Origin of the sequence: Mycolicibacterium wolinskyi str. Jessa 2025, assembly GCF_049241375.1 — a bacterium.
GTDB classification, from domain to species: Bacteria; Actinomycetota; Actinomycetes; order Mycobacteriales; family Mycobacteriaceae; genus Mycobacterium; species Mycobacterium wolinskyi.
Genome location: NZ_CP185960.1, coordinates 5,726,267 through 5,781,786, shown reverse-complemented (window position 1 = coordinate 5,781,786; position 55,520 = coordinate 5,726,267). Strand labels below are relative to the sequence as shown.

Sequence of the window (55,520 nt, the reverse complement as noted above, 5' to 3'; positions counted from 1 at the left end):
TCGTTAACGTGTCAACTGGTACGGAGCGGGTCGGGCTGGTGAACCTCAGCACCGAACGCGTCGTGGCGGAAGCTCTGTCGCTCATCAACGAGGGCGGGTTGGAATCGCTGACGATGCGGCGGCTGGCTGACCGCCTGAACGCGCATCTGCCGACCATCTACCGGCTCGTCGACGGTAAAGACGCGCTGATGGACGAGATGGCGGAGACGATTCTCGCGAACGCTATGTCAGATTTCCCGCCGGACAGCACTGATTGGGCGGCTCAGGTCAAAAGCCTTGCGGCAGGCCTGCGTTCGGCGTTGTTGGCGCAACGTGACGGAGCCCGGATCGTCGGCGGAAACTATGCCGCCAAGCATGCGAACCTCACCTTCACTGACACGCTCGTAGGCTGCATGCAGGCGATCGGGTTGGTCGGCGAACATGCGTTGTGGGCCGCCGGTGCGGTCTTCTGTTACGTATTGGGTGAGGTGCTTGAGCAGCAGGGTGCCACCGGTGGTGAGTTGGAGACGCTCGAGGGCGTGTTGCACGCCGGTAGCTATCCGCACCTTGCGTCCAGCCCTGTCGACCATCTGCTCGACTTCGATGCACGGTTCGAATTCGGCCTGAATCTCTTGGTTTCCGGCATCCGATTCGGCCTGAAACCAGGGGAGTGACGGCCGGCCGCCGCCGAATGTGAACTTAATTGCGAGTTTTCGCCGAGATCTGACCAACAAGCTCACGCTCGGCGTTGTCGCCCAAGCCCATCGCCAGCCCACACCCGATCAACCCCACGCCGCACCACACCGCCACACCGGGGATATCTCCGGTCAGCGGAATGCCGATGACCGCCGCCGCAACGGGTGCCACGCCCGTCAGCAAGCGGCCCGCCCGGTGCCGAGCCCGCGCACGCACGTGTACCAGAGGATGAAGGCGATCGCGGTCACGCCGACGGCGAGGTACGCGATCGCCAGAACCTCACCGGCATCGAAATCTGCTGCAGCTCGCCAACCTTCGGTTATCAGTGCGAGGACGCCGAACATCGCCGCCGCCAACCATGTGGTGTGGACCGAGACCCCGGCCGGCCCGTGCGCGGCCAGCACCGGCACGGCCAGCAGGGTGAAGCCGGCTTCGCACACGAATACGACGATGGCCCAGGCCAGCCCGATCGCATCCGCGCGGCCGAGACCCTCGACCACCACGGCGCCGACGCTCACCACCAAGGCGGCGAACAGGATTCGCGTGTGCGGGCGGTGGCCTTCCAAAAGGGGCCCGACCGTGGCCAGCGCGATCGGCACACAGGCGACCGCCACCGCCAGCACGGCAGGCTCGGCATGCTGCGACCCGTGCACGAGTGCCACGTTGAACAGCACGAGACCGCTCGCGGTGACGCCGAGTAGCCAGAGCCACTCCGCACCACGAGGTCGGCGCAGCGGGCGGCCGGTGAGCCGAACCCAGGCGAGCAACAACACGCAGGCGATGGCATAGCGCAGCGCCTGGGCGGTGTGCAGTGGCGCGTCGGCGAGTGCGCCGGAGACCGCGACGCTGCCGCCGACGAACGTCATGCCGAGTGCGCCGAACAGGCCGGCGCGGATGGGGCTGGACATGAACCCATGTTGGGCGCAGCATGGTTCACCAAACAGCACCAAGTTTGGACTTCTGTAATGGACCAAATGGCGCCGGGCGCGGATTTTCTGCAGCTCGACCCCGCATCCGCGCCGGCTCGTGGCCTCACGGACTGGCTCGTCGACGCGCTGCGCGGCGCGATCGCCGACGGCCGGCTCACCCCGGGCGTCCGGCTGCCGGCCACCCGGATCCTGGCCGGCGAACTCGCCGTGTCGCGCGGTGTGGTCGTCGAGGCGTATCGCCGGCTCGCCGACGAAGGCCTGGTGAGCGGGCGCACGGGCGGCGGCACCCGCGTGCTCGCTCGACCGGTCCAGCCATCGCGACCCACACGCACGGTTTCGCCGTCAGGTCGGCCTCGACTCCCGCGGCCACGCCTGCCCATCGGCCAGGGCATCGACCTCTCACCCGGAGTGCCGGACCTGTCGGCGTTCCCGCGCAGCACCTGGCTGCGCGCCGAACGCGCGGTGCTCGCGGAGACGTCGCCGGAAGACTTGGGCTACGGCGACCCGCGCGGGCATCCACGGCTGCGGGACGCGCTGGCGCCGTGGCTCGGGCGCACGCGCGGGCTCCGCGTCGATCCCGACGACATCTTGGTGGTCGCCGGGGTGGCACAGGCCGCGGCGCTGTTGGCTCAGCAACTGCAGCGCGAAGGTCTCGACACCATCGCGGTCGAGGACCCGGGCTCGCGCGGTGCCGTCGAGGAACTCGAGTACTGGGGCCTGCGGGCAGCACCGGTGCCGGTCGACGACGAGGGTATCCAGGTGCGGGCGTTGGCCGAAACTGGCGCAGCCGCAGTGTTTCTCACGCCCGCCCATCAATTCCCGACCGGTGCGGTGCTCGGCCCGCAGCGGCGCCGTGAGCTGCTCGCGTGGGACGGCGAGTGGTGATCGAAGACGACTACGACGCCGAGTACCGCTATGACCGCGCGCCCGTGCCCGCGCTGCATCCCTCGGCGCCCGATCGCATCGCCTACGCCGGCAGCACCTCCAAGAGCCTGGCGCCCGCGCTGCGGCTGGGCTGGTTGGTCGCGCCGCGGCGACGCCACCCCGACCTGGTGGCCGCCAAGCACGCCACCGATCTCGGCAGCCCGACCGTGCCGCAACTCGTGCTGGCGCGACTCTTGGAGTCCGGCGAATACGACCGCCACATCCGCCTCGTCCGCGCGCGACACCGCGCCCGGCGCGACGCGCTACTCGAAACCCTGGCCGCCGCGCTACCGGCGGCGAGGGTCACCGGAGTCGCCGCGGGCCTGCACTTGTTGGCCATGCTGCCCGACGCGGTCGACGACGTTGCCGTGGCCGACGAGCTGCGCGGCGCCGGTGTGCTGGTGCACCCGCTGTCCTGGCATCGGCGACTGCCCGGACCGCCTGGCCTGGTTCTCGGTTATGCCTCGCACCCGCCGGACCGGTTGCGTGCGGCAGGGGCGATCATCGGGCGCATCGTCAGGTGACGGCCATCAAATCCTGACCCCGCCGAGCAAACGCACGTAACCTGTTGACGCGCGGACACGACGAGCGGAATGGGAGCTGATGCGGCACTACTACTCCGCCGACGCGATCCGTGAAGCCGAGGCGCCACTGTTGGCATCGCTGCCCGACGGCGCCCTGATGCGGCGCGCCGCCTACGGTTTGGCCACCGCGGTCGGGCGCGAATTGAGGGCACGGACCGGTGGGATCGCGGGCCGGCGCATCTGCGCCGTGGTGGGCTCGGGCGACAACGGCGGCGACGCGTTGTGGGCAGCCACCTTTCTGCGGCGCCGGGGAGCGGCGGCCGACGCGGTGTTGCTCAATCCCGATCGCACCCACCCCGAGGCGCTCGCGGCGTTCCGGTCCGCCGGCGGTCACGTCGTACAAACCATCGGTACGGCAACCGATCTGGTGATCGACGGCGTGGTCGGCATCTCTGGGCGCGGCCCGTTGCGCCCCGACGCGGCGGCGGTGTTCGCCGCCAACACCGCGCCGGTCGTCGCCGTCGACATCCCCAGTGGCATCGACGTGCAGACCGGCGCCGGCGACGGTCCGTACGTGCGCGCCGCCGTCACCGTCACCTTCGGTGGGCTCAAACCCGTACACGCGCTTGGCGAATGCGGCCGCGTCGAACTCGTCGACATCGGCCTCGACCTCGCGCCGACCGACCTCATCGGATTCGAGGCCGTCGACGTCAAGGCCCGCTGGCCGGTGCCCGGGCCGCACGACGACAAGTACACGCAGGGCGTCACCGGTGTGCTGTCCGGGTCGGCGACGTACCCGGGCGCTGCGGTGTTGAGCACCGGCGCCGCCGTCGCTGCCACGTCCGGCATGGTTCGCTACGCCGGAAGTGCTGCCGCACAAGTTCTTTCGCATTGGCCGGAGGTGGTCGCCGCACCGAGCCCGCAAGAAGCGGGCCGCGTGCAGGCCTGGGTGGTCGGGCCAGGGCTCGGCACCGACGACACCGCGAAGGCCGCGCTGCGGTTCGCGCTGGAATCCGACCTGCCGGTGATCGCCGACGCCGACGCACTCACCTTGCTGGCAGCCGATTGCGGCCCGGTCACCGACCGCAGCGCGCCGACCGTGCTGACGCCGCACGCCGGCGAATACCAACGACTGGCCGGCGTGCCGGTGGGTGCTGACCGCGTCGCCGCGACGCGCGACCTCGCCGAGCGGCTCGGCGTGACGGTGCTGCTCAAAGGCAACGTCACCGTCATCGCACAGCCCGGCGCGGCAACGTATCTCAACCCGGCCGGGCAGTCGTGGGCCGCGACGGCGGGCTCCGGTGACGTGCTGTCCGGAATCATCGGCGCACTCCTGGCGGCCGGCCTGCCGTCCGGAGAAGCCGCCGCGGCCGCGGCCTTCGTCCATGCTCGCGCGGCCAACCTGTCGGCCGCCGACCCCGGTCCGAACCCGGCGCCGACATCGGCGTCACGCATCCTCGCCCACGTGCGGGCAGCCATCGCATCCCTATAACAGAAGGACTCGTCATGTCGCACAAGCACACTCGCGCCCCGCATGTCTCGCCGGCCTACACGGGACGGTTGGCGATGGCCCCCGTTCCGTCGCTGCGCCTGCCGGACGAGGCCATGGACCCCGCCGCGGCGTACCGGTTCATCCACGACGAGTTGATGCTCGACGGAAGCTCGCGCCTGAACCTCGCGACCTTCGTCACCACCTGGATGGACCCCGAGGCCGAGAAGCTGATGGCCGAGACGTTCGACAAGAACATGATCGACAAGGACGAGTATCCGGCCACCGCCGCCATCGAGGCCAGGTGCGTGTCGATGGTCGCCGACCTCTTTCACGCCGAGGATCTGCGCGACGACGACCCGGCCAGCGCCGTCGGGGTGTCGACCATCGGGTCGAGCGAGGCCGTGATGCTGGCCGGGCTCGCGATGAAGTGGCGCTGGCGCGCCAAGGTGGGCGGCGAGAAGGGCGATGCGTGGAAGGGCCGCACGCCGAACCTCGTGATGGGCGCCAATGTTCAGGTCGTGTGGGAGAAGTTCTGCCGATACTTCGACGTCGAGCCGCGGTATCTGCCGATGGCCGAGGGCCGCTACGTCATCACGCCCGAACAGGTGCTCGAGGCCGTCGACGAGGACACGATCGGCGTCGTCGCGATACTCGGCACCACCTACACCGGCGAACTGGAGCCGATCGCCGAGATCTGTGCCGCCCTGGACAAACTCGCCGAGGACGGCGGCCATGACGTGCCCGTGCACGTCGATGCGGCCAGCGGCGGATTCGTCGTCCCCTTCATCCACCCCGATCTCGAGTGGGACTTCCGTCTGCCGCGGGTGGTGTCGATCAACGTCAGCGGCCACAAGTACGGGCTGACCTATCCCGGCATCGGGTTCGTGGTGTGGCGCAACAAGGAACACCTGCCCGAAGACCTGGTGTTCCGCGTGAACTACCTCGGCGGTGACATGCCGACGTTCACGCTGAACTTCTCCCGGCCGGGCAACCAGGTGGTGGGCCAGTACTACAACTTCTTGCGGTTGGGCCGGGCCGGATACACCCAGGTGATGCAGTGCCTGTCGCAGACGGCACGGTGGCTGGGGGACGAACTGCGCGACAGCGAGCACTTCGAGCTGATCACCGACGGTTCGGCGATCCCGGTCGTGAGCTTCCGGCTCAAGGGCAACCCCGGCTACACCGAGTTCGACGTCTCACAGGCGCTGCGCGCCTACGGCTGGCAGGTGCCGGCCTACACCATGCCCGAAGGCGCGACCGACGTCGTGGTGCTGCGGGTGGTGGTGCGGGAAGGCTTCTCGGCGGACCTGGCGCGCGCGCTCAAGGACGACACCATCACAGTGCTCAAGCACCTCGATGAACTCAAGCCCGGCGGACAGTTCGACGAGGTGCAACCGTTCGCCCATTAGCGTGGGCGGCGTGCTGCTGTGGATCAACGGGCCGTTCGGCGTCGGCAAGACCCAGACCGCGTTCGAGCTGCACCGCCGGCTGAGCGGCAGCGTCGTGTGCGACCCCGAATTCGTCGGGTACGGGCTGCACCGCACGATGCCGCGCCACTTACGCCGTGACTTCCAGGATCTGCCTGCGTGGCGGCAAGGCGTCTTCGAGGTGCTCGACAGCACGCTGCGGCAACACGACGGGCCGGTGATCGCGCCGATGACCGTCATCGAACCGCGCTACTTCGCCGAGACCGTGGGCCGCCTGCGCGACGTGGGCCACGACGTCTTCCATTTCGCGCTGTTGGCGAGGCGCGAAACGGTGCTGAACCGGTTGAGCGATCGTGGCCTCGGGTTCGGCGGACTCCTGCGCCGCGCCGGTAAGCAGGACGCGGCACTCCGCCGCGAAGCGTTCGCGGTCGAACGGCTCGACCGCGGCTTGGAGAACCTGGCGCGCGCCGAGTTCGCCGACCAGATCTGGACCGACAACCTGGGCATACCCGAGGTGGCCGAGCGCATCGCGGGCATCGCCGGGGTGTCGTTGGCACCGAACACCGACGGTGCGGTGCGGGCGCGGCTGCGTCGCACCGCCGTCACCCTGCGCCACATCCGGCTCTGAGACCGAGCGCCGGACCGCCCGGCCGCACCGCTCTGGGACAATGGTCGATGGTGATATGACGATGCAGACGACCGAACTCACGACCGCCCTCACGCCGCACGCATCGGCGCAGGCCGTCGTCGATCTGGGTGCCATCGAGCACAACGTGCGGCTCCTGCGCGAGCACGCGGGCACCGCGCAGGTGATGGCGGTGGTCAAGGCCGACGGTTACGGCCACGGCGCCCTGCCGGTCGCGCAGGCCGCGCTCGCGGCCGGGGCGGCCGAGATCGGCGTCGCGACCATTCCGGAGGCGCTGGCGCTGCGCAACGGCGGCCTCACCGCGCCCGTGCTGGCCTGGCTGCACCCCCCGGGCACCGACTTCACCCCGGCCGTCGCCGCGGACGTCGAGGTCGCCCTGTCGTCGCTGCGGCAGTTGAACGAGCTCCTCGCGGCGGTGAAACACACCGGCCGGACCGCGACGGTCACGGTGAAGGTCGACACCGGGCTGAGCCGCAACGGGGTCAGCGCCGCCGACTATCCGGCGATGCTGGCCGCGCTGCGCCGCGCGCAGGCCGACGGCGCCATCCGGCTGCGTGGCCTGATGAGCCACCTCGTGCACGGTGACGACCCGGAGAACCCGTTCAACGATCTGCAGGGGCAGCGCCTCACTGAGATGCGCGCACATGCCCGCGATCAGGGCGTGGCGTTCGAGGTCGCGCATCTGTGCAACTCGCCTGCCGCGATGACCCGGCCGGACCTGACCTACGACATGGTGCGCCCCGGCATCGCCGTCTACGGCCTGAGCCCCATCCCGGAGCGCGGTGACATGGGGCTGCGGCCCGCGATGACGCTGAAATGCCCGGTGGCCCTTGTTCGTTCGGTGAAGGCCGGCGACGGCGTCTCCTATGGGCACGTGTGGGTGGCCGACCGCGACACCACGCTGGCGTTGCTGCCGATCGGATACGCCGACGGGGTCTATCGCTCGCTGAGCGGGCGGATCGACGTGCTGATCAACGGCAGACGCCGCCGCGCGGTCGGACGGATCTGCATGGACCAGTTCGTCGTCGACCTCGGTCCCGACGCCGCCGACGTCACCGAGGGCGACGAGGCCATCCTGTTCGGGCCCGGGACCCAGGGCGAGCCGACCGCGCAGGACTGGGCCGAGCTGCTCGACACCATCCACTACGAGGTCGTCACGAGCCCACGTGGCCGGGTCACCCGCAGCTATGTGCCGGCAGGTCACAACCGTTGAGCGGCAACGCACGCTGGCTCGCGGGGGCGGCCGGGCTGACGGCTGTCGGCACGGTGGCAGGCGTGTCCGTGGCCCGCTCCCTGGCCCGCCGCGTCGGCGTCGAGGACCCGTACGCCGGTGAGGATTTCGAGCTGCTCGACGCCGACCGCAGTTCGGTGGTGACGACGTCGGACGGCGTGCCGCTCGCGGTGCGTGAGGTCGGGCCCGCCGATGCCCCGCTCACCGTGGTGTTCGCCCACGGGTTCTGTCTGCGCATGGGAGCCTTCCACTTTCAACGCGCCCGGCTGGCCGAGCAGTGGGGCCCGCAGGTCCGCATGGTGTTCTACGACCAGCGTGGCCACGGCCAGTCCGGTGAGGCGCCGCCGGACACCTATACCGTCGATCAGCTGGGCCGCGACCTGGAAACCGTTCTGGCGGTGACCGTTCCGAAGGGGCCCGTCGTGCTGGTGGGTCATTCGATGGGCGGGATGACGGTGCTGTCCCACGCGCGCCAGCACCCGCGGCGCTACGGGTCGCGCATCGTCGGTGCCGCGCTCATCGCCTCGGCCGCCGAGGGAGTCAACCGGTCACCGCTCGGCGAGATCCTGCGCAACCCGGCCCTGGAGGCCATCCGGTTCGCCGCCCGGTACGCGCCGGGGCTCGTGCACCGCACACGCGGCGCGGCACGCTCGTTGATCGCCCCGATCCTGCAGGCGGCGTCCTTCGGCGACGAGAAGGTCAGCCCGAGTGTGGTGGCGTTCTCCGGGCGGATGATGCACGACACCCCGATCACGACGCTGGTGGAGTTCCTGCACGCGCTCGAGGTTCACGACGAAACGGCTGCGCTGAAGGTGCTGGCCAAAATTCCCACGCTGATCGCCTGTGGTGACCGGGATCTGCTCACCCCGATGGAATACTCGAAGGCCATGGCAGAGCAGCTACCCAAGTCGGAGCTGGTGATCGTCGGGGGCGCCGGCCATCTGGTGCAGCTTGAGGAGCCCGAGGTGATCGATGACGCGCTCGTGCGCCTCGTCGAGCGGGCCACCCCGTCCAAACTGGTGACGCTCGCCCGGCGCGTGCGGGATCGGGTCCGGCCCAATGGCTGAGCGGTCGAGCGGCAGCGCCGAACTGCCCACCGCCGAGGACACCATCGCCCTCGGGGCCAGCCTGGGAGAAGGGCTGCAGGCCGGCGACGTGGTGGTGTTGTCGGGTCCGCTCGGTGCGGGAAAGACGGTGCTGGCCAAGGGAATCGCGCAGACCATGGACGTGGACGGGCCGGTGGTGTCGCCGACGTTCGTGCTGGCCCGGGTGCACCGGGCGCGGCACGGCCGGCCCGCCATGGTGCATGTCGACATGTACCGGCTGCTCGACCACCCCGGCGCCGACCTGCTCGGTGAACTCGATGCCCTCGACCTCGACACCGATCTCGATGACGCGGTCGTGGTCGTCGAGTGGGGCGAAGGCCTCGCCGAGCGGCTTTCCGAACACCACCTCGACATCCGTATCGAACGCGATTCTGCGACCGACGTGCGCACCGCGATCTGGCAGTGGAGCACGCCATGACACAGCTGATCTTGACCATCGATACCGCGACGCCTGCCGTGAGTGCCGGCGTGGTCCGTCGGGATGACGACGGCGCGGTGACCATCCTCGCCGAGCGGGTGACCGTCGACGCCCGCGCACACGCCGAACAACTGACCCCCAATGTGCTCGGCGCGTTGTCCGACGCCGGGGTCGGTGTCGAGGACCTCGATGCCGTCGTCGTCGGCTGCGGGCCAGGACCGTTCACCGGGCTGCGGGTCGGTATGGCCAGTGCGGCGGCGTTCGGCCATGCGCTGGGTGTTCCGGTTCACGGTGTGTGCAGCCTCGACGCGATCGGCTGCCACACCAGCGGAGACGTGCTGGTGGTCACCGATGCGCGCCGCCGTGAGGTGTACTGGGCGCGCTACCGCGACGGTGTCCGCGCCGACGGTCCCGCGGTCAATGCGCCTGCCGATGTACCCGCCGATGCGGCGGCGGTCGCTGGATCGCCCGAACACACCGCGCTGTTCGAGCTGCCCGTGCTGGATGCGGTGTACCCGACGCCCGCGGGTTTGGTCGCGGCGGTGGCTGATTGGGGCGCTCCCGCACCGCTCGTGCCGCTGTATCTGCGCCGGCCCGACGCCAAACCGTCTGCCGCGGTGCGGAAATGACGATCGTGTACGACGCGCTGACCCGCTCCGACGCCGCACGGTGTGCGGAGCTGGAATCGCAGTTGTTCGCCGGTGACGATCCGTGGCCGGCGCGGGCGTTTCTGGCTGAGTTGGCCGCCAACCACACGCGCTACATCGCGGCGCGCAGTGACGGCCGGCTCGTCGGTTACGCCGGCATCGCGCGGTTGGGCCGGATGCGCCCGTACGAGTACGAGATCCACACCATCGGCGTCGACCCGGACTTCCAGGGCCAGGGCATCGGCCGTCGCCTGCTCCACGACATGCTCGAGTTCGCTTCGGGGGGAACGGTTTTCCTCGAAGTCCGCACAGACAACGAACCGGCGATCAAACTGTATGAAAGCGCCGGATTCGTCAACATCGGCTTGCGCAAGCGGTACTACCGGGCCAGCGGAGCCGACGCCTACACCATGCAACGCCTGCCCCAGGAGGGCTCGACATGATCATCCTGGCCATCGAAAGCTCGTGTGACGAAACGGGTGTCGGCATCGCCGACCTCGCCGCCGATGGCACGGTGAGCCTGCTCGCCGACGAGGTTGCCTCCAGCGTCGACGAACACGCCCGGTTCGGCGGCGTCGTGCCGGAGATCGCATCCCGCGCCCACCTCGAAGCGCTCGGCCCCACCATGCGCCGCGCCCTGGACGCCGCAGGCATCGACAAGCCCGATGTCGTCGCCGCGACGATCGGACCGGGGCTGGCCGGTGCGCTGCTCGTGGGGGTGGCCGCGGCCAAGGCCTACGCCGCGGGCTGGAACGTGCCGTTCTACGCCGTCAACCACCTGGGTGGGCATCTGGCCGCCGACGTCTACGACCACGGCCCGTTACCGGAAAGCGTGGGCCTGCTCGTGTCGGGCGGGCACACGCACCTGTTGCACGTGCGGTCGCTGGGGGAGCCGATCGTCGAGTTGGGCAGCACGGTCGACGACGCGGCCGGGGAGGCCTACGACAAGGTCGCGCGGCTGCTCGGGCTCGGCTACCCGGGTGGCAAGGTCCTCGACGATCTGGCCCGCACGGGTGACCGCAATGCCATCGTGTTCCCGCGCGGGATGACGGGGCCGCGTGACGAGCCGTACGCATTCAGCTTCTCGGGTCTCAAGACCGCCGTCGCCCGCTATGTCGAGGCCAATCCCGATGCGGCGCAAGCCGATGTGGCGGCCGGCTTCCAGGAGGCCGTCGCCGATGTGCTCACCGCCAAGGCCGTGCGCGCCGCGACCGAACTCGGCGTCTCCACCCTGCTGATCGCCGGTGGGGTCGCGGCGAACTCGCGGCTGCGTGAGCTCGCCGAAGAGCGCTGTGCGGCAGCAGGTTTGACACTGCGCATCCCGAGGCCACGCCTGTGCACCGACAACGGTGCGATGATCGCGTCGTTCGCCGCGCACCTGATCGCCGCGGGCGCGCAGCCGTCGCCCCTGGACGCGGCCAGCGATCCGGGACTGCCGGTGGTCAAGGGCCAGGTCGCGTGAGCATGACGGTTGCTGACAAGCTGGCGATCACCGAACTGCTGTATCGCTACGCCGAGCTGATCGATGCCGGCGACTTCGACGGCGTCGGCAAGCTGCTGAGCCGCGCCACGTTCGCCGGCACCGCGTCGCACGCCACCTCGGGCGAGCAGGCCATCGCGAAACTGTTCGCGGCGACCACGCGGCGCTATCCCGAGCACGGCAACACGCCGCGGACCCGGCATCTGGTGCTCAATCCGATCGTCGACGTCGACGGTGCACAGGCGCGGTCGCGTTCGACGTTCGTCGTGGTGCAGAACACCGACACCGTGCCGCTGCAGCCGATCGTGGTGGGCCGATACTTCGATGCGTTCGCCCGCGACGAACAGGGCTGGTTTTTCACCGAACGCAAGGTCGACGTCGAGATGGTCGGGGACGTATCGGCGCACCTCACGCTCGATCCGAGCGCGTTCGGCGGGTAATCACGGGTCAACCTTGAGTGCTAGCACTCGCATGTATAGAGTGCTAGGTGGCACGCGGCCAACCCCAGCGCCGGCACCCGCGACGACGGAGCGAGGGGCACGGGCGCATGCCGAACACCTGGTAACCGGCATCTGGGGAACACCCCGGATCCACACCCCAACAAGTGGAGGGCTCCATCGTGGCGAGCGTGAACATCAAGCCACTCGAGGACAAGATCCTCGTTCAGGCCAACGAGGCCGAGACCACGACCGCTTCCGGTCTGGTCATCCCCGACACCGCCAAGGAGAAGCCGCAGGAAGGCACCGTCGTCGCAGTTGGCCCCGGCCGCTGGGATGAGGACGGCGAGAAGCGGATCCCCCTGGACGTTGCCGAGGGCGACACCGTCATCTACAGCAAGTACGGCGGCACCGAGATCAAGTACAACGGCGAGGAGTACCTGATCCTGTCGGCCCGCGACGTGCTGGCTGTCGTCTCCAAGTAAAAGCACCCGTGTCCCGCCCCGGAGATCCCCGTGCCAACACGGGTGGTTTCCGGGGCGGTATGCGTATCAAGGAAAGACATCTATGAGCAAGCAGATTGAGTTCAACGAAACTGCGCGGCGTGCCATGGAGGCTGGTGTCGACAAGCTCGCCGACGCGGTCAAGGTGACCCTTGGCCCGCGCGGCAGGCACGTGGTGCTGGCCAAGGCCTTCGGCGGTCCGCAGATCACCAACGACGGTGTCACCATCGCCCGTGAGATCGATCTCGAGGATCCGTTCGAGAACCTCGGCGCGCAGCTGGTGAAGTCGGTGGCCACCAAGACCAACGACGTCGCCGGTGACGGCACCACCACCGCGACGGTGCTCGCGCAGGCGCTCGTCAAGGCGGGCCTGCGCAACGTGGCCGCCGGTGCCAACCCCATCGCGCTCGGTTCGGGTATCAGCAAGGCCGCCGATGCGGTCAGCGAGGCACTGCTCGCTGCCGCCACCCCGGTCTCGGACAAGACCGCCATCGCCCAGGTCGCCACGGTCTCGTCGCGCGACGAGCAGATCGGTGAGCTGGTCGGCGAGGCCATGACCAAGGTCGGCCACGACGGTGTGGTGACGGTCGAGGAGTCCTCGACCCTCAACACCGAGCTGGAGATCACCGAGGGCGTCGGCTTCGACAAGGGCTTCCTGTCGGCCTACTTCGTCACTGACTTCGACTCGCAGGAAGCGGTGCTCGAAGACGCGCTGGTGCTGCTGCACCGCGACAAGATCAGCTCGCTGCCCGACGTGCTGCCGCTCCTGGAGAAGGTGGCCGAATCCGGCAAGCCACTGCTGATCATCGCCGAGGACGTCGAAGGCGAGGCGCTCTCGACCCTCGTGGTCAACTCCATCCGCAAGACGCTCAAGGCCGTCGCCGTCAAGGCGCCGTTCTTCGGTGACCGCCGTAAGGCGTTCCTCGAAGACCTCGCCGTCGTGACCGGCGGTCAGGTCGTCAACCCCGACGTCGGCTTGCTGCTGCGTGAGGTCGGCCTCGACGTGCTGGGCTCGGCCCGGCGCGTGGTCGTGACCAAGGACAGCACCGTGATCGTCGACGGCGGGGGCTCCGCCGATGCCGTCACCGATCGCGTCAAGCAGCTGAAGTCCGAGATCGAGACCACCGACTCCGACTGGGATCGCGAGAAGCTGCAGGAGCGGCTGGCCAAGCTGGCCGGCGGCGTTGCGGTGATCAAGGTCGGCGCCGCCACCGAGACCGATCTCAAGAAGCGCAAGGAAGCGGTCGAGGATGCGGTCGCGGCGGCCAAGGCCGCTGTCGAGGAGGGCATCGTCACCGGCGGTGGCGCGGCGCTCGTGCAGGCTCGCGCGGGGCTCGACAAGCTGCGCGGTGAGCTCTCCGGCGACGAGGCGCTGGGTGTCGGGGTGTTCGCCTCGGCACTCTCGGCTCCGCTGTACTGGATCGCCACCAACGCCGGACTCGACGGTTCGGTCGTGGTGAACAAGGTCAGCGAGCTGCCCAACGGGCAGGGCTTCAACGCCGCGACGCTGGAATTCGGTGACCTGGTCGCCGCCGGCATCGTCGACCCGGCCAAGGTGACCCGCTCCGCGGTCCTCAACGCCGCGTCGGTTGCCCGCATGGTTCTCACCACCGAGACGGCTGTCGTCGACCGGCCGGCCGAAGAAGAGGATCACGGCCACGGCCATCACGGCCACGCGCACTAGGTTCTGCTGACGAGACACCCTCGGTCCGGTTGGGCCGGGGGTGTTTTCGTATCTGCTTACTCGTGTCTTGAGGCCCGTGGGCTGGCCTGCGTTGTCGCGACCTCCCGAGCTGAACGCTCCGCGTTGGACCCTGTTATCAATCTCGGCTCAAAGATCTAGCCTTGGTGTCCTTTGGACGCTCGATGGCGTTACACCCCCTGTCACTCGAGGATGAGACCGGCTGTGCGCCAAGCCATCGCCATCACCGAGCAATCGACGACTCGCAGATTGTGAACTCCGCGTACCCGCAGCGAGGGGTCGACGACGTCATCGTCCGCGGGGCCCACCGCACAGGTTCCGACGGCGTGGTATCCGCGTTAGCCCTCGACGAGTCGTCGGCCGAGTGTGGGGCTTATGCGCGGAAATGCGCCGGAAACCGTGCACAAGGCCCACGGTCGACGGTGTCATGCCGGTAACGGCACGCGCTCGATCAATTCGTCGAGCGCGTTGAAATCGAGATAGGCGACGACGTGGGCGACCCGCTCATTCTTTAGCGCCATGACCCAGTTGTATTCGTTGACGTAGGGCCGGCCGTCGAGCGCGGTGGTGGTGCCTCGCCAGCGCGCGACGACGTGGTCGCCGTCGGTGATCAACTCGTGAACCTCGGCGTGGATGGGCCCGGTCAGTCGGTCCACAATGGGTCCCGCGCCGTTCTCGAGGAACTGCTGGCGCGTCGTGTACGTCGCCGGCGTAGACGCCCGCGCCACCGTCCACTGCACGTCATCGGCGAGGATCGCATAAAACGTGTCGGCCTCGCCGACCCCGCGTGCGAACGCCTCCCGCACGATTTCGGCGTTGCGTTGTTCGCCGGCAACGGTGGGTTCGGCATGACCGGTGGCCGCACAACCCGAGAGGATGGCGGCGGCTAGCAGCGTGGCAGAGGTTCGGGCGGTCCATCGTTCTGAGGGCATGCCCGAAATGTATTGCCGCCACCGCTGATCTGGCAGGGTGCAGTGCTCCTATGAACTGCGACCGGTCGTGGCTCGGTTGCCATTTGTCGACGTGTGGCGTACGACGGGCAGGTGCAAGAATCCGCCCCCGCAGGTGAAACCGGCCCGTCGTTGTGGGGGCCGGTGGCCGATGTCGTTCCCGTACTGCCGCGGCATCGTCATGGGTTCACGCGTGATGAGGTACGCCGGTCACAGGAGGTCCGGGTGCGGGTCGCCACCGTCGAGGTGGTCGCCGAACACGGGTATGCCGGGGCGAGCGTGCGCCAGATCGCCGCGCGCGCAGGCATTTCGACGAAGACGTTCTACGAGCTGTACCCCGACAAAGAGGCGGCCTTCCTGGCCACGTATGCGGCGGTCGATCTGCTCGTGGAGTGGATGAGGGCGGCCGCTGCCGGTGCACGTACCGCGGCTGAGGTGATCGAAGCCGGCGTGCGGACGTATCTGTCGACGCTGGCGTCGCAGCCGGCATTCACCCAGAGTCTGGTCGTCGAGGCGGTGGCCTCCACCGACCGTATTCGGGCGCGACGCTCGACGGGCTTGGCTGATTTCGCCGGGGTGATGGTGCAGCATCTGCGTCGCGTCCGGGGTCCGGATGGTCCCGACCCAGCCCCGACCGCCGCCGCTCAGGCACTGCTGGTCGGCGCGCTGGGCGGCGTCAATGAGCTCGTCGTGCAGCATCTCGGCTCGGCGTCGGCCGCGACGCTGCTCGACGTCGTCGACCCGGCCCGCACGCTGCTGGAACGCATCGTGCTCACTCCCGAAGAACGCTCGACCGACATCTGACGGCGCCACGCCAACTGGTCATCCTCAGCCCACGCGTGCTAGCGTCCGACTCAATGAGAAGACGACCGTTTTCTCAATAAGAGTTCTTCGAGGAGGTCGCTGTGACACCCACTTCTGCACGTGCCGCCGACGCCCATGTCGTTGTTGACGTCGAGCCCGAAACTGCGCGCCCTGCCCGCACGTCGGCCGGGACGCCTGATGATCCGCTGGCGCCTGGTTCCCTCGGGCGCCACGTGGCCGGGCACCCGTTGGTGCTGCTGTATGCGAATGTGCCTGCGCTGATCATGCCCACGCTGCATCCGAAGATCGCACACGTGCTCAGTGAGAAGGACCGCGCACTCAATGGCAGTGAAGACCTGCCGACGCTGCAGGCCGCCAGCCGCCGCCTGATCAGCACCTACGAGATGGTGATGGGCATCGTGTTCGCCGGGCCGGAAGCCGACGAAGTCGCGCACGGTCTGCACGAGCTGCATCGCCCGATTGCCGGCTCCATGCCCGACGGCACCAGCTACCACGCCTGGAACAAGGACGTGTGGAACTGGACCTGGGGTTCAATTCTCAAGGGCGGCATCGACATTGCCGATGAGTTCGGGCTCTTCCGCAGTGACGACGAGCGGGAGCAGGCGTATCGCGGCCTCAATGAGCTGGGCCGCCGATTCGGGGTGCGCAGTCTGCCCGAGACCTATGCCGGTTTCTGCGAGTACTGGCAGCCGATCGTCGACGACACGCTTTCTGCCAACCCGCAGGTGCAGTTCATCGTCGACCACGCACTGAATCCCGCCAAGCCCCGTGGTTGGGGCCTGGTCCCGATGCCACTGTGGCGGCTCATCTCGCTTCCGATGACTCGCACGATTCGCGTCGGAATTCTCGCCGGTGTTCCGGATAAGTTCCACGCCGACCTGGGGTTGCGCACCACGTTCATCGACCGGTTCGAACGGCGACTGCATGCCGCGTTCTGGCGTGCCATTCCGGTGCCTGTCGCAGGCCGGTTCGGGCCCGCGTACTTCGCGCTGCGGCGTCGCTTCGGCCAACCAGGCTGGCGCACGTACTACTCGCGCGCCCAGCTCGCGGCCAACCGCGCCGGTTAATCCGCAGGGTGCGCAAATCCGGCGCGTAGTCGAAAGTATGTTCGATTAGCATCGGAGCGTGCGCACGACTGAACCGGCACCGCCGCGCTGTCCGAACGGTCATCGGCTCGGCTCTAACGAGGTGTTGGTCGGCTGGTTCCCCTGCCTGTGTACGCCCGGCCATGGCGGTCATCGCACGTACTACTGCCGCGCCTGCGGGGCCGAGATCTGGCGGCCGCCGTGCCGGCGTCCGCGTGGGTCCACACTGATTCGTTAGATTCCCGCGGCTGCGCGGCGCGCTAGCTGAACGCGCCGCACTAGCAATAAGGCCCCCATTCTGCAGTGGAATAGGGGTCTTATCGCATTTGCTGGCGGGGTCAGGCGCTGCGGCGGATGCCGCGTTTGAGCAGTAGCTCGCGCTCGGATTCGGACAGCCCGCCCCAGATGCCGTACGGCTCGCCGACGGCCAGTGCGTGGGACCGGCATTGGGCGATGACGGGGCAGCTGCGGCACATCTCCTTGGCGCGCATCTCACGCTGAGCTCGGGCGCGTCCACGTTCACCGTCGGGGTGGAAGAACATTGACGAGTCGACGCCACGGCAAAGGCCCTGCATCTGCCAATCCCAGATGTCCGCGTTGGGTCCGGGTAGCTGCTGCGGCTGCGGCATTAGGAAAACCCCTCTCTGCGCGCCCATTTCGCTTTTGCGGAGTGGGCGTGAGTCGGTGGAACCGAACTGAGCACGTGTCGCCGATGACCTCTCGTGCACACAAACTAGGGGCGCTCAATAATTCCCGTCAATAGCCTGAACGTGTGCTCAATGACATAACCGCAGGTCGAGAATTTACATCACGTTCATCGTTGTGATGCGCTGGCCGCGACAACCGTGTTAGGGCGTGGGCAGAGGTTAACCTGTTTTCGCTGTTCGTGCTGGCTGAGCAGCCGAAAAGATTTCCTAGCGGCCGGTAGTTAGTTGACTTGGCATTAACATCGGAGCCATCAATTGTTAACTAATGCGGATCGCGCAATATTAATTACCTGTATCCGGCGGTACCCGGTTCCCGCGGACCCACAATTGACGGCCTATTGATAGCGTCGCCCATCGATGACCGCAACAGGACAAGCTGCCGCCGTGCTGGCTAACGCCGCGTTCGGCGACGACCCGGGCCGCTGGCCGTTGCCGACTGCGACGTCGCCAGAGGACAGGTGGCTGCGCGCGGTCGCCGCCGGGGGACAGGGTCGCTACGCATGCGCGCTCGCCGAACTCGCCGAGCTCAGCCGGACCGCGTCGGGTCCGTTGCTGTCGCTGGCATTCAGCACGCGCGCATCGTTTTTGCGCCAGACCGGTTGGCACACCCGCGCCCGCGGCGCCGACGGCATGGCCTTGGCGCACTGCGGCCAGGACCCGGAGGCCGCCTCCGACGCGCTCGTCGGTCTGGCCGCCGACGCGCTCGGAGTCGGCAGATTCGGGGTTTCGGCGCGACTTCTGGAGCGTGCACATCTGATCGACGCCCCGCGCATCCGGACGGCCGTGCGGCTCGCCTGGGTCAGCGCCGAGCTGGCGATGGCCCGCGGTGACGGCGCCGCCGCGGTCGGCCATGCCGAACGCGGGGTGGTCGCGGCGGCCGACTGTGGCTCGACGCGCCACGCGATCAAATCGGATGTGGTGCTCGCCGCCGCGTTGTGTTCGGCCGGCCGGCTCGGCGCCGCGCGCGAGGTGGCCGACGCGGCCCTGCTTGCCGCCGAGAAGTCCGGAATGATCCCGCTGCGCTGGGCGTTGGCGTGTCTGCTTGGCGACATCGGCAGCACCGCCGACACGGCCGCGCAGGTCTTCGAGATCCGCGATGTCAGCGCAGATACAGTGCGTCGCAGAGGAGGAGTGTGGTCCGGGCGCTGATCCACATTGAGCCGGGCCACCGCACCTGATCGTTATTGTTTAGCTGGACCAACCGACCCGCGGGTGTCGGTGCTACGTAACGCTGGAGATATCGCCCACGATGACAAGTTCGGGAGACCGTCTCGACGCTGTCGTTGCTGAGGCAGTGGCTGGCGATCGGAACGCGCTCCGGGAAGTGCTGGAGATCATTCGGCCGATCATCGTCAGATATGTCCGGGCGAGGGTCGGGTCAACCGAGCGAAGTGGTCTCTCAGCAGATGACGTTGCGCAGGAGGTTTGCTTGGCCGCCATCACGGCGCTGCCGCGATACAAAGATCAGGGACGCCCGTTCCTGGCCTTTGTGTATGGCATCGCTGCGCACAAGGTTGCCGACGCGCATCGCGCGGCAGCCAGGAATCGCGCCGAGCCCACGGACGTGGTGCCCGAGCGGTTCTCGCTTGACGCGGGCCCCGAGCAGTCGGCGCTGGACTCCGAATCGTCGGCGCGGATGGCGAAACTGTTGTCGGTGCTGCCGGAGAAGCAGCGCGAGATCCTGATCCTGCGGGTCGTCGTGGGCATGAGCGCCGAGGAGACCGCCGAGGCCGTCGGCAGCACCGCGGGCGCGGTGCGCGTGGCCCAGCATCGGGCACTGGCGCGGCTCAAGACGGAGATCATGGCGACGGGACGGGATCATGCCTGACTTCGGCCGCTGGACTTCGAACGGCGGTGATCCGTCACTCAACGAGATCAACCGCACCGACCGGTTCATCGAAGCGCTCTCGCTGGAACGGCCGGTCTACTCGACCGACCCCGAAGAGGCCGAACTGGCCTACCTGCTGGCCGGCTGGCGCGACGAGGCACGGCAGAAACCCATGACCGGCATCGTCGCACCGCGCGACGCCGTCGCGGCGCTCAACCGCGCGACCTCGCGCAACCGCACCCGCGCGCCGTTGGCGCTGATCGGTTCGGTTGCGGCCGCGATGCTGTGCTTGGGCGGGTTCGGTGCCGCGGTGTACGGCGCAGGCCCGGGAGACGCCCTCTACGGCATGCGCAGCGCGCTGTTCGGCGAGCAGGTGCGCCGGGACGTTCAAGTCGAGCTCGCATCGAGCGAACTGCAGCAGGTGCAGCAGCTGATCGATCAGGGGCAGTGGCAGGAGGCTCAGCAGAAGCTACAGACGCTGACGACCACGGTCGCGACGGTCGGCGACGCCGAGCAGAAGCAGGAGCTCGTCACCCAGTGGCAGGAACTGTCGGTGAAGGTGGAAAACCGCGATCCGAACGCGACGGTGCCACCGGACGCGCCGCCGCCCGTGCTGCCAGAGGTGACCGTGACGACCACGCCAGGGGCGGGTCCGTCCGAGTCGACGAGCCCGACGAGTTCGCCGTCGGAGACCTCGACGCCAGGGGAGTCGACGACACCGCCGTCGGAACCGACCAGCCCGGCGACGTCGACGACCGCGCCGTCGACCGAGACGTCATCGCCGACCAACACGAGTGAGCCATCGACTCCGCCGTCGTCGGCGACCGTCACACCCTCGAGTCCGGCTGTCGAGTTGCCGCCGACCTCACAGACCACTGTGGTGACCACGCCTGCGCCGACCAGCGTCACCACGGTGCCCGCGCCTGCCGTCACGACGGAGCCGGAGCCGACGGTCGAGCCGACAACCGAGCCGACGCTGCCGCCGGTCACGCGCACCACGACAACGACGTTGCCTCCGGTGGCGATCCCGCCCGCGGAGGAACCTGAGCCTGCGCGCGGTGGGGCGGCCGACGGGGATCAGAACGAAGGGTCGGCGCCGATCATCGAACTGCCCCTACTACCCGGGATGGGCGGGCACGGGAACGGTCAGCGGTAGCCGTCAGAATCCGACGTGGCCTCGTTGAGTGAGGCGTCGGCGTAACCCCGGCAGTAGTCCCACGTCACGTATGCGTCGGGCTCGGGGTCGTAGGCGGGTTCGTGCGGGCGCACCGTTCCGTCGACCAAGAGCTGCAGCAGGTTGGCGCGCAGCATGTCCCAGTCGTGGTAGTGGTCCTGCTGGCATTCGTCGCAGCACACCACCAGGCCGCGGATTCCCTTGTGCGCCAACAACGCCTCATACACCGCGAGGTCGGCGAGGTCAGCCTCGACAGCCGTCCGCTCCTGAGGGTCCAGTGGCTGGCCCGGCTCGATCGCGTCGAGCGCAGCCGAAGGGTCGCACGGATCGTCGGCGAAGGGATCGGGTGGCAAACCAGGTGGAAGGTGGTCACGCACGTGTTCCACACTACGCAGCCGCACAGGTATCGCGCCAGCCGTCCCGATGTGCAACGAAGCGGCAACATCGCGGCCGATAGACGAGCCGATAAGATTGAGTGAGAAGTCCGCGCCCGCGTCTGCTCACTGGAGGGCCCCGCCCATGTCGATCGCTGAAAGCAGCGTTCCCATTGCCGTACCGGTGCCGACCGGCGGCGACGATCCGACCAAGATCGCCATGCTCGGCCTGACGTTCGACGACGTGCTGCTGTTGCCTGCCGCTTCGGATGTGGTGCCCGCCAACGCGGACACCTCCAGCCAGCTGACCCGCAAGATCCGGCTGCGGGTGCCGCTCGTCAGCTCCGCAATGGACACCGTCACCGAGGCGCGTATGGCCATCGCGATGGCCCGCGCCGGTGGCATGGGTGTGCTGCACCGCAACCTGCCGGTCGGTGAGCAGGCCGGGCAGGTCGAGACGGTCAAGCGGTCCGAGGCCGGCATGGTCACCGATCCGGTGACGTGCTCGCCCGACAACACGCTCGCCGAGGTCGACGCGATGTGTGCGCGCTTCCGTATCTCCGGGCTGCCGGTTGTCGACGACACCGGCGAGCTCGTCGGCATCATCACCAACCGCGACATGCGCTTCGAGGTCGATCAGAGCAAGCCGGTCTCCGAGGTGATGACCAAGGCGCCGCTGATCACCGCCCAGGAAGGCGTCTCGGCCGAAGCCGCGCTCGGGCTGCTGCGCCGGCACAAGATCGAGAAGCTGCCGATCGTCGACGGGCACGGCAAGCTGACGGGTCTCATCACCGTCAAGGACTTCGTCAAGACCGAGCAGTTCCCGTTGTCCACCAAGGACAGCGACGGCCGGCTGCTGGTCGGCGCCGCGGTCGGCGTCGGTGATGACGCTTGGACCCGGGCCATGACGCTGGTCGACGCCGGGGCCGACGTGTTGATCGTCGATACCGCCCACGCCCACAACCGCGGCGTGCTCGACATGGTGCACCGGCTCAAGACGGTCGTCGGCGACCGCGTCGAGGTGGTCGGCGGCAACGTCGCCACGCGCGCCGCCGCGGCCGCACTGGTCGAGGCTGGCGCCGACGCGGTGAAGGTCGGTGTGGGTCCCGGCTCGATCTGCACGACGCGTGTGGTCGCCGGTGTCGGCGCCCCGCAGATCACCGCGATCCTGGAGGCCGTCGCGGCGTGCAAGCCCTACGGCGTTCCCGTGATCGCCGACGGTGGTCTGCAGTACTCGGGTGACATCGCCAAGGCGCTGGCCGCCGGGGCATCGACCGCGATGCTGGGGTCGCTGCTGGCCGGCACCGCAGAGTCGCCCGGCGAGCTGATCTTCGTCAACGGCAAGCAGTTCAAGAGCTACCGCGGCATGGGCTCGCTCGGTGCCATGCAGACACGTGGCCCGCAGAAGAGCTACTCGAAAGACCGTTACTTCCAGGACGATGTGCTCTCCGAGGACAAGCTCGTTCCGGAAGGCATCGAGGGCCGCGTGCCGTTCCGCGGGCCGCTGTCGACGGTCATCCATCAGCTGACCGGCGGCCTGCGCGCCGCGATGGGCTACACCGGCTCGGCCACCATCGAGCAGTTGCAGCAGGCTCAGTTCGTGCAGATCACTGCGGCCGGGCTGAAGGAAAGCCACCCGCACGACATCACGATGACTGTCGAGGCACCCAACTACTACACCCGCTGACAAGGGGAGTCTTCAGGTCATGCGTGACATGGTTGAAATCGGCATGGGCAGAACTGCCCGCCGCACCTATGAACTCGACGACATCACGATCGTGCCGTCGCGGCGAACGCGCTCATCGAAGGATGTGTCGACGGCGTGGCAACTCGATGCCTACCGGTTCGAGATCCCGGTGGTCTCACATCCCACCGACGCGCTGGTGTCGCCGGAGTTCGCGATCGAGCTCGGTCGGCTCGGCGGGCTCGGCGTCCTCAACGGCGAAGGCCTGATCGGCAGGCACGCCGATGTCGAGGAGAAGATCGCCCAGGTCATCGAGGCCGCCGCCAAGGAGCCCGAGCCGTCGGCCGCGATCCGCTTGTTGCAGCAACTGCATGCCGCACCGCTCGATCCCGATCTGCTCGGTGCCGCGGTGGCCCGGATCCGTGAAGCGGGCGTGACGACGGCCGTGCGGGTCAGTCCCCAGAATGCGCAGGCGCTGACGCCGACGCTGGTCCAGGCGGGCATCGACCTGCTGGTCATCCAGGGCACGATCATCTCGGCCGAACGCGTCGCGCAGGACGGCGAGCCGCTCAACCTCAAGACCTTCATCTCCGAGCTCGACGTACCGGTTGTGGCGGGCGGCGTCCTCGACCACCGCACGGCGCTGCATCTCATGCGTACCGGCGCGGCGGGCGTCATCGTCGGCTACGGCTCGACGAGCGGTGTCACCACGAGCGACGAGGTCCTGGGCATCAGCGTCCCGATGGCCACCGCGATCGCCGACGCCGCCGCCGCACGCCGCGAATACCTCGACGAGACCGGCGGCCGGTACGTGCACGTGCTCGCCGACGGCGACATCCACAGCTCGGGCGATCTCGCCAAGGCCATCGCGTGCGGCGCCGACGCCGTCGTGTTGGGCACGCCGCTGGCGACCTCGGCCGAGGCGCTCGGTGGCGGCTGGTTCTGGCCGGCAGCCGCGGCCCATCCGTCGCTGCCGCGCGGTGCGCTCCTGCAGGTGGCCCTCGGCGAGCGGCCCGCGCTCGAGCAGGTGCTCACCGGCCCGTCCGACGATCCGTTCGGTTCGCTGAACCTGGTCGGCGGCTTGCGCCGGTCCATGGCCAAGGCGGGCTACTGCGACCTCAAGGAATTCCAGAAGGTCGGGCTCACGGTCGGCTCTTGATCGTTGCCGCTCCTCGGCACTCGGCCGCCCATGCCCGCGATTGTCACGCTGGCGTGGCTGTCGCGCCCGAGCGTCGCGCTAGCGTGACAATCGGGCCGAGGTGAACCCTCCGAAACGGACATCTCCTTTACAAGTTAGGGCCTCCTGTCTAGAAGTTACCTGCCGGTAGCGTCATACTGATCACATGAAGCCTGACTACGACGTCTTGGTTATCGGTTCCGGATTCGGCGGTAGCGTCAGCGCGCTGCGGCTCACCGAGAAGGGCTATCGGGTTGGCGTGCTCGAAGCCGGGCAGCGGTTCGCCGACGCCGACTTTGCCAAGACCTCGTGGGATCTGCGCAAGTTCCTGTGGGCGCCGAAGTTCGGCATGTACGGGATCCAGCGCATCCACCTGCTGCGCAACTGCATGATCCTGGCCGGCGCGGGCGTCGGCGGCGGATCGCTCAACTACGCGAACACGCTCTATGTGCCACCGGAGCCGTTCTTCAACGACCCGCAGTGGAAGAACATCACCGACTGGCGCGCCGAGCTCATGCCGCATTACGACCAGGCGAAGCGGATGCTCGGCGTGGTGACCAACCCGACGTTCACCGACGCGGACCGGGTCATGAAAGAAGTGGCCGACGAGATGGGCTGCGGCGACACGTTCGTCGCGACGCCCGTCGGCGTGTTCTTCGGTCCCGACGGGCAGAAGACGCCGGGCAAGACGGTGCCCGACCCGTACTTCGGCGGTGCCGGGCCGGCCCGCACCGGTTGCCTGGAGTGCGGCGAATGCATGACGGGATGTCGCCACGGAGCCAAGAACACGCTCGTCAAGAACTACCTGGGGCTCGCGGAATCCGCTGGCGCACAAGTGCATCCGATGACGACCGTGACGAGTTTCGAGCAGCGGCCCGACGGGCTGTGGGAGGTCACCACCGTGCCGACCGGACGCAAGCTGCGCCGCAAACGCAAGAAGTTCACCGCGACGCATCTGATCCTGGCCGCGGGCACCTACAACACGCAGAAGCTGCTGTTCAAGATGCGCGACACCGGAAAGTTGAGCAGGCTGTCGGCCAAGCTGGGCGTGCTGACCCGCACCAACTCGGAGTCGATCGTCGGCGCGGGCCGGCTCTCGGTGTCACCCGATCTCGACCTCACGCACGGTGTCGCGATCACGTCGTCGATCCATCCCACCGCCGACACTCACATCGAGCCGGTGCGGTACGGCAAGGGCTCCAACGCCATGGGTCTGCTCCAGACGCTGATGACCGATGGCGCCGGGCCGCAGGGCACCGATGTGCCACGCTGGCGGCAGTTCTTCAACCAGGCCGGTGAGAACCCCCGCGAACTGATCCGGCTGCTCAACCCCAGCCGGTGGAGTGAGCGCACCGTGATCGCGCTGGTGATGCAGCATCTGGACAACTCGATCACCACGTTCACCAAGCGGACTCGGCTGGGCGTGCGGATCATGTCGTCCGAACAGGGCCACGGTGAGCCCAACCCGACGTGGATCCCGGTCGGCAACGAGGTGACGCGGCGCATCGCCAAGAAGATCGACGGCGTCGCGGGTGGCACCTGGGGCGAGCTTTTCAACATTCCGCTGACCGCGCACTTCCTTGGTGGCGCGGCAATCGGCGACAGCCCGGAACACGGTGTCATCGACCCGTACCAGCGCGTCTACAACTACCCGACGCTCTACGTCATGGACGGCGCCGCGATCTCGGCGAATCTCGGTGTCAATCCGTCGCTTTCGATCACCGCGCAGGCCGAGCGGGCGGCTGCGTTGTGGCCGAACAAGGGCGAGCAGGATCAGCGTCCGGCACAGGGCGAGCCGTACCGCCGGTTGGCGCCGATCGCGCCCGAGCGTCCGGTCGTGCCCGCAGAGGCGCCCGCCGCGCTGCGTCGGCTGCCCATCGAACCCGTCAGCTCGGCCGGCTGAGCGGTGGGTTGAGGACGTACCGGCTCGTTGTCACCCAAGGTTGTGGCCTGAGGTTCAGTATGTGGCGGGTCGATGCCTGTGACGAGCGTGCAGCTTTTCGTGGTGGTTTTGGCTTTTGGGCGCGAAAACCTGCACGTTCGTCATAGTGCTTCAAGGGACGACCCCGACGCGGGACGGCGTCGTCGCCGCGGGTGGACTCGCCGCGGGCGGATTGAAACAGCCCTGGTTTGGGTAAACAAGCCCCAACTTTGGGGGCGGTGTGGCTCCCGGCTGGGAGGATATTGGCATGCGAGACGTGTTCCACGACGAGTTGTCGGCGTTGGGTGTGCGGTTGAGCGAGATGTGCGGTCTCGCGAAGAGCGCGATGGAGCGCGCGACGCGGTCCCTGCTCGATGCCGATCTGACATTGGCCGAAGAGGTCATCGCCGACCACGAACACATCGCTGCCCTCAACCGCGAGGTCGAACACACGGCCTTCAAACTGCTCGCACTGCAGCAGCCCGTTGCCGGCGAACTCCGGATGGTGGTCGGGTCGATGCACATCGCCGCCGACATCGACCGGATGGGCGCGCTTGCCGTGCACGTCGCCAACATCTCGCGGCTGCGGCATCCGCAGTGCGCCCTGCCTGAAGACGTGCGCGCGAGTTTCGCCGAGATGGGGGCCAGGGCGGTCCAGCTGGCCGGCACTGCCCAGGAGGTGCTGCTGTCCCGCGATCCCGACACGGCGGCGCGACTGCGTGCCGAGGACGACGCCGTCGATGCCGAGCACCGGCACCTGTTCACGCTGCTGATCGACCACAAGTGGCAGACCGGGGTGTGCTCGGCCGTCGACGTCGCCCTGCTCGGCCGCTATTACGAACGGTTCGCCGACCATGCGGTGGAGATCGGCAAGCGCGTCATCTTCGAGGCGACCGGCGGGATGCCGGTGCACAAGAAGCTGGCCTAACCCCTAGTCGCCGGCGGGCGCCGATTCGAGCAGCGCCGAGATGAGGCGCGCCAGCGATTCGGCGTCGATGGTCCCGGGTTGGAGCACCTCTTCCATGGCGATGCCCGCGCTGATGGAGACGACGAGCTGGGCGAGGCCGTCGAGTTGCTGACGCGGCAGGGTGGTGCCTGCCCGTTCGACGACGCGCAATGCCTGCTCTGCCGCGGCGCGGCGGCGCGCGATCAGGCGTTGGCGTAGCTCTGGATCCCGCATGGCGCGCAACCAGTACTCGATGAGCACGATGTGGTACTCGTGCTGCTCGTGAATCGAGTCGAGCATTGACCGGCTCAACGCGTCGGCGGTAGCCGCGGTGTCGCCGCCGCCGCTGTCGAACGCGGTCGCGATCAGCTCACCGCGAGTCTCGAACTGGCGGTCGAGGAGTGCCAGGAACAACTCGTCTTTGGACTCGAAATTGGAGTACACCGCGCCCTTGGTGAAACCGGCGGCTTGACCGATCGCGTCGATGGTGGCGCCGGCGAACCCCTCGGCCGCGAAAACCTCGAGTGCCGCATCCAGGATCCGGTCGCGGACCTCGCCGCGAGTGGGGCGAATACGTGCGGGTTTGACGGGCGACATACCCGACAGCATACTCGTGAGTATTGAATGGATACTAGTGAGTATCGAAAGGTGTGGGCCCATGGCTGACGTTGACGACGACGTCGCTGCATCGCAGGATCCCGACGAAGAGCACGAGGTCTCGGCGCTGATCACGGCGTCCGGTCTCGGTGTGGACGGCGAGCACGGGCCGTTGTTCTCGAATATCGACCTTGAGCTGACGCCGGGCTTCCACGCGATCCAGATGCCCGGCGGCTGGGGCCAGACGGCGCTGCTGCTGACGCTCGCGGGCCGGCTCAAGCCGACCTACGGCACGGTGACCGTGGCCGGGGACACCGAGCCCAAGGCGATTCGGCGGCACTGCGCGATCGCGGCGTTCCCCGATATCGACGACCTGGAGGAGTCGGTGACCGTGCAGACGGTGCTCGCCGAGCAGCGTCGGTGGCTCGCGCCGTGGTACGCGCGGGTCCCTGCCGAGGCCGGCGAGGCCGCGCTCGCCGAGGTGTACGGCGAACTGCCCGCGCCGTCGGCGAAGACCTACATCAGCGAACTGTCGGATCTCGAGCTGTTTCTGCTGCGCGTCACCCTGGCGCGCTTCTCGGACCGCCCGATCCTCGTGGTCGGCGACCTCGAGCAGGTGCGTGACAACGCCCGTCGGGCGATCGCCGTCGAGCGGCTCGGCGTCATCGCCGAACAGCGCACCGTCATCGTCGGGGTCACCAACCCGCTCGGGTCCGACGCTCCTGACCACGGCCTACACGATCACCGCATTCTGATCGGGAAGGACAACTGATGCCGGCCGCACTCGCCTTCGGCTCCGAAATCAAACGCTTCGGCCGCAGCCGGATGACCCGGGCGGCCATCGTGGTGCTGATGCTGCTGCCGTTGGTGTACGGGGCGCTGTATCTGTGGGCGTATTGGGATCCGTTCGGCCAGGTCGACAAGATGCCGGTGGCACTGGTCAATTCCGACCGGGGCGCCGACGTGTCCGGGCAGCATGTGAACGCCGGGGCCGAGATCGCCAAGAGCCTGACCGACGACGCAAGCATGGACTGGCACGTGGTGGACGCCGACGAGGCCCGCCGCGGAGTCGACCACGGCGAGTACTACTTCATGCTCGAGTTGCCGCCCGACTTCAGCGAGGCGATCGCGTCGCCGCTGACCGGAGAACCCAAGCAGGCCAACCTCATCGCGGTGTACAACGACGCCAACAACTACATCTCGTCGAACATCGGCCGCACCGCGATCGACCAGGTGCTCAACGCCGTATCGACGCGGATATCCGGCCAGGCCGTCAATCAGGTGCTGTCGGTGGTGGTCACCTCCGGCTCGGGCATCAAGCAAGCCGCCGACGGCGCGGGCCAACTCGCCGACGGTGCGGCGAAGGTCGACGACGGCGCCGGCCAGTTGGCATCGGGACTGGACACCGCGCGGTCCGGCTCGGCGAAGCTGTCCACCGGGGCCAAGCAGCTCTCCGACGGCATCACCAAGGCCACCGACCCGCTGCTGACGGTGAGCAAGGCACTGTCCCAGATCGGCGGTGACACCGAACAACTGCAGCAGGGCGCGACGGCGCTGCAGCAGGCCAACGACCAGATCGGGACCATCGCCGATGCCCAGGACGCTGCCGCCACGTCGCTGTCCACGGTGATCGACCAGCTGTCGGTGAGTCAGGATCCGTTGGCCGTCAACGCCGTCGGCACGCTGCGCGGTATCGAGGATCAGCTTCGCGGCCACCAGTTCACGCCGCAGATCCGCAGTCAACTCACCGACGCGGAGAACGCCGCCATCTCGATGACGACGAATCTGCGCACACCGGGCAGTCCGCTGAACTCCGCGCTCGACCAGGTCGGCTCGAAAGGCCAGGACCTCACAAACAAGCTCACGCAACTACGTAGCGGAGCCCAGCAACTCGCGTCGGGAAATGCCGAATTGGCAAGCGGTATAGCCAAGCTCGACAACGGCGCGGGCGAACTGAAATCCGGTACCGCACAACTCAAAACAGGCTCGTCCGAACTGGCCACCAAACTCGCCGACGGCGCTAGCCAGGTACCCAACTGGACCACCCAGCAGAAGGACGCGATCGCCGACACCATCGGCGGTCCCGTTCACCTGGAGAACTCGCACGAGAACGCCGCGCCCAACTTCGGCACCGGCATGGCGCCGTTCTTCATCACGCTGGCGCTGTTCTTCGGCGCGCTCGTGCTGTGGATGGTGTTGCGGCCGTTGCAGACCCGGCCGATCGCCGCCGAGGTGCCGGCTATTCGCGTGGTGCTCGCCAGCTACCTGCCCGCGGCGGTGATCGGACTCTTCCAGGCGCTGATCCTCTACTGCGTGGTGCGGTTCGCCCTCGGCATGCACGTCGTGCACCCGGTGGCGATGCTGGCGTTCATGATGCTGGTGTCGTGTGCGTTCGTCGCGGCCACGCAGGCGGTCAACGCACTGGTGGGCCCCGCGGTGGGTCGCGTCCTGATCATGGCGCTGCTCATGCTGCAACTGGTCAGCGCCGGTGGGATGTACCCGGTGGAGACCACGTCACGACCGTTCCAGGTGTTCCACAACTACGACCCGATGACCTACGGCGTCAACGGTTTACGTCAGCTCATCCTTGGCGGCATCGACTTCCGGCTGTGGCAGGCCATCATCACGCTGCTGCTCATATGGGCGGGCGCGCTGGTGATCTCGTCGCTGTCGGCCCGCCGCAACCGCACGTGGAACCTGATCAGGCTCATGCCGGCGATCAAGATGTGACCAGCCGGGCCGCATCGCCGAGTCCGCGGCTGTGCTGTCCGTGGACATCCACCGGGACGTCGCCGGTCAGCGTCACGCGGTGCATTACGCGGTGCTGGTCGCCGTAGTCGTCGACCGCACGGTGCTGGGTGGCGCGGTTGTCCCAGATGGCGACGTCGCCGGGCACCCAGTTCCAGCGGATGGTGTTCTCCGGCATGGTGATCCGGCGCTGCAACAACTCGAACAGCGTCTGCGACTCGTGGGGATCGAGGCCGAGGAACCCGCGCGTGAAGTCTCCGGCCACCAATGTCCGTTCGCCGGTCTCGGGATGTACGCGGACCACCGGGTGCTCGGTGCGGAAGTCCGGCTTCTCGAATGCAGCGCGCATGAGCTGCTGTTCCTCGGTCAGCGGGATCGTGGCCGCGGCGTAGTCGTACCGGTTGCTGTGCACGGCCCACAGATTTTCGGCGAGGTGTTTGAGCGCCTCGGGCAGCGCGTCATAGGCCGCAGCCGTCGATGCCCAGAGCGTGGAACCGCCGTAGCTTGGCAGGGTGACCGCGCGCAGGATCGAGGCGGCGGGGTAGTTGGGCACGAACGTGACGTCGGTGTGCCAGCGCGTGGCTTTGGCGTACTCCGAGTCGATCGGCGTGATGATCGATTCCTGTCCCATCGCCTGGCTGATCGTGGGATGGCCGACGGGCGTGCCCAACAAACAGGCGAACGCGTACTGGTCGTCATCGGTCAGGTGGTGCTGATCGCGGAAGAAGATCACCTTGTGCCGCAGCAGTGCCGAGCGGATGTCGGCGACGGTGGCGCCATCGAGATCACCGGCGAGTCGCACGCCGTCGACGCGGGCGCCGATGCGGCTGCCGAGCTTTGTCACGGAAACGGGAACGGTGGTGCGAGCAGTCATCGGCGTAGTCCTCTGCGCTGGTGGCGGACGGTGTAGTCAATTGACTACACCCTGACTTCCGCTAGTGTAGCCACGTGACTACGCCCACGCCACCGGCAAAGCGCGCCGCCAGCCCGGTCGGCCGCGACGAAGTGGTGGCGGCGACGCTGGCCGGCGCCGCGGAACTGTTCGCCGAACGTGGTCCGGCCGGCACCTCGATCCGGGACATCGCCACGCGCGCCAACGTGAACCATGGGCTCGTCTATCGGCACTTCGGCACCAAGGAACGCCTTGTCGGCGCCGTGCTCGAACACCTCGGGGCGCGCCTCACCGCGCTGTTGGGCGACGGTGCCGAGGCCGACGAGATCGAACGCACCCTCGACCAGCACACGCGCGTCATGGCGAGAGCCTTGCTCGACGGTTATCCGGTGGGCCAGTTACAGACCCGGTTCCCTGGCGTCGCACGGCTACTCGACGAGGTGGTGCCGAAATTCGACGACGAGCGCCGGGCCCGCATGGCGGTGGCGAATGCCGTTGCTCTGCAACTGGGTTGGCGTCTGTTCGAACCGTTCCTGCGCTCGGCGGCCGGCATCGAAGAGGTCAGCCGAGCCGACGTGCAACACAGCGTCGGTGCCGAGATCGCGCGAATACTCGAACCGGACCGCTAGCCGCCGCGGCGCCGCAACGGCTCGCGTCCCACGGGCTGCGGCGGGGCCGGAAGCAGCGGGCGCACGGGCTGCACCGCGACGGTGGTCGGCGCGTTCGTGTTGATCACGAGGTCTTTTCCGGCGTGCCGGATCGCCAAGGTGTGGTCGGGTCCGTCGCGGACCGTGTAGGTGACCTGCTGGTGGTCGGCATGGACCGTCACGCGAAAGCCTTTCCAGCGCAACCGGAAACGCAGGCACGAGATGCCGTCTGGCAGGTGCGGGTCGATCGAGAGGATGCCTTCGTCGTCACGCAGACCGCCGAATCCGCCGACCAGCGCGGTCCAGGAACCGGCCAGTGAAGCCATGTGCAACCCGTCGCGGGTGTTGTTGTGCAGATCGCGCAGATCGATCATCGCGGCTTCGTACGTGTAGTCGTGGGCGAGCTTGAGATGCCCGACCTCGGCGCACATCACCGCCTGCGTGCACGCCGACAGCGACGAATCACGCGTCGTGCGCCGCTCGTAGTAGTCGACGTTGCGGGCCTTCTGTTCCGGGGTGAAGGCGTGGCTCTGCCACTGCATCGCCAGCACCAGATCGGCCTGCTTGAGCACCTGTGCCGGGTAGAGCCGGACATAGGGCTCGTTGAGCAACAGCGGATAGGTGGTGTTGGCGTTGAAGTCCCATTCGGCCAGGGTGGTGAACCCCTGGCACTGCGGATGGACACCCAGCTCCTCGTCGTAGGGAATGTGCGCGGCATCGGCGGCGTCTCGCCAGGCCGCGGTCTCCTCGGTGGTCACGCCCATCGCGTAGGACGCGTCGGGATGGCGGGTGCACGCGTCGGCGGCGACCCGAAGGTTGTGGGCGGCCATCAGATTGGTGAACACGTTGTCGCGGACCACCGCGGTGTACTCGTCGGGCCCGGTCACGCCGTCGAGATGCCACACGCCGTGGCGGTCGTGGTGACCGAGCGACATCCAGAGCCGGGCGGTGTCGACGAGCACCGCGAGGCCGCACTCTTTCTCCAGTGAATCGTCGCCCGTCACAGTGCGATAGCGCTCGAACGCCATCGCGATGTCGGCGTTGATGTGCCAGGCCGCCGTGCCCGCAGGCCAGTACGCCGAGCATTCCTCGCCACGTATCGTCCGCCACGGGAAGCTGGCGCCCTTGAGGTCGAGGAGCGCCGCGCGTTCGCGAGCCATGTCGAGTGTCGAAGCGCGCCACCGCAGCGCGTCGGCGGCGGCTTGCGGTTTGGTGTAGGTGAGCACCGGCAGCACGAAACCCTCGGTGTCCCAGAACGCGTGGCCGTCGTATCCGGTGCCGGTGAGTCCCTTGCCCGCGATGGCGCGGCGCTCGGCACGCGCACTGGCCTGCAGTACGTGAAAAAGCCCGAAGCGAACCGCCTGCTGACAGTCCGGATCGCCTTCGACCTCGACGTCGGCGCAGTCCCAGAACTCGTCGAGGTAGGCCCGCTGCGAGTCGAGCAGACCCTGCCACCCGCTGTAGCGGGCGCCGGTGATGGCCGCGGCGGCCTGATCGCGCAGCGCCGGGCGGGACCGCAGGCTCGACCAGCCGTACGCGAGGTACTTGACGATCCGCAGTTTCTGACCTGGCCGCAGCCCGCAGATGACGGTGGTGCGGGCCAGATCCTCGCGGGCGTCGGTGCTGACCTCGACGCGGCCCGGCACGTCGACGTCGTGGTCCATCGCGGCCGCCATCATCAACCCACTGCCGCGGGTGCGGTGCACCAAAAGTGCGCCGTGGTCGGTGTTTTCGTGATGGACGGCTTGCAGCGGGTGCTTGAGCACTGCCGAGACGCGTGGGTCGCCCGTCGTCTCGGGTTGGTCCTCGTTGGTGACGAGCTCGGATTGCACTGTCACCCGGACGAATTCGTCGATCGCCTCCACGACGTATTCGATCGCGGCGACCCCGCGCTGGGCGAGCGACACCAGGCGGGTGGAGACGATGCGCACCTGCTTGCCCGCGGGCGATCGCCATTGGGCACGGCGGGTGAGCGTCCCGGCCCGCATGTCGAGTGTGCGCTCGTGGTCGATCAGGTCGCCATAACGCACGTCGAACGGCTCGTCGTCGACGAGGAGCCGCAGGATCTTGCCGTTGGTGACGTCGACGACGGTTTGACCTGCCTCGGGATAGCCGAATCCGGCCTCCGCGTACGGCAGGGGCCGCACCTCGAAGAATCCCGCGAGGTAGGTGCCGGGCAGGCCGTAGGGTTCGCCTTCGTCCAGATTGCCCCGCAGGCCGATGTGGCCGTTCGACAACGCGAACAGCGACTCCGACTGCGCCAGGAGATTGAGGTCCAACCGGGTTTCGCGGACCTGCCAGGGTTCGACCGGGTAGGCGTCGTGGGTGATCATCATCGGCTACAGCAGCTCGGCGAGGTCGGTGACCACGATGTCGGCGCCGTCCTGGCGTAACTGCCGCGCCTGCCCGACCCGGTCCACTCCCACGACGAACCCGAAATTGCCCGCGCGTCCCGCCGCGACGCCCGACAGCGCGTCCTCGAAGACAGCGGCTTGGGCGGGGGAGACGTCGAGCAACTCGGCGGCCCGCAGGAAACTGTCGGGCGCCGGCTTGCCCGCGATGTGTTCGTCGCGCAGGGTCACGCCATCCACCCGCAGCTCCACGAACTGGGCCAGCCCGGTGACTTCGAGCACCTCGCGGGTGTTGGCGCTCGAGGACACCACCGCGCGGCGAAGCCCGGCCGCCGCGGCCGCCTCCAGATACCGCCGTGAGCCGTCGAACACCTCGACGCCCTCCTCCCGCAGGGTTTTGTGGAACATCTCGTTCTTGCGGTTGCCGAGGCCGTGCACGGTCTCGGCGCCGCCGTTGTCGTCCGGACCGCCCTCGGGCAGGGTGATGTCGCGGCTCGCGAGAAACGACCGGACCCCGTCTTCACGCCGCTTCCCGTCGACGTAGCTCAGGTAGTCGGTGCCGATGTCGAACGCGACGAACGGCTCGCCGGAGCGTTCGGAGCGCGCCCGCAGATAGTCGTCGAACATGGCCTTCCAGGCCTTCTTGTGCACGCTCGCCGTGTCGGTCAGCACACCGTCGAGATCGAACAGGCAGGCCGTAATCGGCTCGGGCAGCCCCAGCACAGACGTCCTCACTTTCGGTTGGGGACGGGTCTACTCCACCATGCCCATTTTCCGGCGGTCCCATACCGGCATTGCCATATGTGATCGGCTCCATGCGGGTGGCGTGGACGGAATATCCGCAGCTCTTAGACTGAACCGGTGGCAGCAGAATCTCCCCGCCCTGTCCTCGTCGTCGACTTCGGCGCCCAGTACGCCCAACTGATCGCGCGGCGAGTCCGTGAGGCGCGGGTGTATTCCGAGGTCGTCCCGCACACCGCCAGCGTCGAAGACATCAAGGCCAAGGACCCGCAGGCCATCGTGCTGTCCGGCGGACCGGCCAGCGTGTACGCCGAAGGCGCTCCGCAACTCGATCCCGCGTTGTTCGACCTCGACGTTCCGGTTTTCGGCATCTGCTACGGCTTCCAGGCCATGGCCCAGGCGCTGGGCGGCACCGTCGAACACACCGGGACCAGCGAGTACGGGCGGACCGAGCTGAGGGTCTCCGGTGGCGACCTGCACTCGGAACTGCCCGACATCCAGCCGGTGTGGATGAGCCACGGCGACGCGGTCACCGCCGCGCCGGACGGTTTCAACGTCGTCGCGTCCAGCGCCGGTGCCCCGGTCGCCGGGTTCGAGAACCGCGCCCGCCGGCTGGCCGGGGTGCAGTATCACCCCGAGGTGTTGCATTCCCCGCACGGTCAGCAGGTCCTCAGCCGGTTCCTGCACGAGTTCGCGGGCATCGGGGCCACCTGGACCGCGGCCAACATCGCCGAGCAGCTCATCGAGGCGGTGCGCGCACAGATCGGTGACGGCCGGGCCATCTGCGGGCTGTCGGGTGGCGTCGACTCCGCGGTGGCGGCCGCCCTCGTGCAGCGTGCCATCGGCGATCGGCTCACCTGTGTGTTCGTCGACCACGGCCTGCTGCGGGCGGGGGAGCGGGCGCAGGTTCAGCGCGATTTCGTCGCCGCCACCGGCGCCAACCTCGTGACGTACGACGCTGCCGATCGCTTCCTCGAGGCACTCACCGGGGTGACCAACCCGGAAGGCAAGCGCAAGATCATCGGCCGTGAGTTCATCCGGTCGTTCGAGCGTGCGGTGCGAGATGCCGTGGGAGCCAACGACGGTGACGTCGAGTACCTGGTACAGGGCACGCTCTATCCCGACGTCGTCGAATCCGGCGGCGGCAGCGGCACCGCCAACATCAAGAGCCACCACAACGTCGGCGGGCTACCCGATGACCTCAAGTTCAAGCTCGTCGAACCCCTGCGGCTGCTGTTCAAGGACGAGGTGCGGGCCGTCGGCCGCGAACTCGGCCTGCCGGAGGAAATCGTTGGGCGCCAGCCGTTCCCGGGCCCCGGGCTCGGTATCCGCATCGTGGGTGAGGTGACCGCGCAGCGGTTGGACACGCTCCGCCGGGCCGATGCCATCGCCCGCGAGGAACTCACCGCAGCCGGCCTCGATCACCAGATCTGGCAGTGCCCGGTGGTGCTGCTGGCCGACGTCCGATCGGTCGGGGTGCAGGGCGACGGGCGGACCTACGGCCATCCGATCGTGCTGCGGCCGGTGTCGAGTGAGGACGCGATGACCGCGGACTGGACCCGCGTGCCTTACGAAGTGCTGGAACGGATTTCGACCCGGATCACCAACGAGGTGCCCGAGGTCAACCGCGTGGTGCTCGACATCACCAGCAAGCCGCCGGGCACCATCGAGTGGGAGTGAGGGCCCGGCGCTCGATCACTGCTCGGCCGCTTTCTCGACGTACTCGGTCAACATCTGACTGACCACCGACTCGATGGTCGATTCGATCGAAGACGCGAGGGTCGCGCTGACCGCCGCGACGGCCTGCGTGCGAAACCGCACCAGCATCGTGATCAGTTCGGCCACTTCGGTGTCGGCAGGCAACGACGCGCCAGGCTTGATCTTCTCGGCCACCTGGTCGACCCCGGCTCGCACCAGGATCGAGCTGATCTCGTCGAGGTGCGGCACGACCTGCTCGTGAATGTCGATCAGGATGTCGATCCCGACGCCGTACTGCCGGATCTCGTTGAAGGCCTCGATCAGCTTGGGCCGCACGATGATCGCGTCGCCGTCGTCGAGCTTGATGACACCGTTTCCCACCAGCCGGTCGAATGCGGCATCGTCGTCGATCAGCCGCTTGCCGTCGGCGAGCGGCATCCGTTGCGGCTTCTCGGTCGCCCAGCTGCCCGCGATCGCGTCTTCGAGGCCGAGCACATCGCCGATGTCTTTGCCCTGCTCCCAGGCCGACAGCATCTCGTGGACATGCGCGATGTTGTAGCCGCGATCCAGCATCGACGTGATCAGGCGCAGCCGCGTCAGGTGGGTGTCGTTGAACAGCGCGATACGGCCCACCCGCAGCGGTGGGTGCAACAAGCCGCGATCGCGGTACACCCGGATGTTGCGGGTGGTGGTCCCGGCGAGCTGGGCCAGCTCGTCGATCCGGTATTCGCCGGAAGCCGCGACACCGTCCGGATGGACCGCGGCGTCGAAGAGCTGTGACACCGCACTGTCGATGACATCTCTGGAGCCGCGGCGCACCCGCCGCAGGATCTGCGAGATCGCACCTGCCTGTTGCCGAGGCTGCTTGGCGGCAGGCATCAGGGTGATGAGGTGATCGCGACCGGAGTGTCCTGCGCGGATGCCGCGTCCGACGCACCCCGCACCGCCGCGTCGTAGTCGCCGAACCGGAAATCCCGCATCTGTCGAAGATACTGCGTGGCGAATCCGGGGTACATCGAGGCGTTGAATCCGTCGGCGGTCAGGTACCAGCTGTTGCAGCCGGACATCCACGTGGTCTTGGTCAGCCGCTTCTGCAGCCGGGCGTTGTACCGCTGCTGCACGTCGGCCCGCACGTCGAGGTAGCGCAGATTGTTCCGGAGGATCGTCGTGATGGCCGTGACGGCGTAGTCGATCTGCCCCTCGACGTAGACCAGCAGCGAGTTGTGGCCCGGCCCGGAGTTCGGTCCGGTCATCAGGAACAGGTTGGGATAGCCGTGAGCATTGATGCTCTTGTATGCCTGTGCACCGCCGGACCATTCGTCGGCCAGTGAGCGCCCGCCCAGGCCGGTGACCGGGTATGGCGGGCCGGTCAGGTGCACGTCGTAGCCGGTCGCGAACACGACGGCGTCGAGGTGGTGTTCGATGCCATCGCTCGTGCGGATGCCCACCGGGCTCATGGTCGCGATCGGCCAGTCGATGAGCTTGCAGTTATCGCGTTGCAGTGCCGGGTAGTAGTCGCTGGAGACCAGCATGCGCTTGCAGCCCGGGGTGAAGTCCGGGGTGAGTTGTCTGCGCAGCCACGGGTCCTTGACCTGCCGATTGAGGTGCGCCTTGCCGAGCCGGGCGACCAGCCCGGTCAGCGGGGTGTCCCACACCATGGCGGTGGCACTGGCCTCATGTCCCCAGAACAGGATCTGGCGGGCGAGCTGTTGCGCCGCAGGGACTTTCGAGAACAATGTCCGCGCTGCGGGCGGCGTGGCGATGTCGAGGCGTGGGATCACCCAGCCCGGAGTGCGCTGGAAGACCTTGACGAAGCCCGCCGTCTTCACGAGCTCCGGGATTATCTGCACGGCGCTGGCGCCCGTACCGATCACCGCGACCCGCTTGTCGGTGAAGTCGTAGTCGTGGTCCCAGCGGGCGCTGTGGATCTTGTGACCCTCGTAGGTGTCGAGTCCGCGGATGTCGGGCCATTTGTGATCCGGCAGGGGACCGGAGGCCAGCACGACGGTGCGGGCCCGATAACTCTTGCGGCCCGTCGTCTTCACGGTCCACACCCCGTCGGTCTCGTCGAAGGCCAAGCCGTTGACCTCGACGCCGAACTGGATGTGCCTGCGCAGGTCGAAGGCGTCGACCATGTCCTCGATGTGCCGACAAATCTCGTCGGCCGGAGAATAGGCCCGCGACCAGTCCGGGTTCTTGACGAACGAGAACGAGTACAGCAGCGACGGAATATCGCATGCCGCACCGGGATAGGTGTTGTCGCGCCAGGTGCCCCCGACGCGGTCCGAGCGGTCGAGGATGACGAAATCGTCCACTCCGGCCTCGGTGAGTTTGATGGCCGTGCCGATCCCGGTGAACCCGGCGCCGACGATCAGGGTGTCATAGGTGTGCATGTCAGGCCGCCGGCTCGTGGGTCAGCTCCTTGAACCAGGATGGGATCGGTTTCAGCAGTTTGGTGGGGTACCGGTCGGAGGCCCACACCATCGGATTGGCGATCCAGTGGTAGGGATTTCGCGGGTTGACCACCATGCGTGAGTGCAGCTTCAGCAGCTGATAGCTCGGGACTCGCCAGGTGTACTCGGCGCGGCCGCCGAGTTCCTTGAACCGCATCATCGCCTTGTAGAGCTTCTCGGGTTGCAGGCCCATGTCGACGATGTTGTTGCGCATGCGGTTGAGCAGCGGCACGTACATCAGCGCGCCGATGATCACGCCCGGTGAGGCGATATTGCCGACGAACTCGACGGCCAGGCGGCGTGCGTTGGCGTGGCCGATCATGTTGAGCACCTCGAAATCCACGGCGATGTGCCGGGATTCGTCGTTGTTGATCTTTTCGAAGACCTGGTGACAGACCGGATCGTGCACCTCTTCGAGCAGGAACTTGAGCAGGGCGCCGTCGAGCGCCACCTCGAGCATCGGGATGACGGTGCCGAGCACCGACAGCGGCATGTCGTCGGCGTAGGTGTCCAGCCATTCGATGGCCAGGCGGATGTTGACGTTCGGCTCGGGCATCTCGTCGCCGTCGAGCATGCCCCAGCGCTTCATCAGGGCGAGTTCAGCGTTGGCGTGGCGTTGCTCCTCGGCGTGGAAGTAGCGGTAGATCTCGGCGATCGTCGGCGTCGGTGCCTTCTTGGCCAGCGCCGCGAATCCGCGGGCGCCGACATTCTCGATCCAGCACAGATCGGCCATGAACGCCTTGAGCTTCGGCCGGAACTCGTCACTGATGGTCTCCGCGCCCGGGGCGTCCCAGTCGATGTCGGCCAGCGCCCATTGGCGGTCCTTGATCTTCGCCAGCATTCTGTCCATGTCCATGGCCATCGCTAAACCTCCTGAGAGCCGGTGATGCGGTTCGTGAGACCGACGGCGCGGGTGTACACCGTCGGGGTGAGTCGTTTGATGCCCCAGCCGATCCGGGCATCGGGTTGCGGCATGCAGTACAGCCCGCCGCGGTCGTTGGTATCCAGGCACATGCGGGCCACCCGCTGCGCCGAGAATCCGGTCCAGCGCATGAGCCGGTCGGCGAGCTCGCTGGATTCGCTTGTGATCCGGCCCGATTGGACGATGTTGGTCTTGACGAACGTCGGGCACAACACGGTGACGTTGATCCCCGTGCCCGCGAGTTCGGCGGCCAGTGTCTCCGACAACGACAACGTGCCGGCCTTGCTCACGTTGTAGGCGGCCATCCCGGGTGCAGCGCCGAACGCCGCGGCCGATGCGACGTTGATGATGCCGCGCGGGTGTCCGGTGCCTGCCGCGCGCAGGATCGGGGTGAACACGTGGCAGCCGTGGATCGGGCCCCACAGATTGATGCCGAGGACCCAGCGCCAGTCGTCGAGTTCGGTACTCCCGACCGGCTTTCCGCCCGCGCCCACCCCGGCGTTGTTGATCACCAGCGACGGTGGGCCGCCGAACCAGGCCTGAGCGTCATCGGCGAGTTTGACGACTTCGTCGATCAGCGACACGTCGCAGTGCATTGCCGTGGCTTGTCCGCCGTCGGCGACTATCGCGTCGGCTGTCCTTCTGGCGGATTCCTCATCGATGTCGCTGCACACCACGCGGCTGCCGCGGGACGCGAGTTCGGACGCGAACGCCGCCCCGATACCGCTGCCCGCGCCGGTGACGACGGCGTTCGCCCCACGGCTGCGTTTGGGACCGCTGCCGAAGATGTTCATCCGGCCACCTGCCTGACTCCGTTGGGGTGCAGTGAATCTGTGATGAACTGTGCGACTCGGCGCATGGCAGGCCGGGCCTCGGGACTCAATCGGGGCAGCGCCTGGAATACGTGCACCTGGTCCGGCCAGACCTCTAGTTCGCTCTGCCCGCCCGCGGCGCGGATGTCGGTGTCGAGCTGACGGGCATCCGTGACGAGCATCTCGGCGCCACCCGCCTGGATCAACGTGGGCGGCAGACAGCGCCCACCGGCGACGTCGAGTGTGAGGCGGGGATGGGTGAGATCGACGCCCGCGCAATACAACCCGATGAGCCGGGCGGCGTCGGCCGCTCGGATGGCCGGGTCTCGGCGCAGGCTTTCCCTGGCCCGGGCCTGTGCGAAGGTCAGGTCGACGAGGGGCGACAACAGGGTCAGGCCGGCCGGATGTGCGACATCGGGCTGGAGGAGCAGGTCGACGGCAAGGTGCCCACCCGCGGAGTCACCGGCCATCACGACTCGATCCGGTGCCATCCCGTATTCGGTGGTCAACCAATCCCAGCCCGCCCGAACGTCGTCGGCGGCGGTGGGGAACCGGTACTCGGGCGCGAGTCGGTAATCGATGCAGAAGACCGGCAGCCCGGTCAGCCGCGACAGCCATGCGGTGAGCCGTCGGTGGGTGCGCGGTGAGCACAGCGCGAACCCGCTGCCGTGAATGTAGTAGACGGCGCGGTCCGCACACGTGACGTTGGGTGCCCGCACCCATTCACCCACGACGCGCGTGCGGTCGGCCGTGCGGATGTCGACCCGTTCGACACGGGCGCCGTCCAGCGCGGGGCCGAAGGTGTTCATGATCTGAGCGATCAATTGCCGCGATGCCCACAGGCCCCACAGGCTCTCCGGTGGTAGCGCCCCGCTCAGCCGGCGCAACGTCAAGCCAGTGATCGTGGACGCGCTACGGGACCGGATCGATCCCCGTCGGGGTAATTCCGGCATGCCGACCTCCTCGTCGAAGCGTGCGACGAGTACACCAGCAATTGGTGACATTTGTCAATGTCAACATTTGGAGATGCCTGTTTGAGGGTCCGGGCTCATTGGCGATTTGCGTTGGCCCCGATACGTCCTCGGAGAGGCCCGAGATACAGGCAGGTCGCGGAGAAGAGGAGCATCGCAACCCCTGTCCACAGATTGATGTTCACGCCCTCCGACTGTTCGATCGCGGCTTCGGTTGCCATGAGCCCTCGGATCGTGAGCAGCGTTCCGTAGCATGCGAACAGCGCGCCCGCTACCGCGCGGATATCGGTTGCGTGCTCCCAGAAGCCGCGGCGGACGGGGTGTGCCTGTGAATCGTCATCTTCGTCCGACGGCGCGGATGGCAGTGAATTCGTTGTGGTCATGGTCGATTCCTCACATCACTAGATAGAGTCCAACGCAACTCGCCAGCGCAACGGCGCCAAGCGCCACCGGCGAGAAGAGCCTTGATCGGTCTGCTGCGTACACCTGTTCGCCCGGTCCGCCTTCGCTGAGCGACAACCCTTTTCGCCACACCAGCCCGTCGAGCTCAGCTGCCGTCTTGGGCTCGGTGACCATCGAGACAGTCACGGCGGCGATGGCCGATGCAACGAATGCGATGGCGGCATTCCAGAACGATGCGTTGATCGGCGTGCCGAAGTCGAGCATGCCGAACGAGTACAGGAGGTACGCACCGCCGGCTGCGGCAGAACCGCTCAGCAGGCTCCAGAACCCGGCCCATGGCGTCATACGACGCCAGAACAGCGCGATGATGAACGTTGCGAACAAGGGTGCGTTGAAAACAGCGAACAGGTTTTGCAGGTAGTTCATGATGTTGCTGTAGCTCGCCGCGATGAAGGCGGTGCCGATCGCGAGAATCACGCCGATCACCGGAACGATGCGCGCGACCATGAGGTAGTAGCGATCCGGTCGATTCTTCACCAGGTAGGTCTGCGTGATGTCGTATGTGACGACCGTGCAGAAGCTGCTGATGTTGGCGGCCATCCCGGCCATGAATGACGCAAGCAGTCCGGTCACCGCAATGCCGAGGACGCCGTTGGGCAAGAACTTCTGCATCAATGCCGGCAGTGCACTGTTGTAATCGCTGCCCCCGGGCAGGCCGAGATGAGGAATGAGCACCAAGGCGATCAGGCCCGGGATGACGGTCAAGAACGGAAACAACAGTTTGGGGAACGCGCCGATGATCGGTGCCCGCCGTGCTGCTGTCGTGTTCCGCGCCGCCATTGCCCGCTGGACTTGCGGGAAGTTGGTGGTGAAGTAGCCGAACGATGCGACGAAACCGAGTCCGAACACCAACGCGATGATGTTGGTGTGCATGGAGTTGTTCTCCGTGGCCAAGCCGACTCCCGACCACGTGGTGGTGCCGGCCTGCCCGAGTTCGGTGGATTCCCGCACCTTCGAGAACAGTCCGTCCAAGCCGCCGACTGACAGCAGTCCGATGACGGTGATCGGGATCAGGCCGGCCAAGATGATGAAGAACTGCAGAACCTCGTTGTAAATCGCGGCAGTCAGCCCGCCCACTGTCAGATAGGTCAACACGAAGAGGCTCGATACCAGGATCGACACAGTGAGGTCCCAGCCGAGCAGGGCTCGCATGATGAGTGCGAGGGCATATAGATTGACGCCGGCGATCAAGACCTGGGCGACAGAGAAGATGACTGCGTTAAGCCCTTGGGTCGGTTTGTTGAAACGAAGGCGCAGGAACTCGGGCACCGACCGCGCTCTGGATCGGTAGTAGAACGGCATCATCACGATGCCCAGAAAGACCATCGCCGGGACGCCCGCGAGCCAGTAGTAATGGACTGTCATCATCCCGTACTCGGCACCGTTCGCGGCCATGCCCAGAATCTCCACCGCTCCGAGATCGGCGGCGATGAAGGCAATTCCCGCGATCCAGGCAGGCATCGCGCGGCCGGCAAGGAGCTGGTCGAGGCTGGTACACACCGTTCGACGGCTGGCAACCCCCACGATCACGGTGGTGAGCAGGAAAAGGATGAGGATCAGGTAGTCGGCCAGATCCAAGTTAAGGCGTACGGACACAACAACTCCAGTCGCAGCGGTGATGGCCCGGGGAGTGGGAGCGGTGATGTGAGAGGCCGCCGGGCGTCGAAGTGGCGTGCGCCACATCAGATGTATATCAACCGTGGTTTCGATCTGTCAACGAGTTTTCGAAAATTTGGTACGGTGTCGAATGTCCGTCGGGTCGGTGAGTGTGCTGACTCGTCAGCCCAACGTAGGAGTGGAGCACGCGTGGCAGGTACGACCGAACTCGTGATGTGGGAAGCGAACGTCCGAGCGCATGCGTTTCTCGGGCAATTGCGGGCTTGTGCAGCAGGCGGTTTCACGCACCTGGCGCTGACACCGGCGGCGTTGTTGTCAGCCGTCGATCAATTGGGTGGATACGCCGCGGTCCGGACTGCGGCTGCTGACCACGGTGTACGCCTGGATTACCTCGACACCGTCACGGGTTGGGCGCCGCTGCGGGTGCCGCGCGTTGCCGACGAGGCGCTCCGAGCGCGATTCGACTTCTCCATGGACGAGTGCTTTGAACTCGTAGACCAGTTCGAAATGACATCGATCTTGGCCGTTGGCGTATTCGATGGTGGCGCAGTCGTATTCGATCAACTCGTCGAGTGTTTCGGTGAATTGGCCCGCCGAGCGCAGTCCTGCGGCGCCCATGTGGATCTTGAGTTCATGCCGTTCTGGGGCATCCCGGATATTCACACGGCTCGCGCGATAGTGGAGGCGGCCGGATGTGACAACACCGGAATCATGGTGGACACCTGGCACTTCGCCCGAGGGCTACCGGATTTCAACGCGCTGACGGAGGTGGCCGAGTCATTGTCGGTCAGCATCCAGGTCGCCGACGGCTCGGCGCGGTCCCTGGATCCAGACCCCACGTATGAGACGACGCATCTGCGCGATATTCCCGCCGAGGGGCAGCTGGATGTGGTCGGCATCTTGGCCGCCATACTGTCCAAGCAAACTCCGAAATCCATTGGTCCGGAGGTGTTCTCGGACAGCCTTGATCGATTGGAGCCAGAAGTTGCTGGGGCGCGGCTGGCCGAGGCGATTCGAAAGGTGACTGCCGAGGCCCTCGGGAGTTGATGAGTGAACTACTGCAGTCGCCGATGTGACTGTAGTAGTTCGTCGTTCGTCGGGGGGCCGCCCGCTAGGTCCGCAAATGGACGAGGATCGCTTGGTGAGTTGCATCGGTCGCTCGGCGGCGACCGAATGGCCACAGACGAGGTCCGCAAGACGAGCGCCTGGTATGCCGGCCGCCAGTTCATCGGAATGAGCCGGGGTGGCAAGGCGGTCGCGAGTCGCCTTGATCACCAGGTTCGGTGCCGTGATGCGCGGAAGGTCGTCGCGTACGTCGATTGTCTTCGCGAGGACCACGTGGTGGGTGAGCCGTCCGGAACTGCCTTCGCCGTCAGCTCGATGAGTGAGGCCACTTCGTCGTCGGTGAAACTGAGATCGATGCCGCCACCACCGCCGTGAGAAAGCAGCAATCCTGGTCCGCTGCGGTGGAATTGGGTGGCGAATGGTTGGGTTGCACATCGGTCATCGACTCAGGTCCTCCGTTTCCGAAAGGGTGAACTGGACGGCGGACCGTGAAGCCGCCATCGTCTGCGTGTACTGCCTGATCACGGCGACGTGGGCGGGATGGTCCAGGTAAGTGGAGACGTCGTCCTCGTTTCGCACCACCGCGACCACCGCGTAGTCCGCATTCGCCTCGCGTAGGCCGAGGTCGGGTCCGAAGCGATAGGACGCCAGGACGGGAATCTGGGATGGCAGTGCCGACAGGGCAGCGGTGAATTCGTCGACCTGCCCGGCAGTGACGTCCTGGTGCCAGCGGAAAGTCACCGTATGCACGATCACGACTCGCTGTCCTCTGCTCGTACTTGTGGTTGTGCGGCCCCCGACGTCGACGGCGTAGCGACGGTCCTTGAATCTCCCATGTCATCACCATACCCAACTTTCGAAAATAGGGAATATTTCGAAAATTCATTGACACTTCGAATCTCGCGCCGTACAACTTAGACACCGCGAGCATGCAACTGCGGCACCGTCGCTGAACCCCTTCACGTGTCGCTCGAGCCATCTGCATCGAGCTGTGATGGCGCGGGCTCGTTTGACAAAGGAGTCAAGGATCATGCGCTTGGCAGGGAAAGTCGCCATCGTCACCGGTGCGGCGCAAGGTATCGGGCGGGCGACAGCCGAGCTGTTCGCCGAGCACGGTGCGACCGTCTACGGCACTGACATCACCGAGAGCGCAGTGAGCGATGCGATTTGGTGGCGCAAACTCGACGTGACGAAGCTCCATGACTGGGACTCGGTGGTTTCCGAGATCGTGGCCAGTGACGGCCGAATCGACATCCTGGTCAACAACGCCGGTGTCGTGCACTCGTACGACGGCGTCGCGGAGATCAGCCTCGAATCTTGGCGCACCGTACTCGATGTCGACCTCACCGGGACTTTCTACGGAATGCGCACGGTCATCCCGCACATGCGCCGCAGTGGGGGCGGGTCGATCGTCAACCTCTCGTCGATCTGGGGCAACGTCGGTGCCGCCGGAGTCTCGGCCTATCAGGCGGCCAAGGGCGCGGTCCGCACCCTCAGCAAGAACGCCGCTGTGACGTACGCCGACCACAACATCCGCGTCAACTCGCTGCATCCCGGGTTGGTCGATACCCCGCTGATCGCCGGACAGGATCCGGCGGTCACCAAGCGGGTGTTCGACGCGACGCCCATGGGGCGTGCGGCCGCACCGCGCGAGCTCGCCTTCGGGGCGTTGTTCCTGGCCGGCGATGAATCGAGCTTCATGACCGGCGCCGAGTTGGTCATCGACGGCGGCTACCTCGCGGTCTGATCCACCCACCGATATCAAAGGAGATATTTCATGGGCACTATCGCTCCGATCGGGCAACAACCGGCCGCACCGACCTCGAGGCTCATCCGCATCGGCATACCCGCACCACTGGCCTGGGGCTATCTCGCAGTACTGCTGTTCATGATCGGCGACGGTATCGAAACTGGTTATATTGCAACATTTCTCGGCGAACAGCCGGGCGCTTCTCGGGGTACCGCCGAGACGGCGATCGCGGTCTATGGGGCCGCTGTGGCAATAGGTTCGTGGCTGTCGGGCACGTTGTCCACGATGTACGGGCCGCGCGCGGTCATGCGTGCCGGCGCGGCGATCTGGATCGTCTTCGAGGTCCTCTTCCTCACCATCGGCCTCACCTCTGGACCCGCCGGCATGATCGTTCTCTACTCGATCCGCGGCCTGGGATACCCGCTGTTCGCCTACGGCTTTCTGGTCTGGATCGTCGCCGCGACACCTTCCGGCCGGCTGTCACCGGCGCTCGGCTGGTTCTGGTTCGTGTTCGTCGCGGGATTACCGACCTTGGGTTCCTTGATCGCCAGCGTCAGTATCCCCGTCATCGGTGCCTACCAGACACTTTGGCTGTCGCTGGGGTTGGTGATCATCGGCGGCGCGATCGGTTCGTTCGCAGTGCGTGAGCGCACCGGGCTGAGCGCGTTGTCCACTACCGCGAGTGCAAAGAACCTTCTCGACGGCATCACGATCTGCTGGCGCGAGCCCAAGATCGCCATCGGCCTGGGCGTCAAGATCGTGAACGCCGCTGCAATGTTCGGATTCTTCGTCTTCCTCCCGTTCTTCTTCGAAGGCCTGGGCTTCAGTTCGTCACGCTGGTTGTTGCTCAACACCCTGATATTCGTGGCCAACCTCATCGGCAACCTCGTCATCGGGTTCCTTGCCCATCGTCTCGGGTGGCGGCGCACCGTCACCTACGTCGGCGCGCTCGGCTGCGCCATTGCCACGCTCCTGATGTATTTCGTGCCGCTCATGGCAGGCAACAACTTCCCCGTCGCCATCATCTGCGGCAGCCTCTACGGATTCGCCCTCGCCGGTTTCGTCCCGTTATCCGCACTCATGCCGGCCATGGCACCCAGCGGGGACACCGGCAGTGCGCTGGCCATGCTGAATCTCGGTTCGGGTCTGGCCGCTTTTGTGGGGCCGGCCATCGTCGCCGTCTTCCGTCCTCTGGTCGGCATCGCCGGCGTGGTGTGGATCTTCGCCGCGCTTTATATCGCCGCCGCCGTCGCGTCCCGATGGCTGACCACATCCGCCGACCCCGAGATCGCCAGGAAGTCTGCGGCCTGACGGGAATTGGGGACCGCATCTGCCGTGGATGTCACACCTGGTCGGAGTGCCCGACGCGAGGACTCGTCATCGACGCGGACCGCGCCGTCACTCCTGGGACTGCAGAAGCTTGTCTGTTGTGCGTTGAATGTGTTCGCGGAGCAGGCGGGTGGCCAGGTCGGCGTCCCTGGCCACCACGGCGTCGGCGATGGCACGGTGTTCGCCGGCGATATCGCGTTCCCGGTCATGCAAAGGTGCCGACCAACGTCGATAGAGTTCGGCGGACTCGCGCAGCGACATGGCCGTGGTACGGATGCGGCGGTTGGGGCATCCCAGCAGCAACGCGTCATGAAATGCGCCGTGGGCGGTGACCCACTTCTCGGTGAACCTGGCCGGATCGGCATCGTCGTACATCGGCGTGCGGTCGAGGATGTGGTGGGCGGACACCGTTTGCGCCTCCCACTCCATGTCTGCTCGCTCGATCGCGAAACGTAGTGCCATGGACTCGATTTCGCAGCGTGCTTCGGTGAGGTCGGCAAGATCTTCTGCCGAGATCTCGGTGACCTTGAAGCCCTGCTGCCATTCCGACACCACGAGACCTTGTTCGGAGAGGCGCTGGAGGGCTTCCCGAATGGTGCCGACGCTGCAGGAGAACCGGGTGACAAGATTCGCGAACGGCAGCTTCGTGCCCGGTTCGAGGCGTCCGGCGAGGATGTCGCTGCGCAATTCCTCGAACACACTGGTCTTGGTCGCCCGACCGGTTGTGGTCGCGCTGGCAGCCTTCATGCGAGGAATCTCCTTCTCGAACTCTACGATCGTTTTTCGAACACCCTACCAGTCCCTGAAACACTCACCTATTTTCGAAAATACTGTTGACATTCGTAACTGGTTGGTCTGTGATGGTGTGGTGCGCCCAGCGGGCGCCTCGACAATCGGCGATGGAGCAAGTAGTGCGTGTGATGAACTTGGATGGCCGTCTTCATATTTCGGTCGGCGCTGGAGCGGTCGACGTGGCGGCAGCATCGAACGGCCTCTTCGCGGCGGATCCGCAGGCTGTCTACGACCGATGGGACGAGTTTGCGAACTGGTACCAGGAGAATCGGGTGGCGCTGGAGCGGCAGACGGCGGTGCCGGTCGACCCGTCGAGCCTCGGCTCACCGGCTCCGACCCCGCGGCAGGTCTTTGCCGTTGGCCTGAACTACAGCGAACACGCCAGTGAATCCGGCTTCGCACCGCCTGCGCAACCGGTCATCTTCACCAAGTTCGTCTCCTCGATATCGGGTCCGGTCACCACCGTCCCGTTGCCCGCTGGGTCGGTCGACTGGGAAGTCGAACTGGTGGTCGTCATCGGTCGTGGTGGCCGTAACATCCCCGTCGAGAACGCCTGGTCGCATGTCGCGGGATTGTCTGTGGGGCAGGACCTTTCGGAACGGCAGCGCCAACATTCGGGCCCTGCGCCGCAGTTCAGCCTGGCGAAGTCTCATCACGGCTTCTCGCCGATCGGACCCGAGTTGGTGTCCGTCGATGAAATACCGGACCCGGACAATCTGGAAATCGGTGCCACCATCAACGGGGAGACCGTTCAGCACGGCTCGACCAGCCAACTGATCTTTCCTGTCCCGGTTCTGCTGGCGCAGCTGTCCGAAATCGTCGAGCTGTACCCCGGCGACGTGATATTCACCGGCACTCCTTCGGGGGTCGGTGCTGGTCGCAAACCGCCGCGCTATCTCACCCCCGGTGACGTTCTGTGCAGTTACGTGCAGGGCATCGGCGAACTGCAACAGACATTCGTCACCGCCCAAGATGGGGCCGGACAGCCGGCGATGGCGGCAGGCCAGGCGGTCTGACCATGGCACTGCACCGGCTTGACTCGATAGTTCTCGGCGTGCCGGACGTTGCTGCCGTGGCCGGCTTCTATCGGGATTTCGGTCTGCTCGACGTGGGTGACGGGTACTTCGCGACGCTCGACGGTGGCCCCCAACTCCGTTTGGTGCCCGCACCGTCACGTCGCCTCGTGAGCGCCGTTTTCGCCGTCGACGACGCCGACGACCTCTACCGTGCGAGTAAGGCGCTGGCGGGAATCGGTGTCTCGTCCACTGTCGACGACGAGCGACTGAGGACGGTCGAGCCGACCACCGCCGTGTCGATCGAACTGGCCGCGATGCCACGCCTGATACAAGCGCGCTTCGACGCCGCGCCGGTCAACGCGCCGGGTCGTATCGACCGCGTCAACGCCCGGGCAGCAGGCGTGACGGCGAGCGGCCCGGTACGGCCACGCCGGTTGGGACACATCGTCTTGGGCAGCCCGGACTTCGAACGGTGCCGCAGTTTCTTCGTCGACGCATTGGGCTTCAAAGTCAGTGACGTCGTTCGAGATGTCGGTGTGTTCCTGCGGTGTTCCACCGATCACCACAATGTTCTTGTCCAGCGCGCGCCGCTACCGTTCATCCACCACAGCAGTTGGCAGGTCGATGATGTCGACGCCATCGGCAGGGGAGCGATGGGCCTGCTCGAAGGACACCCGGAGCGGCACGTGTGGGGGCTCGGCCGGCACTACGCGGGGTCGAACTTCTTCTGGTACTTCAGGGATCCGGCCGGGAACTTCGCGGAATACCACAGCGATATGGACCACATACCCGAGGACGCCCTCTGGACTCCAGAGACCCTGGAAGGCGCGAAGGGACTCTTCGAGTGGGGCCCGCCCCCGCCGCCCTCGTTCATCAATCCGGACGATCTGGCAGAGCTGATGATCAGCGGTCACCCCAGTTGACCACCAACATCCAAAATAGCTTTTCACCAAGGAGATTCACATGGTTGAGTATCTGAAGACCGCTCGGGCGTCCACGGTCGACGCCGAGCAATCGAGGTCGGTGCAGCGCACTGTGGTCGACATCATCGCCGACATCCGTGAGCGCGGCGATGTCGCCGTGCGCGAATATTCAGAGAAGTTCGACAACTGGTCACCGGCGAGTTTCAAGCTCGGCCCCGAGCAGGTCGACGAAATCATCGCAACCGTCCCTCCACAGGTTCTGGCCGATATCCGAACAGTGCAAGACCGGGTTCGGGCTTTCGCCCAGCACCAACGTGATTCAATCCAGGACTTCGAAGTAGAGCCTGAACCGGGGGTCTACTTGGGCCAGAAGAACATCCCTGTTGGCTCGGCGGGCGCCTACATTCCCGGTGGCCGATACCCGTTGGTCGCGTCGGCGCACATGACCGTTGTGACCGCGAAAGTTGCAGGGGTAGAGAGAGTTACGGCATGCACGCCACCGATACGCGGAGATATCCCAGCAGCCACGGTAGCTGCGCTACACCTTGCCGGCGCCGACGAGATCTTCCTGCTCGGCGGCACCCAGGCCGTCGCGGCGCTCGCCATCGGTACCGAGACGATCGCCAAAGTCGACATGCTCGCCGGGCCCGGCAACGCCTACGTGGCTGAAGCCAAGCGGCAGTTGTTCGGTGAGGTCGGAATCGACCTCTTCGCCGGCCCCACTGAGGTGCTCATCATCGCCGACGAGTATGCCGACCCGTTCGTCGTGGCCGTCGATCTTCTGAGCCAGGCAGAACACGGACCGGACTCTCCCGCGGTCCTGATCACCACCTCAGCGTCGTTGGGACAGCAGGTCATCGACCAGGTCGACAAGCTGCTCGTGGACATGCCGACCGCCGACTTCGCGGGTCCCGCCTGGCGCGACCATGGCGAGGTCGCCGTCGTCGAGGATTTGGGTGCTGCGTACCGGCTTGCGGACCAGTATGCGAGCGAGCATGTCCAGATCCTGACGGAGAACCCGCGAGAAGCGCTCGAGAAGATGAGCAATTACGGCGCACTGTTCCTGGGGGAGGGCACTTGCGTGTCCTACGGCGACAAGGTGATCGGCACCAATCACACGCTGCCGACTCGTGGAGCCGCGAACTACACCGGAGGTCTGTGGGTCGGCAAGTACCTCAAGACCGTGACATACCAGGAAGTTTCGAACCCGGCAGCGAGTGCAGCGTTGGGCGAGCTGTGCGGCCGTGCGGCGCGCGTGGAATCGTTCGAAGGTCATGCCCGCTCCGGAGATGTCCGAGCCCACAAGTTCGGCGGTGCCGAGCTGGCGTGGATCGGCTGAGGGTGCACGAGCAGCCACTGAATCTGGCCGGACAGCGGGCCGTGGTCACCGGTGCCAGTCGTGGGATCGGCCGGGCAGTCGCCGAGCTCCTCGCTGTGCGCAACGCAGATGTCGTTCTGCTGGCCCGAAGTCGGTCGGATTTGGAGGATGTCGAGCGAGAGATTGCGGCGCGTGGTGGCCGGGCCAAGAGCCTGGCGGTCGACATCAACGACGACAACGCACTGCACGGTATCTTCGGCAGCATCGGACCGGTGGACATTCTGGTCAACGCCGCCGGGGTCAATCGGCCGAAACCGTTCCTGGACGTCAGCGGTGACGATCTGGACGCCCTGATCAACCTCAACCTGCGGGCGATGTTTCGGGTGTCGCAGCTTTTCGTCCGCAACGTGGTCGAACGCGGATCGAAGGGAGTGATCGTCAACATATCCAGCCAGATGGGGCACGTCGGCGCACCTGAACGCAGCGTCTATTGCGCCACCAAGCACGGCGTCGAGGGGCTGACCAAAGCGCTGGCGATCGAGCTGGCGCCGAAGCGGGTGCGAGTTGTTTCAGTCGCACCGACATTCATTGAGACGGCGATGACACGGACGTTTCTCGCAGACCCTGACACGTATCGTTCGCTGGTCTCGAAGATTCCGATCGGTCGACTCGGGACTCTTGCCGAGGTGGCCGAAGCGGTGGCTTTCGCCGCATCACCGGCTGCGGCGTTGGTGACGGGCAGCAGCATCCTCGTGGATGGGGGATGGGTTGCGCAGTAGAGATCTACGTACCGTTCGAACACGAGGGAAAACATGAGTGACGGGCCACTCGGCGCTGAGCGAGATGTCACAGAGATTCTGCACCGGTTCTACGCGGCAGAGACGGCATATTTGCAGTCCGAGCCCAAGGACTTCTCCGCGATGGCCGCGGTATTGCATCCCGATTGTGTGATGCATCAACCAAGTTCACTGCCTTATGGTGGCAGTTGGCAGGGCCATGACGGCTTCCGGCGATGGATGGCGGCGTTCGGCGCGGTTTGGTCGACGTTGGTGGTTACCGACCCCACATTGTTGGTCTCTGGTGCCGATGTCATATTCGTCCGCTCCACCGTACGTGCAACCGCCCGCGCGAGTGGCGCTGAATTGAGTTGGCCCCTACTGCAGATGGTCACGGTCCGGGATGGGCTGATCCTCGAGATGCGGCCCTTCTATTGGGACACCGCAGCCATCGTCGAGGCGCTTGGCACCTCCTCACGGTGACCTGCGCACGTCAGCGGTTCGGATCCCCGCGCCAGCGAAAGCTGTTGACGTACTTGCCCATATCCAGGGCGAGCTGCAGATTGGCGCCCGACGGCTTGCCGATGCCGGACTGCGGCCCGAACTCGTGGTAGGGGCCGACGGCCGAGGCGATGAGCGCGAGGTCGTTCTTGATCGCCACCATGACGATCACGCGCATGCGCATGTAGTTGCTCGTGGCACCTTGCGGCCAGCAGTCGGCGACGAGGCCGTAACCCGGCTGGTAGCCGACCATCGCATTGGGGATCTCATACGCGGTCTTGGTGTCCGGGAAGGTCTTCTCGACAAGCGAGTTGGCGATCTCCTCCGGAGTCCGGTTGCCGGCGGGCTCGCTGAACAACTGCATCATGCCGCCGTCGCCGCCGGTGAACTCCGCCGTCACCCCGGAGGCCTCCGTGGTGACGTTGTACGCCGCACCGGAGACGGGATAGGACACCGAGAAGCTGCCGTCCTGGGCGGTGAACACCGGGTTGATCGCGACCGGTTCGCCGGTCGGTGGCTGTCCGCAGTCCGGGGGACACATGTACCGCGCCGGTGGCTTGCTCATCGAACCGGACATCCACACGAGCAGCCCGGCCACCACCGCGATTCCGGTGCCCCAGATGGCCAGCAGCTTGAGCGCCGAAGCCCGTCGCGTCGGTTTCGCCTGGTATGTCCCGACCGGTACCGCATACCCGGGAAAGAATGCCGGTGTGCTCACGGTGTCTCCGGGCGTCGCTCACGCACCGGCCGGTTCTCACGGCGTTCGGTACGCGACGTGCGTGACGACGCGCGGGTGGCCGCGCCGCAGTGCGCGCAGAATGCCATGTCGGGCACGACATGACCGCAGCGCGGGCACAGGATGGGTTGATCGGACGCGATCTCGTCGTGAGCCTCGTGCAGCAAGGCCAGATGCAGGCCGACCCGCAGCGTGAACAGCGCCACCAGCGCGACCACGAGATGCACTGTGAGTTGCAGCCATTGGGGTACACGCGCGACGTCGATCAGCCCGATACCGGCGTAGACGACAAGCACGGCGATACCGCAGATGAGCAACACCGCACGCACGTAGCCGGGGTGTTGGTCGACCTTGCTCGGCGGCCGGGTGAACCACAGTGCCGCACCGATCAGACCGCCGACGGCGGCCGCGGTCAACGGCATTGCGACGCCGCGGATGCCGGCCTCGACCAGCAGGCCCGACATCGGACGGTTGTGGGCCACCATCCCGGTGGTGAGCTGTGGGGCCAGCCGGGTCAGTGTGGCCGCCGCGGTGAACGCGGTCGCGGCGAGCGCACCGATCATGAACCCGTCCAACGATTCCCGGGTCGGCGGCCGCAGCAGCCGGACCACCAGCGCGGGCACCAGCATGAGGATCAGTCCACCGAGCGGTACACCCAGCCCGTGGCGGAGTATGCGGTACCCCGATATGCCCGAACCCAACGGGACGCCGTAGGACCGCGCCATCATCGCGCCGGTGAGAAACACCCAGCCGACACCGAGCACGATCCCCAGCACCGCGGTGAGCACGAGCGTGCTTCTGGGCAGATCGCTGAACGCGTCGGACTCCCACAGGTAGATCAGGAACAGCAGCGGCAGACCCAGTGCGGCGACGGCGATCAGGGCCGCGGGTAACCGCAGCAGCGCACAGGCCACCAGGCCGGCCGGCAGGATGACGAGCAGCACCCGGAACGGCGTGCGGGCCCGATTGGACAGGTGTGGGAACAGTGAGCTCGTGATGGACGGTTTCAGCAGGTGTTCCTCGGGGGCGACGCAGGATGCGGTGACGCGCAACCATTCCGGTCCGTCGCCCGGCTCCTCGTTGAGGTGCACGCCGCACAGGCCGCAGTACTTGCCCGCCGGAACGTCGACCTTGCAGACCCGGCACTCGGTGGTGGGCACGGCGTCGTCGGCGGGGGTTTCTGGTGTTTCGGTCATCGGTTCGCCCTTTGGAGCGCGAGAAGGTTCTTGGCCAGATTCTCCACGTCGGGCGTGCCCAACCCGGTGGCCATGTCATAGCCCGGCCCGGCGCTGGCGACCGCGTTGCCGCCGAGCGTGACGTCCCGGAATGCCGGGAACGGAGCGCCCGCGGCGATGCGGTAGAGCTGTGGGTTGAGATCGCCGATCAAGCGGCCGCCGTTCTGGGTCAGATACTGGTTCATCACCGCGGCAAGGCCGGCCCAGATGGGCGCCGACTGCGAGGTGCCGCCACCGACGAGGTTCTTCTGGTTGAACACGATCCGCACGCCGGTGAACGGGTCGGCCACCGCGGCGATGTCGGGAGTCAAACGGCGCCCGGCGTTTTCGTCCGTCACACCCGGGCCCGACACTGC

General features: G+C 66.8%; 58 protein-coding genes and 1 pseudogene (1 of these 59 cut by a window edge). 37 read left to right on the top strand and 22 right to left on the bottom strand.

Annotated elements, in window-relative coordinates; translation table 11 throughout:
• Window positions 1-38: 38 nt before the first annotated feature.
• Entirely contained in the window at window positions 39-653 is a 615-nt protein-coding gene (locus ACOI2T_RS28605) for a TetR/AcrR family transcriptional regulator C-terminal domain-containing protein (protein ID WP_409501996.1), read from the top strand.
• 25 nt (window positions 654-678) lie between these two features.
• On the opposite strand, the gene ACOI2T_RS28600 is transcribed toward ACOI2T_RS28605, so the two are convergent.
• A complete protein-coding gene (locus tag ACOI2T_RS28600; RefSeq protein WP_421874891.1) occupies window positions 679-846 on the bottom strand; it encodes a hypothetical protein in 168 nt (55 codons plus the stop codon).
• A gap of 5 nt (window positions 847-851) precedes the next feature.
• Entirely contained in the window at window positions 852-1,583 is a 732-nt protein-coding gene (locus ACOI2T_RS28595; RefSeq protein WP_421874889.1) for a DMT family transporter, read from the bottom strand.
• 57 nt (window positions 1,584-1,640) lie between these two features.
• Between ACOI2T_RS28595 and ACOI2T_RS28590 the strand changes: the two genes are divergently transcribed.
• From ACOI2T_RS28590 to groL, 14 genes are all read left to right on the top strand, one after another.
• Window positions 1,641-2,489: an aminotransferase-like domain-containing protein gene (locus ACOI2T_RS28590; protein WP_409501994.1), complete on the top strand. Its 849-nt coding sequence runs from the start codon at window positions 1,641-1,643 to the stop codon at window positions 2,487-2,489.
• The gene (locus ACOI2T_RS28585; RefSeq protein WP_409501993.1) at window positions 2,471-3,052 is read left to right on the top strand and encodes an aminotransferase class I/II-fold pyridoxal phosphate-dependent enzyme; all 582 of its coding nucleotides are present in this window, start codon (window positions 2,471-2,473) and stop codon (window positions 3,050-3,052) included. Before ACOI2T_RS28590 ends, ACOI2T_RS28585 begins: the two co-directional genes overlap by 19 nt.
• A 79-nt stretch (window positions 3,053-3,131) precedes the next feature.
• Complete coding sequence (locus tag ACOI2T_RS28580) at window positions 3,132-4,544, top strand: NAD(P)H-hydrate dehydratase (RefSeq protein ID WP_409501992.1); 1,413 nt, start codon at window positions 3,132-3,134, stop codon at window positions 4,542-4,544.
• 14 nt (window positions 4,545-4,558) lie between these two features.
• Complete coding sequence (gad, locus tag ACOI2T_RS28575; protein ID WP_067842622.1) at window positions 4,559-5,953, top strand: glutamate decarboxylase; 1,395 nt, start codon at window positions 4,559-4,561, stop codon at window positions 5,951-5,953.
• 10 nt (window positions 5,954-5,963) lie between these two features.
• Window positions 5,964-6,599 carry an AAA family ATPase gene (locus ACOI2T_RS28570; protein ID WP_409501991.1) on the top strand — a complete coding sequence of 212 codons (636 nt, stop codon included), beginning with the start codon at window positions 5,964-5,966 and terminating at the stop codon, window positions 6,597-6,599.
• Window positions 6,600-6,660: 61 nt separating this feature from the next.
• The gene (alr, locus tag ACOI2T_RS28565; protein ID WP_409502357.1) at window positions 6,661-7,830 is read left to right on the top strand and encodes an alanine racemase; all 1,170 of its coding nucleotides are present in this window, start codon (window positions 6,661-6,663) and stop codon (window positions 7,828-7,830) included.
• On the top strand, window positions 7,827-8,915 hold the full coding sequence (locus ACOI2T_RS28560) for an alpha/beta fold hydrolase (protein WP_067842625.1): 1,089 nt from the start codon (window positions 7,827-7,829) through the stop codon (window positions 8,913-8,915). The genes alr and ACOI2T_RS28560 overlap by 4 nt, the downstream gene beginning before the upstream one ends.
• The gene (tsaE, locus tag ACOI2T_RS28555) at window positions 8,908-9,372 is read left to right on the top strand and encodes a tRNA (adenosine(37)-N6)-threonylcarbamoyltransferase complex ATPase subunit type 1 TsaE (protein ID WP_421874886.1); all 465 of its coding nucleotides are present in this window, start codon (window positions 8,908-8,910) and stop codon (window positions 9,370-9,372) included. The genes ACOI2T_RS28560 and tsaE overlap by 8 nt, the downstream gene beginning before the upstream one ends.
• Complete coding sequence (tsaB, locus tag ACOI2T_RS28550; RefSeq protein ID WP_409501989.1) at window positions 9,369-10,001, top strand: tRNA (adenosine(37)-N6)-threonylcarbamoyltransferase complex dimerization subunit type 1 TsaB; 633 nt, start codon at window positions 9,369-9,371, stop codon at window positions 9,999-10,001. The genes tsaE and tsaB overlap by 4 nt, the downstream gene beginning before the upstream one ends.
• On the top strand, window positions 9,998-10,462 hold the full coding sequence (gene rimI / locus ACOI2T_RS28545; RefSeq protein WP_409501988.1) for a ribosomal protein S18-alanine N-acetyltransferase: 465 nt from the start codon (window positions 9,998-10,000) through the stop codon (window positions 10,460-10,462). The genes tsaB and rimI overlap by 4 nt, the downstream gene beginning before the upstream one ends.
• Complete coding sequence (gene tsaD, locus ACOI2T_RS28540) at window positions 10,459-11,481, top strand: tRNA (adenosine(37)-N6)-threonylcarbamoyltransferase complex transferase subunit TsaD (protein ID WP_409501987.1); 1,023 nt, start codon at window positions 10,459-10,461, stop codon at window positions 11,479-11,481. Before rimI ends, tsaD begins: the two co-directional genes overlap by 4 nt.
• Before the next feature lie 2 nt (window positions 11,482-11,483).
• Window positions 11,484-11,939 (top strand): nuclear transport factor 2 family protein, encoded by a 456-nt coding sequence (locus tag ACOI2T_RS28535; protein WP_085146694.1) that lies wholly within the window; start codon window positions 11,484-11,486, stop codon window positions 11,937-11,939.
• A 179-nt stretch (window positions 11,940-12,118) separates the two neighbouring features.
• On the top strand, window positions 12,119-12,421 hold the full coding sequence (gene groES / locus ACOI2T_RS28530; RefSeq protein ID WP_003892970.1) for a co-chaperone GroES: 303 nt from the start codon (window positions 12,119-12,121) through the stop codon (window positions 12,419-12,421).
• A gap of 82 nt (window positions 12,422-12,503) precedes the next feature.
• Entirely contained in the window at window positions 12,504-14,123 is a 1,620-nt protein-coding gene (groL, locus tag ACOI2T_RS28525) for a chaperonin GroEL (protein ID WP_409501986.1), read from the top strand.
• A 200-nt stretch (window positions 14,124-14,323) separates the two neighbouring features.
• Here the strand turns inward: groL and ACOI2T_RS28520 are convergent.
• Window positions 14,324-14,476, bottom strand: a pseudogene (locus ACOI2T_RS28520) (GMC oxidoreductase); the annotation flags it as partial.
• A 90-nt stretch (window positions 14,477-14,566) separates the two neighbouring features.
• On the bottom strand, window positions 14,567-15,073 hold the full coding sequence (locus ACOI2T_RS28515) for a nuclear transport factor 2 family protein (RefSeq protein ID WP_409501985.1): 507 nt from the start codon (window positions 15,071-15,073) through the stop codon (window positions 14,567-14,569).
• Window positions 15,074-15,184: 111 nt separating this feature from the next.
• On the opposite strand from ACOI2T_RS28515, the gene ACOI2T_RS28510 reads away from it, so the two are divergent.
• Together ACOI2T_RS28510 and ACOI2T_RS28505 are read left to right on the top strand one after the other, a co-directional pair.
• Window positions 15,185-15,895, top strand: a complete 711-nt coding sequence (locus ACOI2T_RS28510) for a TetR/AcrR family transcriptional regulator (protein WP_409501984.1) — start codon at window positions 15,185-15,187, stop codon at window positions 15,893-15,895.
• Window positions 15,896-15,996: 101 nt separating this feature from the next.
• The gene (locus ACOI2T_RS28505) at window positions 15,997-16,983 is read left to right on the top strand and encodes an oxygenase MpaB family protein (RefSeq protein ID WP_409501983.1); all 987 of its coding nucleotides are present in this window, start codon (window positions 15,997-15,999) and stop codon (window positions 16,981-16,983) included.
• A 356-nt stretch (window positions 16,984-17,339) separates the two neighbouring features.
• Here the strand turns inward: ACOI2T_RS28505 and ACOI2T_RS28500 are convergent, their stop codons facing one another.
• Complete coding sequence (locus ACOI2T_RS28500; protein ID WP_067843608.1) at window positions 17,340-17,630, bottom strand: WhiB family transcriptional regulator; 291 nt, start codon at window positions 17,628-17,630, stop codon at window positions 17,340-17,342.
• A 435-nt stretch (window positions 17,631-18,065) separates the two neighbouring features.
• Between ACOI2T_RS28500 and ACOI2T_RS28495 the strand changes: the two genes are divergently transcribed.
• From ACOI2T_RS28495 to ACOI2T_RS28485, 3 genes are all read left to right on the top strand, one after another.
• Complete coding sequence (locus ACOI2T_RS28495; RefSeq protein WP_409501982.1) at window positions 18,066-18,857, top strand: hypothetical protein; 792 nt, start codon at window positions 18,066-18,068, stop codon at window positions 18,855-18,857.
• A 100-nt stretch (window positions 18,858-18,957) separates the two neighbouring features.
• The gene (locus ACOI2T_RS28490; RefSeq protein WP_067842651.1) at window positions 18,958-19,536 is read left to right on the top strand and encodes a sigma-70 family RNA polymerase sigma factor; all 579 of its coding nucleotides are present in this window, start codon (window positions 18,958-18,960) and stop codon (window positions 19,534-19,536) included.
• Complete coding sequence (locus ACOI2T_RS28485; protein ID WP_409501981.1) at window positions 19,529-20,692, top strand: anti-sigma-D factor RsdA; 1,164 nt, start codon at window positions 19,529-19,531, stop codon at window positions 20,690-20,692. The genes ACOI2T_RS28490 and ACOI2T_RS28485 overlap by 8 nt, the downstream gene beginning before the upstream one ends.
• Here the strand turns inward: ACOI2T_RS28485 and ACOI2T_RS28480 are convergent.
• Window positions 20,683-21,087, bottom strand: a complete 405-nt coding sequence (locus ACOI2T_RS28480; protein WP_067843610.1) for a DUF5319 domain-containing protein — start codon at window positions 21,085-21,087, stop codon at window positions 20,683-20,685. The two genes, ACOI2T_RS28485 and ACOI2T_RS28480, sit on opposite strands and share 10 nt — an antisense overlap.
• A 142-nt stretch (window positions 21,088-21,229) precedes the next feature.
• Between ACOI2T_RS28480 and guaB the strand changes: the two genes are divergently transcribed.
• The 4 genes from guaB (at window position 21,230) to phoU (ending at window position 26,794) form a co-directional block, all read left to right on the top strand.
• A complete protein-coding gene (gene guaB, locus ACOI2T_RS28475; protein ID WP_409501980.1) occupies window positions 21,230-22,771 on the top strand; it encodes an IMP dehydrogenase in 1,542 nt (513 codons plus the stop codon).
• 28 nt (window positions 22,772-22,799) lie between these two features.
• Window positions 22,800-23,927 (top strand): GuaB3 family IMP dehydrogenase-related protein, encoded by a 1,128-nt coding sequence (locus tag ACOI2T_RS28470; RefSeq protein WP_198538775.1) that lies wholly within the window; start codon window positions 22,800-22,802, stop codon window positions 23,925-23,927.
• 184 nt (window positions 23,928-24,111) lie between these two features.
• On the top strand, window positions 24,112-25,848 hold the full coding sequence (locus ACOI2T_RS28465; protein WP_067842663.1) for a GMC family oxidoreductase: 1,737 nt from the start codon (window positions 24,112-24,114) through the stop codon (window positions 25,846-25,848).
• 286 nt (window positions 25,849-26,134) lie between these two features.
• Window positions 26,135-26,794, top strand: coding sequence for a phosphate signaling complex protein PhoU (phoU, locus tag ACOI2T_RS28460; protein ID WP_067842667.1), 660 nt, complete (start codon window positions 26,135-26,137; stop codon window positions 26,792-26,794).
• Between the two features lie 3 nt (window positions 26,795-26,797).
• Here phoU and ACOI2T_RS28455 read toward each other — a convergent pair whose 3' ends face one another.
• Window positions 26,798-27,421 carry a TetR/AcrR family transcriptional regulator gene (locus ACOI2T_RS28455; protein ID WP_409501979.1) on the bottom strand — a complete coding sequence of 208 codons (624 nt, stop codon included), beginning with the start codon at window positions 27,419-27,421 and terminating at the stop codon, window positions 26,798-26,800.
• Between the two features lie 49 nt (window positions 27,422-27,470).
• Between ACOI2T_RS28455 and ACOI2T_RS28450 the strand changes: the two genes are divergently transcribed.
• Together ACOI2T_RS28450 and ACOI2T_RS28445 are read left to right on the top strand one after the other, a co-directional pair.
• A complete protein-coding gene (locus tag ACOI2T_RS28450; protein WP_409501978.1) occupies window positions 27,471-28,181 on the top strand; it encodes an ATP-binding cassette domain-containing protein in 711 nt (236 codons plus the stop codon).
• Window positions 28,181-30,139 (top strand): YhgE/Pip domain-containing protein, encoded by a 1,959-nt coding sequence (locus tag ACOI2T_RS28445; RefSeq protein ID WP_067842673.1) that lies wholly within the window; start codon window positions 28,181-28,183, stop codon window positions 30,137-30,139. The genes ACOI2T_RS28450 and ACOI2T_RS28445 overlap by 1 nt, the downstream gene beginning before the upstream one ends.
• Here ACOI2T_RS28445 and ACOI2T_RS28440 read toward each other — a convergent pair.
• Window positions 30,129-31,031 (bottom strand): TauD/TfdA dioxygenase family protein, encoded by a 903-nt coding sequence (locus tag ACOI2T_RS28440; protein ID WP_409501977.1) that lies wholly within the window; start codon window positions 31,029-31,031, stop codon window positions 30,129-30,131. The genes ACOI2T_RS28445 and ACOI2T_RS28440 overlap by 11 nt on opposite strands.
• Window positions 31,032-31,105: 74 nt before the next feature.
• Here ACOI2T_RS28440 and ACOI2T_RS28435 point away from each other — a divergent pair, with 74 nt between their 5' ends.
• Window positions 31,106-31,678 (top strand): TetR/AcrR family transcriptional regulator, encoded by a 573-nt coding sequence (locus tag ACOI2T_RS28435; RefSeq protein WP_409501976.1) that lies wholly within the window; start codon window positions 31,106-31,108, stop codon window positions 31,676-31,678.
• Here ACOI2T_RS28435 and ACOI2T_RS28430 read toward each other — a convergent pair.
• Both ACOI2T_RS28430 and ACOI2T_RS28425 read right to left on the bottom strand, forming a co-directional pair.
• Complete coding sequence (locus tag ACOI2T_RS28430) at window positions 31,675-34,029, bottom strand: glycoside hydrolase family 65 protein (RefSeq protein WP_421877434.1); 2,355 nt, start codon at window positions 34,027-34,029, stop codon at window positions 31,675-31,677. The two genes, ACOI2T_RS28435 and ACOI2T_RS28430, sit on opposite strands and share 4 nt — an antisense overlap.
• Window positions 34,030-34,035: 6 nt before the next feature.
• Window positions 34,036-34,782 (bottom strand): beta-phosphoglucomutase family hydrolase, encoded by a 747-nt coding sequence (locus ACOI2T_RS28425; protein WP_409501975.1) that lies wholly within the window; start codon window positions 34,780-34,782, stop codon window positions 34,036-34,038.
• A gap of 126 nt (window positions 34,783-34,908) precedes the next feature.
• On the opposite strand from ACOI2T_RS28425, the gene guaA reads away from it, so the two are divergent.
• Window positions 34,909-36,468 carry a glutamine-hydrolyzing GMP synthase gene (gene guaA / locus ACOI2T_RS28420; protein ID WP_409501974.1) on the top strand — a complete coding sequence of 520 codons (1,560 nt, stop codon included), beginning with the start codon at window positions 34,909-34,911 and terminating at the stop codon, window positions 36,466-36,468.
• A gap of 15 nt (window positions 36,469-36,483) precedes the next feature.
• Here guaA and ACOI2T_RS28415 read toward each other — a convergent pair whose 3' ends face one another.
• From ACOI2T_RS28415 to ACOI2T_RS28385, 7 genes are all read right to left on the bottom strand, one after another.
• Window positions 36,484-37,365, bottom strand: coding sequence for a MerR family transcriptional regulator (locus tag ACOI2T_RS28415; protein ID WP_409501973.1), 882 nt, complete (start codon window positions 37,363-37,365; stop codon window positions 36,484-36,486).
• The gene (locus ACOI2T_RS28410) at window positions 37,365-38,879 is read right to left on the bottom strand and encodes a flavin-containing monooxygenase (RefSeq protein ID WP_409501972.1); all 1,515 of its coding nucleotides are present in this window, start codon (window positions 38,877-38,879) and stop codon (window positions 37,365-37,367) included. Before ACOI2T_RS28410 ends, ACOI2T_RS28415 begins: the two co-directional genes overlap by 1 nt.
• A 1-nt stretch (window position 38,880) precedes the next feature.
• Window positions 38,881-39,801, bottom strand: a complete 921-nt coding sequence (locus ACOI2T_RS28405; protein ID WP_409501971.1) for a ferritin-like domain-containing protein — start codon at window positions 39,799-39,801, stop codon at window positions 38,881-38,883.
• A 2-nt stretch (window positions 39,802-39,803) separates the two neighbouring features.
• On the bottom strand, window positions 39,804-40,655 hold the full coding sequence (locus ACOI2T_RS28400; RefSeq protein ID WP_409501970.1) for an SDR family NAD(P)-dependent oxidoreductase: 852 nt from the start codon (window positions 40,653-40,655) through the stop codon (window positions 39,804-39,806).
• Window positions 40,652-41,626: an alpha/beta hydrolase gene (locus tag ACOI2T_RS28395; protein ID WP_409502355.1), complete on the bottom strand. Its 975-nt coding sequence runs from the start codon at window positions 41,624-41,626 to the stop codon at window positions 40,652-40,654. The genes ACOI2T_RS28400 and ACOI2T_RS28395 overlap by 4 nt, the downstream gene beginning before the upstream one ends.
• 95 nt (window positions 41,627-41,721) lie before the next feature.
• Window positions 41,722-42,027, bottom strand: a complete 306-nt coding sequence (locus ACOI2T_RS28390) for a hypothetical protein (protein WP_409501969.1) — start codon at window positions 42,025-42,027, stop codon at window positions 41,722-41,724.
• 10 nt (window positions 42,028-42,037) lie between these two features.
• Complete coding sequence (locus ACOI2T_RS28385) at window positions 42,038-43,702, bottom strand: sodium:solute symporter family protein (protein WP_409501968.1); 1,665 nt, start codon at window positions 43,700-43,702, stop codon at window positions 42,038-42,040.
• Between the two features lie 90 nt (window positions 43,703-43,792).
• Between ACOI2T_RS28385 and ACOI2T_RS28380 the strand changes: the two genes are divergently transcribed.
• Both ACOI2T_RS28380 and ACOI2T_RS28375 read left to right on the top strand, forming a co-directional pair.
• The gene (locus ACOI2T_RS28380) at window positions 43,793-44,770 is read left to right on the top strand and encodes a sugar phosphate isomerase/epimerase family protein (RefSeq protein WP_409501967.1); all 978 of its coding nucleotides are present in this window, start codon (window positions 43,793-43,795) and stop codon (window positions 44,768-44,770) included.
• Between the two features lie 126 nt (window positions 44,771-44,896).
• Complete coding sequence (locus tag ACOI2T_RS28375; RefSeq protein ID WP_409501966.1) at window positions 44,897-45,163, top strand: hypothetical protein; 267 nt, start codon at window positions 44,897-44,899, stop codon at window positions 45,161-45,163.
• A gap of 63 nt (window positions 45,164-45,226) precedes the next feature.
• Here ACOI2T_RS28375 and ACOI2T_RS28370 read toward each other — a convergent pair whose 3' ends face one another.
• The gene (locus ACOI2T_RS28370) at window positions 45,227-45,529 is read right to left on the bottom strand and encodes a Dabb family protein (protein ID WP_409501965.1); all 303 of its coding nucleotides are present in this window, start codon (window positions 45,527-45,529) and stop codon (window positions 45,227-45,229) included.
• Between the two features lie 289 nt (window positions 45,530-45,818).
• Here ACOI2T_RS28370 and ACOI2T_RS28365 point away from each other — a divergent pair, with 289 nt between their 5' ends.
• Window positions 45,819-46,535, top strand: coding sequence for an SDR family NAD(P)-dependent oxidoreductase (locus ACOI2T_RS28365; RefSeq protein WP_409501964.1), 717 nt, complete (start codon window positions 45,819-45,821; stop codon window positions 46,533-46,535).
• 30 nt (window positions 46,536-46,565) lie between these two features.
• Window positions 46,566-47,849 (top strand): MFS transporter, encoded by a 1,284-nt coding sequence (locus ACOI2T_RS28360; RefSeq protein WP_409501963.1) that lies wholly within the window; start codon window positions 46,566-46,568, stop codon window positions 47,847-47,849.
• Between the two features lie 87 nt (window positions 47,850-47,936).
• Here ACOI2T_RS28360 and ACOI2T_RS28355 read toward each other — a convergent pair whose 3' ends face one another.
• Window positions 47,937-48,614: a GntR family transcriptional regulator gene (locus ACOI2T_RS28355; protein ID WP_409501962.1), complete on the bottom strand. Its 678-nt coding sequence runs from the start codon at window positions 48,612-48,614 to the stop codon at window positions 47,937-47,939.
• A gap of 164 nt (window positions 48,615-48,778) precedes the next feature.
• On the opposite strand from ACOI2T_RS28355, the gene ACOI2T_RS28350 reads away from it, so the two are divergent.
• From ACOI2T_RS28350 to ACOI2T_RS28330, 5 genes are read left to right on the top strand one after another with little or no spacing between them, the layout of a single operon-like run.
• On the top strand, window positions 48,779-49,675 hold the full coding sequence (locus ACOI2T_RS28350) for a fumarylacetoacetate hydrolase family protein (protein ID WP_409501961.1): 897 nt from the start codon (window positions 48,779-48,781) through the stop codon (window positions 49,673-49,675).
• Window positions 49,676-49,677: 2 nt separating this feature from the next.
• Complete coding sequence (locus ACOI2T_RS28345) at window positions 49,678-50,598, top strand: VOC family protein (protein WP_409501960.1); 921 nt, start codon at window positions 49,678-49,680, stop codon at window positions 50,596-50,598.
• A gap of 40 nt (window positions 50,599-50,638) precedes the next feature.
• Window positions 50,639-51,937, top strand: a complete 1,299-nt coding sequence (gene hisD / locus ACOI2T_RS28340; RefSeq protein WP_409501959.1) for a histidinol dehydrogenase — start codon at window positions 50,639-50,641, stop codon at window positions 51,935-51,937.
• Window positions 51,925-52,695 carry an SDR family NAD(P)-dependent oxidoreductase gene (locus ACOI2T_RS28335; RefSeq protein ID WP_409501958.1) on the top strand — a complete coding sequence of 257 codons (771 nt, stop codon included), beginning with the start codon at window positions 51,925-51,927 and terminating at the stop codon, window positions 52,693-52,695. The genes hisD and ACOI2T_RS28335 overlap by 13 nt, the downstream gene beginning before the upstream one ends.
• 33 nt (window positions 52,696-52,728) lie before the next feature.
• A complete protein-coding gene (locus ACOI2T_RS28330; protein WP_409501957.1) occupies window positions 52,729-53,175 on the top strand; it encodes a nuclear transport factor 2 family protein in 447 nt (148 codons plus the stop codon).
• A 10-nt stretch (window positions 53,176-53,185) separates the two neighbouring features.
• On the opposite strand, the gene ACOI2T_RS28325 is transcribed toward ACOI2T_RS28330, so the two are convergent.
• The 3 genes in view from ACOI2T_RS28325 to ACOI2T_RS28315 are tightly spaced (each overlapping or abutting the next) and all read right to left on the bottom strand, a layout consistent with a single transcriptional unit that may run on beyond the window.
• Window positions 53,186-53,911, bottom strand: a complete 726-nt coding sequence (locus ACOI2T_RS28325) for a hypothetical protein (RefSeq protein WP_409501956.1) — start codon at window positions 53,909-53,911, stop codon at window positions 53,186-53,188.
• Entirely contained in the window at window positions 53,908-55,125 is a 1,218-nt protein-coding gene (locus ACOI2T_RS28320) for a zinc ribbon domain-containing protein (RefSeq protein WP_409501955.1), read from the bottom strand. The genes ACOI2T_RS28325 and ACOI2T_RS28320 overlap by 4 nt, the downstream gene beginning before the upstream one ends.
• Window positions 55,122-55,520, bottom strand: partial view of a S53 family peptidase gene (locus ACOI2T_RS28315; RefSeq protein ID WP_409501954.1) — the 3' portion only. Its footprint extends 1,206 nt past the window's final position; 399 of the gene's 1,605 nt are visible here — the last part of the coding sequence; its start codon lies beyond the right edge, outside the window — the gene reads right to left on this strand; it ends in the stop codon at window positions 55,122-55,124. Before ACOI2T_RS28315 ends, ACOI2T_RS28320 begins: the two co-directional genes overlap by 4 nt.

Coding starts and splice junctions, on each gene's coding strand:
- ACOI2T_RS28410 (WP_409501972.1), bottom strand. CDS start 38,879: ATGCACACCTATGACACCCTGATCGTCGGCGCCGGGTTCACCGGGATC.
- ACOI2T_RS28330 (WP_409501957.1), top strand. CDS start 52,729: ATGAGTGACGGGCCACTCGGCGCTGAGCGAGATGTCACAGAGATTCTG.
- ACOI2T_RS28485 (WP_409501981.1), top strand. CDS start 19,529: ATGCCTGACTTCGGCCGCTGGACTTCGAACGGCGGTGATCCGTCACTC.
- ACOI2T_RS28320 (WP_409501955.1), bottom strand. CDS start 55,125: ATGACCGAAACACCAGAAACCCCCGCCGACGACGCCGTGCCCACCACC.
- ACOI2T_RS28450 (WP_409501978.1), top strand. CDS start 27,471: ATGGCTGACGTTGACGACGACGTCGCTGCATCGCAGGATCCCGACGAA.
- rimI (WP_409501988.1), top strand. CDS start 9,998: ATGACGATCGTGTACGACGCGCTGACCCGCTCCGACGCCGCACGGTGT.
- ACOI2T_RS28490 (WP_067842651.1), top strand. CDS start 18,958: ATGACAAGTTCGGGAGACCGTCTCGACGCTGTCGTTGCTGAGGCAGTG.
- ACOI2T_RS28430 (WP_421877434.1), bottom strand. CDS start 34,029: ATGATCACCCACGACGCCTACCCGGTCGAACCCTGGCAGGTCCGCGAA.
- ACOI2T_RS28590 (WP_409501994.1), top strand. CDS start 1,641: ATGGACCAAATGGCGCCGGGCGCGGATTTTCTGCAGCTCGACCCCGCA.
- ACOI2T_RS28355 (WP_409501962.1), bottom strand. CDS start 48,614: ATGAAGGCTGCCAGCGCGACCACAACCGGTCGGGCGACCAAGACCAGT.
- ACOI2T_RS28500 (WP_067843608.1), bottom strand. CDS start 17,630: ATGCCGCAGCCGCAGCAGCTACCCGGACCCAACGCGGACATCTGGGAT.
- guaB (WP_409501980.1), top strand. CDS start 21,230: ATGTCGATCGCTGAAAGCAGCGTTCCCATTGCCGTACCGGTGCCGACC.
- ACOI2T_RS28415 (WP_409501973.1), bottom strand. CDS start 37,365: ATGCCTGCCGCCAAGCAGCCTCGGCAACAGGCAGGTGCGATCTCGCAG.
- groL (WP_409501986.1), top strand. CDS start 12,504: ATGAGCAAGCAGATTGAGTTCAACGAAACTGCGCGGCGTGCCATGGAG.
- tsaD (WP_409501987.1), top strand. CDS start 10,459: ATGATCATCCTGGCCATCGAAAGCTCGTGTGACGAAACGGGTGTCGGC.
- ACOI2T_RS28400 (WP_409501970.1), bottom strand. CDS start 40,655: ATGAACATCTTCGGCAGCGGTCCCAAACGCAGCCGTGGGGCGAACGCC.
- ACOI2T_RS28535 (WP_085146694.1), top strand. CDS start 11,484: ATGACGGTTGCTGACAAGCTGGCGATCACCGAACTGCTGTATCGCTAC.
- ACOI2T_RS28360 (WP_409501963.1), top strand. CDS start 46,566: ATGGGCACTATCGCTCCGATCGGGCAACAACCGGCCGCACCGACCTCG.
- gad (WP_067842622.1), top strand. CDS start 4,559: ATGTCGCACAAGCACACTCGCGCCCCGCATGTCTCGCCGGCCTACACG.
- ACOI2T_RS28470 (WP_198538775.1), top strand. CDS start 22,800: ATGGTTGAAATCGGCATGGGCAGAACTGCCCGCCGCACCTATGAACTC.
- ACOI2T_RS28345 (WP_409501960.1), top strand. CDS start 49,678: ATGGCACTGCACCGGCTTGACTCGATAGTTCTCGGCGTGCCGGACGTT.
- hisD (WP_409501959.1), top strand. CDS start 50,639: ATGGTTGAGTATCTGAAGACCGCTCGGGCGTCCACGGTCGACGCCGAG.
- ACOI2T_RS28440 (WP_409501977.1), bottom strand. CDS start 31,031: ATGACTGCTCGCACCACCGTTCCCGTTTCCGTGACAAAGCTCGGCAGC.
- tsaE (WP_421874886.1), top strand. CDS start 8,908: ATGGCTGAGCGGTCGAGCGGCAGCGCCGAACTGCCCACCGCCGAGGAC.
- alr (WP_409502357.1), top strand. CDS start 6,661: ATGCAGACGACCGAACTCACGACCGCCCTCACGCCGCACGCATCGGCG.
- ACOI2T_RS28515 (WP_409501985.1), bottom strand. CDS start 15,073: ATGCCCTCAGAACGATGGACCGCCCGAACCTCTGCCACGCTGCTAGCC.
- ACOI2T_RS28465 (WP_067842663.1), top strand. CDS start 24,112: ATGAAGCCTGACTACGACGTCTTGGTTATCGGTTCCGGATTCGGCGGT.
- ACOI2T_RS28365 (WP_409501964.1), top strand. CDS start 45,819: ATGCGCTTGGCAGGGAAAGTCGCCATCGTCACCGGTGCGGCGCAAGGT.
- ACOI2T_RS28580 (WP_409501992.1), top strand. CDS start 3,132: ATGCGGCACTACTACTCCGCCGACGCGATCCGTGAAGCCGAGGCGCCA.
- ACOI2T_RS28445 (WP_067842673.1), top strand. CDS start 28,181: ATGCCGGCCGCACTCGCCTTCGGCTCCGAAATCAAACGCTTCGGCCGC.
- ACOI2T_RS28380 (WP_409501967.1), top strand. CDS start 43,793: ATGTATATCAACCGTGGTTTCGATCTGTCAACGAGTTTTCGAAAATTT.
- tsaB (WP_409501989.1), top strand. CDS start 9,369: ATGACACAGCTGATCTTGACCATCGATACCGCGACGCCTGCCGTGAGT.
- phoU (WP_067842667.1), top strand. CDS start 26,135: ATGCGAGACGTGTTCCACGACGAGTTGTCGGCGTTGGGTGTGCGGTTG.
- ACOI2T_RS28395 (WP_409502355.1), bottom strand. CDS start 41,626: ATGCCGGAATTACCCCGACGGGGATCGATCCGGTCCCGTAGCGCGTCC.
- ACOI2T_RS28405 (WP_409501971.1), bottom strand. CDS start 39,801: ATGGCCATGGACATGGACAGAATGCTGGCGAAGATCAAGGACCGCCAA.
- ACOI2T_RS28375 (WP_409501966.1), top strand. CDS start 44,897: ATGGCCACAGACGAGGTCCGCAAGACGAGCGCCTGGTATGCCGGCCGC.
- ACOI2T_RS28390 (WP_409501969.1), bottom strand. CDS start 42,027: ATGACCACAACGAATTCACTGCCATCCGCGCCGTCGGACGAAGATGAC.
- ACOI2T_RS28495 (WP_409501982.1), top strand. CDS start 18,066: ATGACCGCAACAGGACAAGCTGCCGCCGTGCTGGCTAACGCCGCGTTC.
- ACOI2T_RS28595 (WP_421874889.1), bottom strand. CDS start 1,583: ATGTCCAGCCCCATCCGCGCCGGCCTGTTCGGCGCACTCGGCATGACG.
- ACOI2T_RS28455 (WP_409501979.1), bottom strand. CDS start 27,421: ATGCTGTCGGGTATGTCGCCCGTCAAACCCGCACGTATTCGCCCCACT.